Source organism: Chryseobacterium sp. HNCC26DJ240, from assembly GCF_057180485.1.
Genome location: NZ_JBXUGK010000001.1, coordinates 288,358 through 346,028, shown reverse-complemented (window position 1 = coordinate 346,028; position 57,671 = coordinate 288,358). Strand labels below are relative to the sequence as shown.

The window sequence follows — 57,671 nt, the reverse complement described above, 5'->3', positions numbered from 1 at the left end:
AATCGCTGTAGATTTAGGCTCCGAAGATAAAAATCTGTACACCAATATCGCCATCGTCATGGTTGATTTAGGAATGAATCCCGAACATTACCATGAATATCTGGAAACTGCCGAAAATTTCACCGAAAATCTGCTTACGTTTAAAGCATTTTTTGATCCGAATGCTTACTGAAAATTAGCATTCCAAAAATCACATAAAAACATTAAATTTGCCCATCAAAAAAAGCTAAAGCCGAAAGCATTTAGCAAAAAGCAACAAATATGACTTCACAGGAAATAAGACAACAGTTTTTAGACTTTTTTCAATCTAAACAACACCTCATCGTTCCTTCGGCGCCAATCGTGCTGAAAGACGATCCGACTTTGATGTTTTCCAACTCTGGAATGACGCAGTTTAAAGATTATTTTTTAGGTTACAAAGAGCCTAAAGCCTCAAGAATTGCCGATACACAGAAATGTTTAAGAGTTTCCGGAAAGCACAATGATCTGGATGATGTGGGTCGTGATACCTATCACCACACGATGTTTGAGATGTTGGGAAACTGGTCTTTTGGCGATTATTTCAAAAAAGAAGCAATTACCTGGGCTTGGGAATTGTTGACGGAAGTTTACGGAATTCCGAAGGAAAACCTTTACGTGACCATTTTTGAAGGCGACGAAAAAGAAAATCTGGATAGAGATACCGAAGCTTACGATTTGTGGAAACAGTTCGTTTCTGAAGACCGGATTATCAATGGAAATAAAAAAGATAACTTCTGGGAAATGGGTGCCAGCGGACCTTGCGGACCTTGTTCAGAAATTCACGTTGACCTGAGAAGTGCAGAAGAAAAAGCTAAAATTTCAGGATTGGAATTGGTGAACAACGACCATCCACAGGTGGTTGAAATCTGGAATCTCGTATTCATGCAGTTCAACAGAAAAGCAGACGGTTCTCTGGAAAATCTTCCTGCAAAACACATCGATACCGGAATGGGCTTCGAGCGTCTTTGCATGGCTTTACAGCAGAAAGAATCCAATTACGATACTGATGTTTTCACACCTTTGATTGCAAAGGTTGAAGAACTTTCAGGGAAAAAATATACCGGAATTTTAACGGACGAAAAAGACATTGCCATTCGCGTTGTCGTTGACCACATCAGAGCGGTTTCGTTTGCGATCGCTGACGGACAGCTGCCTTCCAATGGAGGTGCAGGTTACGTGATCAGAAGAATTTTAAGAAGAGGAATTTCTTATGCTTACCGATTTTTAGACAGAAAAGAACCTTTTCTTTTTGAACTGGTGGCTGTTCTACAAAACCAAATGGGAAAATTCTTCCCAGAGCTTGAAAAGCAGGGCAAACTGGTTACTGAAGTCATTAAAAGTGAAGAAGAATCTTTCCTGAAAACAATTGAAACCGGATTATTAAGAGTTGATAAATTAATTCAGCAGACGATTTCTGAAGGCAAAAAAGTATTGCCAACTGAAGAAGTTTTCGAACTGTACGATACTTACGGTTTCCCTGACGATTTGACGAGGATTATTGCTGAAGAAAAAGGTTTGACCATTGACGAAGCTGGTTTTGAAGCTGAAATGGCAAAGCAAAAGCAGCGTTCTAAAAAAGACTCAGCTTCCAAAGTCTACGATTGGGTTGTTTTGGAAGAAAAGCCTGAAAACTTTGTAGGTTACGATCAGACTGAATCTGAAACTTACATCACAAGATACAGAAAAGTAGAAAATAAAGACGGTGAATTTTATCAGATAGTGCTGAGCAACTCCCCTTTCTATCCTGAAGGTGGTGGACAAATCGGTGATAAAGGTGTTCTCGAAAATGCAGTTGAAAGCTTTGAAGTTCTGGAAACCAAAAAGGAAAACGGATTAATCATCTCGCTCATCAACGGACTTCCAAAGGATGCCGGAGCAGTTTTCTACGCAAAAGTGAATGCGACCGAAAGAAAAAATTCTCAGGCAAATCACTCTGCAACGCATTTACTGCACGAGGCTTTGAGAGAAGTTCTGGGAACTCACGTTGAGCAGAAAGGTTCATTCGTTGGTCCGGATTATCTGCGTTTCGACTTCTCGCATTTCAGTAAAATGACTGAGGAAGAACTGGCTTTGATTGAAGAAAAAGTCAATGCAAAAATTAAAGAAAATATTGCTTTGCAGGAATTCAGAAACATCCCGATTCAGGAGGCGATTGACAAAGGTGCGATGGCATTGTTTGGCGAAAAATATGGCGACAGCGTAAGAATGATCCAGTTCGGAACTTCAAAAGAATTATGCGGTGGAACTCACGTAAAACATACCAGTGAAATTGGTCATTTTAAAATCAATTCTGAAGCCTCTGCAGCTGCAGGAATCAGAAGGATTGAAGCGATTTCCGGAGATAAATCTGAAGCGTATTTTAAGAGTCTTGAAAAGCAGGTAATTGAATTATCTCAATTGCTGAAATCCAAAGACATCGTAAAATCAATTGAAAAACTGATGGACGAAAACGCTTCACTAAAATCTGAAGTGGAATCTCTGAAAAAAGAAAAAGCAAAAGGCGAAATCGGCGACTGGAAAACTTCTTACGAACAAAAAGGCGACAAGCTTCTTTTGGTAAAGAAAACCTCTCTGGATGCAGGTTCTGTAAAAGACATCGTCTTCCAGCTGAAGAAAGAAATCCCGACTTCCATAACCATTGTTTTATCCGATGCAGATGGCAAACCGATGATTACTGTTGGTGTTTCCGACGATCTGGCAGGTATTTATCAGGCTGGAGCATTAATTAAAGACTTAGCCAAAGAAATACAAGGCGGCGGCGGCGGAAATCCTGGTTTTGCAAGTGCAGGTGGAAAAAATCTGGATGGTTTGGAAAATGCTTATCAGAAAGCTTTAATGCTGTAATTTCATATCAAATATAAAAATAGTAAACTCCCGAAATTTCGGGAGTTTGTTGTTTTTAGGAAAGATTTAATCAACAGTCATTTGAATGTGTTAAGATTTAAATTTTTAATTATATTTGTTTTCACATCGTTTGGATTTCAAATATTAAAAACTTCAGTATGAAAAGATTTCTTTTTATTTTAATTTTATTTCTAAGTCATTTTTTATCCGCTCAAAAAAGTTATAAAATCAATACCGCAACCTGGATATTTAAAGCTCCTAAAAATTATGTGGCTAAAGCTGATAACTTTGAAAAAGCAGTGAAGGCAGGTGAAGAATATTTAAAAAAAGAAGAAAATATAGATACATTTTCCACTGATGATGTCGTTTTGCTGACGTTAGAAAAAGAAGATTCCAGTCCAAATGTTATTATGGTGAGTTATAAAAATAATTCGTCAATACAGGATCATACTTTAAATGGCTACGCAAACATTGTAAAAGAAATGCTGTTGCGAAATGCAAATCACGATTACCCGGATGCTGAAAATGCAGTAATAAATGAGGAAATTACAATTGATAAAATAACTTTTAATGTCGTAAGACAGAATTCCTTTTTTAAAGAAAAGAATTATCTGGCTACCAAATATTTTTATATTGCAGAAATTGACAATAAAGAATTCATGATTGTAGTGGTAAATACCACTGAAGAAGATAGAAAAAATGCAGTAAAATCGGTTTTAGATTCAAAATTCATCATCAGATAGAATACTTTTAAAAAATAAAAAACAGGCTCAAACTGGTTTTATCTTTGAGCCTGTTTTTTTTATTTAATATTGAATAATTTAAAATTTAGTGAAGTTTTATTACTTACTTATTCTTAATCTCAACCACATAATTGTATTTTTCCATTTTGCTGACGATGGTTGCCATCTGAGCTTCAATGCTTTTTATTTTGCTGTTGCTTTTGGCAAGATCACGGTTGAAAGCTTCGGTTTCCTTGAGCAGTTTTGCAGTTTTCTTTGCGTCTGCTGATGTGGATTTTGGGTCTGATGAAGTAAACTTATCTGTTTTCCTGTCAGATTTTTTGTTCAGCGAATTGACCTGAGCTTCCAGTTTTACGTTGTTCTGTCTTTCCTTTGCCAGATCCATACTTTTGTCAAGAAGCTGAGAATAGATTTTAAAAAGTTCCTGTTTCTGCTTAATTTCCTCAATGGTTTGCGCTTTCATGTGCGTTCCGAAAATACCAATACCTGCAAAAAATAAAATGGTGAATACTTTTTTGATCATTTTGTTATGTTTAAATATTTCCGGCAAAGGTAAGGAAGATTTTTTTTGTGGTATTATTTGAGATTTATGAAAGTTTGGAGATGAATATTTGAAAAAAAAAAACCTTGTTGGTGGACAAGGTTTTTATTTAATCACTGCACCACACGAAAGGATTTGTGCGATAGCGAGGTGATGTAAAAATCGTGATGTTTTGAAGGCTTTGAATATTTAATTTTATTTCTGTAAATATACAGTAAAAGCAACTGCAGTGATGGCAGTTGCTTTTTTATGTTCTGTCAATAGGGATGGGTTTTAAACAATCATCAAATAAAATCATTATTGTCTGATGAAAATAAATAAAAATCAACAAGACAATAATAAATTAAAATTTTCATCAAACTATTTATACCGGATTTGTCGGTGGCACTTCCGGCAGACCGCTTGGGGTATCATAGATGATGTAGTCGTTGTATTTGGCTTCGTTGGTTTCGTAGAAAATATCCTGTCCGATGCCTGCGTATTTTACAAGCAGTTGGTACAGAATATTGAGGGCTTCTACTCTACCTTCGGCGGCAACATCACGGTCGGAAATCCCCTGAGCCTGTGCATCGATGGCGACATCCAAAGCATCGCGTTGGGTAATCAGAGTGTTGATTTTGTCCTGAGTAAGACCTTCACCTGAAAGTTCGGTAAGGTATTTTTCTGCGGTGCTGCTCATAATTTTGGCGACACGTACAATCTCGGCATCGCTTTGCTGACTGATGAGGGCATTGCCGAATTCCTTGTATTTGGCACTGAACTGCCCGAAAACATTTTCTGCCATATTAAAAATACTGCGCATTGATTTTTCGAGGGCTTTTCTGGCAGCATCTTTCTGTTCGGTGAGATTGATTTTGATTGCTTCGAGCTGTTCATCGCTTGGGAAACTGTCTACGTTGCTTAGTGCAGTCGTCAGTTCGGTCTTTTTTGCGGGGCTGTAGCCACGGTCCGTGAATTCGGCAATATCTCTGTCGATTAAACCGATGAACTCATCTGCTTTTTGTTTCAATACGGAATCTGCTAATTTGAAATCACGTATTACCTGTTCTTTTTTCATAATGAATTTGTTTTTGTGTTTATACTATTGTTTTGAAAACTAAATTTCTCTTTGGTTTTTATTCATCAACTTTCACAATAAGCCTGTAAAGTATTGATAAATAACAAATTGTACTTGATTGGCTCTTCGGAGTGGTTGATTGCCTCTTCGGAATGGTTGAACGGCTTTTCGGAGTACTTGACTCGCTCTTCGGAACGGTTGACTGCCTTTACGGAGCACTTGAACGACCTTTCTGAGGAGTTGATTTCCTCAACGGAACACTTGTTTGCCTTTTCTGAACGGTTGAAGCGGTCTTCGAACTCCTTGAGCGACCCAACGGAATGCTTTACCGGTTCTTGGGTTTAAAAAGTTGTGGGTTAGAATTTGGGGTATTGTGGGATCCAGTGATGCCGGACACCTGCGCATGAACTGCGGGATTATTGTTATTAGTCATCATTTTGTTTTTTGTTGTTCTTCAAACAAATATAAAAATATTTTTGAATAGTATGGGATTTGTGTTTTATTTTTTTGAAATGAGAAAACCTCGCAGGTGGGCGAGGTTTTTATATTGGAAGTTTTTATATTTGTTCGATAAAGTATCAGTATGCAGACTTTCTACGGTTTATTCTAATATTTAAATAAATTAAAGCTTTCTATTTTTTTCTTCTCAAGATTTTCTAAAATTAGTTTTTTAATTAATTTTTCTGTCTTAAGATTCTTATAGTCTTTATGTAGGAAAATATCTATTGTAACTTGTAGTTCAGATGTTTCAATTTTACGTCTTGAATAATCTTGAAATGATAAGTTTAAAACAACAAATCCAGGGATTAAGTTATACTTCAGCTTATATTTTATATTTATTGATGAGAAGATAAGCTTTGGAAAATATACTTCATTGTAAAGCAGTTTATGCTTTTGTAATCCTTTTCCATTTAATCTTAATTTGTCTATTTCATCAAAAAAATCTTTTACATCTTTGTGACTCTCTACATCCTCATCTAAGTACAACTCGATATCGGTAATAGAATGAAACTCCAAGTAATCACTGAATTTAGCGTTGAATGAGTAAAAAAACTTTATTCTAGATGTATTATTGAAGTCATTAAATTTTATTGTAATAAAATCATCATCCTTTCCTATTATATTTTTCTTATATAAAAATTCCTTAGCTTTTTGGATTACAATTCGATTTATTTCTGCAGTTTCTTTAGATGTAGAATTTTGTTCTACTATAACTTGAATACCATCACTTTCTGTCTTTTTAATAATTATAGAACCAGAATGTGATGTTTTATTGCTTGTCCAGTCATTAAGAAGATTTTCACGTTCTATTTTGTAATCGAAGCGTGCTACATTTTCTTCATCAAAATAAAAATTTGGATTTCCAATGACACTAAAATTTGGCTGATAAGTATGCCGATCTTGAAGTTCTTTGTTTAAATCTATTTGTTCATCAAAAATATCTGATAAGTCAAAGTTCTGTATACAATTTATCGATGCCGTTTTATACTTATCTGAATCTTCCTTACTTTTTTGAGTAGCGTAAAGCTCTTCAAAATCATTAGGACTTATAATTGATTTTGTAAGTAGTGGTACACTGTTATTTTTTTCGTTATGTCCAAGAAAAACTCCTTTATCTTTTAACAAGGAATTTATGTTAGTTGTTGTAATATTAGATTTTGTTAAAAGCTGTCTAATTTGATCACCTTGTGGGAGAAATTCTATATTCATTTTTAATTACTTCTAAAGTCAGATGGGAATTTTTTTACAGAAAGGTTTTCACCTAATATATAATCTTTGAAATTAATCAATGCATCTTTGACTATATTTTGATCTCTTAAACTGTCATAATTTTTATAGTTTAAGATGATTTTTTTTGCTGCGTTTATTTGGTCAAAAGTTTTTGCAAAAGATAATATTTGTGAAAAACTAATACTACTAAAATCATCATTAATAAATATTTGCAATACAATTTCTTCTTTATTACGTACCCTCAGTGTAAGTATATCTGAATAAAGATAATTTATTGGAAAAATTTTCCCAAACGAAGAACTTTGTATTTTATCGAAATTTAAGCCTGAATTATGATATACAAAATCAACATTTTCTTTTCCATAAATTTGTTTAATTTTAAAAATACTTTCGTACAAAAAATTAACTCTTTGATTGTCTAGAATAATTATTCGATCAAATTTTAAATCATTACTTAAGGTTGTATTTTTAATTTTCGATATTAAATCGAAATCTTGCTCGCTATCATTCGACAACCAAACAAGAATGCCAGTAAGATCTGTTTTGTTGACATTATTAAACTTGTAATTTATTTCGCTTTTAGTTTTTGAATTTTTAAAGCATTCCAAGGTAAATGCTAAATCAGTCATATGACTTTTAAAATCAGATTTTGGGTATTTTGCATATTCAAGAGTATATTTTGAAGAGATTAAAACAATGTCAAGCAAATTATCTTCAACTGGACTTTGATAGTAAATTAACCCATCTATTCCGTGTGTAGTTTTAGATGTTTTAGCTGTTTTATGTTTTTCACCTTTAATACATTCTGTCGATATATTTTCTTGTAAGGAATTAAATTCTAAGATATCTTCAAATACAAACTTTGTAATTCTCTCTCCTTCTTCTCCTATAGATTTTGACCATTCTCCCATTATATATAATTATTTTAATTTATTTCTCTATTAAACCATTCCAATAAAAATCTATATGCAACATCTTTTACATTCTCCAACTTACTAATAACATCTTCAACATATTCAATCTCGATTGGAATTAAGCCGTGCGCTATATTGTTTCTTATAACACTCATTTCGTTGATCCATCTCTCATTGCCATTTATTCCTTCCCATCTTGATGGATCATCAGTCCATAGTGTCTCAAAACAATTCCAAATTTGGTTGATTGATCCTCCTGTAGTTCTTGCATTTGGCGTATGATACTTTGTTGCAACTATACTAATTGAATTCCAAAAGGCTAAAAATTTGTCAAAAGGATCATCTGAGTATAATCCTTTCCTATACCAATTCAAACCACGAAGAAATGTTGTATGATTTAAGTTGAGGTTTCTTGAGATTTCAAAAGCTTCTCTAAATTCAGCGTTCTCTATGATAGCTTTTACATTTCCTCTTAAGCTTTTATTTACTATTTCATTATCAGAAATATTTATTGGTTTATTTAATTTAAACGAGAGGACATCAAGCATTTTCCCGATAAATAATAAGGCTATCTTTTTAGCTCTATCTTCAGAATTAGTTCTCACAGTTGTAGAAATTTTCAAACCGTGTTGAGTACTGTTTATTTTGACAGAGCTATTGAATATAGCACCAATTTCTAATTCTTTTTCAGTAGAGAAATTAATTGAGGACTTTATTGAAATAGTCCCTATTACATTAAGTTCGACTTCGTATATTCTCATAAATATTTTAATGGTTATTGTAAATGTTGAAATTTTTTCAATTTTTATATTAAACTAAGTTTTGCTAAAAATAAATAATATCTCTACACAAAACAATTTTATTTCAACCCTAAATGAAAAAAAAACCTCCTATATTCTCTATACAAAATTATTCTTCAAATAATTCCTCCTCGAACTGCCGGTAGCTGTCAACAGTAGAAATAGTATTTATTGATAAAAACCCTTAAAAACATTAACTAAAAAACCTTTTTATCATTCAAAAGGGAATTGAAACCATTTCAAAACATCCATATCCAACTGAAAAACAAACCGTTTCGCTTTTAACAAAATATTATATCCCTCCACTTCAATTTATTTCAGCGTAATCAATAGTTTTGCTGCATCAATACTATTTCAATGAATAAACATTTATCCGCTCTCTTTTTGTTTTTCAGTATCTTTTATTTCAGTCAGAATCAGCTGAAAGTGTTAAACAAAACCAATAAACAACCCATCGCCAATGCCGCCGTTTACTGTGATGACGCTTTGCTGGGAAAAACAGATATCCACGGAGTTTTGTCCTTTAAAACCAAGTGCAAAAAAGTGGAAATTATTGCCAATAATTTTGAAGATGCCACGGCAGATGTGAAGAAAAATAGTGAGGTTTTTCTGAATCCGCTTTCTGAAAAAATGCAGAATATCGATAAGGTCGTGATTTCCAGCAAAAGCGATGACAAGGCTTTGAAAATCCTTGATGAATTCAATAAAAGAGAAAAGGAAAATTCTCCGAAGTCCTTGGATTCCTATGATTTTAAATCTTATACCAAATATTCAATCGATGTAGACAAAGATTCGATCGGCATCTACAAAAACTTTCTTTCTGTGAGAAAAGATTCCCTTTCAAAAGTGGAAAAGAAAGATCTGAAAATGAAACCTAAAGAAATCAAAGATTCATTGATTGGCGAAGAGTTTATCGAGGCTTCACAGGAATCGCAGATGTTTCTCTGGGAAAAAGCAACTGAGTACAAATATTCTCAAAAGTTTGGCGAAAAAACCAATATTCTCGACAACAGAATGTCGGGTTTTAAAAATCCGATTTATGAAGCTCTGGCGATTAATATTTCGAATCTAAACCGAACGCCTAGACAACTGAAACCTGAAAACAGACAGCTTTTCTACTTTTTTCTTTCAGACACGATTCAGATTGACGGGAGAGATACTTATGTGATTAAATTCAAGGAAATTACAGACAAGAAAAAGCAGAATCCGAGGAAATTCAACGGAAATATTTTTATTGACAAGCAGACGTATGCACTCAAAAAATTTGAAAGCGTCAACAAAAAATCAAACGCCGGAAACATCGTCTCTGTCTGGAAACCCATCAACGGAAAATGGTTTCTCGACTATGAAGACATCAGGCTAAAAATGGGCGACCAGTCTTTTGACACCTCCAAAAAAGACAGCATCAAAGCAGGCGAAAAAGCAAAATACAACTCCAAAACTTTTGGAAATTACCTGTATGTGAAAAACCGCTTCTTCGATTTTGAACTGAATAAAGAGCAGAAAGCTAATGAGTTTAAAGGCTACTCTCTCGAATTGCAGAACTCCGACGGCAACCTTCTCGACAAATACCGTACAGACAGCCTTACCACAAGGGAAAGTTCGACCTACGCCACTCTGGATAAGTTCGTGGAAAAGCATGATTTTGAAAAGAAACTCAGCTTCCTGACTCAGCTAATGCGTGGAAATCTGCGTTATAAAATAATTGATTTTGATCTGACCAAATTTTTCAGCTACGACAAATATCAGGGATTACGGTTGGGAGCTGGGGTAAAACTGAACGAGAAATTCAGCAAAACCATTTCTCCGGACGGCTATTTCGGCTACGGATTCAAAGATCACCGTTGGAAATACGGATTAGGTTTAGATGTAAAACTTTCGCAGAAAAGAACTTCTGTCTTCAGAATTGATTATGTGGATGATGTCTTTGCTGCAGGACGTTTCAGCAATAATATGTGGGATATGATGATGAATCTGGCAGACAATAATCTTGACCTTCACAACGCCAATTTTTACAGAAATCAGAAGTGGGGAGCTTACTATTCTTACGATCTTTCGAATTCTTTAAGCATGAAAATCGGTTTAAATAAAGAAAAACAGAATGCACTTTTCGGATATCAGTATCAGAATCTCGGGAACAGTTTTGACAATACCAGCGCCACGCTTTCCCTTAAATATTCGCCCAATGACAAAAACATCATGACCCCAAGCGGGAAATTTACTTTCGAAAAAGGTTTCCCACAGGTTTACTTGAATTTCGAAAAAGGCTTCAACGCTTTAGGCGGAGATTTAGATTACCATAGATTGGATGCGATGTTTGTGCATCAGTTCAGAACAAAACTCGGCTACACCAACATCAAACTTTTTGGTGGAATTTCTTCGGGAACAGCACCAATCTGGAAGAATTTTGAAATTGCCGGTCACAGAGATGCCAATCCGAATGAATGGTATTCCAACATCAACACACCGTCGAATTTAGGTTTTACGACGATGCCCGCCGGAACCTTCTTCGCCGATAAATTTGCAGGGTTTAAAATTACACAGTATTTGCCTTTCAGATTTCAAACCATCGGAACAAGATATTCCAACATTGAACTCGAGTATCAGTCGGCGATCGGCGCCTTCAAAAATCCTCAGGATCATCAGTTTAATTTTCAGGTTCTCGATCACAATTATCAGGAAGTTGGCGTACTGTGGAATCGCTTCTTGGGAAGAAGTTTTGGGCTTGGATTTTCTTACAGACTCGGGCATTACCAGACTTCGGAGTTTAAAGAAAATTTTGGAATTAAGTTTAAATTTAATCTTGTGAATTAAATTTAAATACGTGAATATTGTGAGTTTTAAAACGCAAAGAATTTAATTTATACCATATTAATTTAAAGAGCAAAGGATATCAATAAATTGATTTAAGCTTGTGCTTATGCATTTTTTAAAGCAGAAACTTGTGGGTTTCTGCTTTTTTGTATTTTTTCAAAATTGGCAAAAATTTAAAAAAAGATTTTCTTTTCCCCGACCCTAAAGGGAGGAAAAATATTTTTAAAATTTAATCAAAAGTATCATTTCTAAGACTGAAGAAACAAAGTAATAAAGTTAATATACGCTATGATTGCAGCGAAAATGTTCGGAAAATTTCATCAAAATTACTCCCTTTAGGGTCGGGGAAAATAATTTTGATGAAATTTAGACAACTAATTTGATGAAGCAATCAGGCATTTTGTTAACGCAATCATGCATTTGGTTAAACCGTCCAAGCACTTAGTTGAAGCAATCAAGTACTTAGTTAAGGCATCCAACCATTTATTTAAGGCGTTCAAGCATTTGGTTGAGATAATCAACTGTTTGGTTAAGGCGTCCAACCGTTTGGCTGAGGCAATCAAGTACAATCTACTACATTTCAACACTTTGCAGCCAAATTTGAAAACTTTCAAAATCTCAAAAACCAAAAACACCTCGCTTCTCTCTTCCGATCTCGCCGCCTTCAATCTTCCATCTCCCCTCTCCCCTCTTCCTCCCTATTTAAACTCATTCTAAGTATTGATTTTCCGTTAACAAATCATCATTTTAATCATAACAAAATTAAACGATTGGTTTTGTCCCGTTAAAATTCAGTTCACACTTTCCTCTTAGTTTTGTGAAATCAATAAACTATAGAAAGTATTATGAAACTAAACCACACTTTAGCAGCTTTGTTCTTATCTGCTGCAGTATTTCAAAGTTGTAAAGACGATGACAATACTGAAAACCCAACCAACGAAGATATCAAACTTGAAAATTTTTCAAAAGAACCGGCTTTCGTTTACGGAATGACAGGTTTCGAAAATCTAAACATTACGACTTTAATTTCAAGTTCAGATGTTTTGGCAGACAGCCCCAACTTTGTATTTGCAGGACAGCCGGACGGAATGGGAATTATGAAAGACCCAAACTCCAATGGTTATTTAATGATTACCAATCATGAGATCACGCAGTCGGTTTCAAGAGTTTATTTGGATAAAACTTTCAAACCTGTAAAAGGAGAATATATCCTGAACGGAATCGGTGGAATGACAAGATTGTGTTCTGCTACTTTGGCGACGGTTGCTGAGCACGGTTTCAGTGCTTTTCTTACGGCTGGAGAATCAGGAGAAGAAAGTATGGTTCATGCTTTGAATCCTTTGGCGGCAGCGTCTCAGGCTTCAGACAAGACGAGAGTAAAACCTGCTTTAGGTAAAGCTTCCATGGAAAATGCAGTTCCGCTTCCTAAAGATATTTCAAACGGAAAATCTTATATTTTAATTGGTGAAGATCAGTCTTATTCCACTTCGCATCAGTCCGCCGGTCAGCTTTTGATGTACGTTGCCGACACTCAGGGAGATTTGGATAATGGTAAACTATACTCTTTAAAAAGAACCAACAACAATACTACGGAAACTGATATGACCAAAGGTTCTCAGTACGATGTAGAATTTGTAGAAGTTACCAATGCTAAAAATTTAACCGGAGCACAAATCAACCAGAAAAATCTGGACATCAACGCCATCCGTTTTTCAAGAGTGGAAGATGTTGATTACAGAAAAGGGGCTGGAAAAGGAAGAGAAATCTACTTCACAGCTACAGGAGAATCGAATGACGGTGTAAATCCTAAACCAGGTTTGACGATGTGGGGAAGAGTATATAAACTGGTTTTAAACCAAAACAATATGATGACCGGAAAGCTTGAAGTGGTAGCTGAAGGAGATTCAAGCCCGGGAAGTAATCTAATCAATCCTGATAACCTTTGTGTAACTGAAAACTATGTTTACATTCAGGAAGACGGAGATTCTTATTACACTGCAGCAGCTCATGATTCTTACATCTGGCAGCTTGATATCAGCACAAAATCTTACAAGCCGTGGTTGAATATGAAGCACGCAAGAACAGATTCTGCATGGCAGACGGCTTACAACCAGTCGGGAAATCTACAGAAATTCGGATCTTGGGAATACGGTGCGATGATCGATGTTTCAGACATCATCGGTGTTCCGAATACTTTTGCAGTCAACATTCACTCTCACACATGGCAAAAAAACGGTTTTGCCAATGCTGACGGAGCCGGTGTGAATACCAACAAAGAAGGCGGACAGATCGTACTGATCAGAAACGTTCAGAAATAATATTAACCATGTAACCTTTAAAAGTATCAGTAGAGTTTTCTCTATTGATGCTTTTTTTTAAATAATGAAACTTTTTAAAGATCCTTTTTGCGTTTTTCTGATTCTGCTTTTCAGCATTTTCACGATTCTTCAGTGCAACAAACCCAATCAGCCTTTGCAGGACGATTTGGTGGAAGTGAAAAATGCAGTTTTCAAAAACAATGAACTTTTTCTTGCTCAAATTGATGAATTAATCGACTTGGTTTCTAAAGATGCCGACAACAAAATTGTTCAGAAAAAATTTGACAATCTTCGCCAGACCTACAAAAAAATGGAATGGGCAATAGAATATTTCCTTCCTCATTCTGCAAGATTCATCAACGGACCGGCTTTGCCTGAAATTGAAATGGCCGAACACACAGAAATTGAGCCCGAAGGTCTTCAGGTTTTGGAAGAAATGTTTTATTCGGATGAAAAACAGGACAAAGCTGAAGTCATCAGAATACTTAAAAAGCTTACCAATAAAGGGAATACCATTAAAACCAATTTTCAGGTCATCACAGTAACAAAAGATCAGACATTCGATGCATTGCGACAGCAGGTTTTCAGAATTTCAAGTTTGGGAATTGCAGGTTTTGATACGCCTGTTTCAGGGAAGTTTCTGGAAGAAATGCCTGTTTCGCTTGAGTCTTTAAAGTCTGTTTTAAACTTAATTTCAACCGAAAAATCCCAAAATTCATCTTTAAAGAAAATCGTTTCACAAATTGATCAGTCTAAACAGTTTTTAAATTTAAATAAAGATAAAAATACTTTCAACTATCTTGAATTCATCAGCGTTCATCTCAACCCACTTTCTTCTCTCCTGCTCGATTTCAGAAAGGAAGAAAACATTCCTAATGTGGAAGTGACCACTGCTCTTAGAAAAAATGTAGGCAATTTTTATTCAAAAGACGCTTTCGATGTCAATGCTTTTGCTCCGGGAAAACAGTATGAAATGTCTCCGGAAAAAGTGGCTTTGGGGAAGCAATTATTTAATGATAAAATTCTTTCCAACAATAATTCAAGAAGTTGTGCAAGCTGTCACAATGCAGAAAAAGCTTTTACAGATGGTTTGGAAAAATCCATGTCATTAGAAAATGCCAAATTGCAGCGAAATACGCCTTCTTTGAATTATTCAGCATTTCAGCACGGTCAGTTTTGGGATATGCGAAAAGATGATCTTGAAGGTCAGAGTTCGGACGTGATTACCAATAGAGAGGAGATGCACGGCGATTTGAAAACAATTATTTTAAAAATTAATCAAAATAAAAATTATCGGCTGGCGTTTGCTAAAGTTTTTAAAACAGATAAAATTGAAGAGTGGCAACTGCAGAATTTGTTGGCAAGTTACATCCGTTCATTGGCCACTTTCAATTCAGATTTTGATGAATACATGAGAGGAAATAAAAACGCTATGACCGAAAAGCAAAAGAAAGGTTTCAACCTTTTTATGGGAAAAGCACAGTGTGCGATCTGCCATTTCGTTCCTCTTTTCAACGGAACAGTTCCACCAAATTACAAGAAAACCGAACAAGAAGTTTTGGGAGTGGCAGAAAATGCTGCCAATAAAAAGCTGGATTCAGATTTAGGCAGAGGAAAATTTCATGAAACAGTAGCTTTTCTTCAGAATTCATTTAAAACACCAACCTTGAGAAATATTAGCAAAACCGCTCCATATATGCACAACGGTGGTTATAGAAACTTGCAGGAAGTAATGGAATTTTACAACCAGGGCGGCGGAAAAGGTTTTAATTTAAAAGTTGAAAATCAAACGCTTTCAGATGCAAAACTCAATTTATCGCAAAACGAAATTGATGAGATTATTGAGTTTCTGAATGCTTTGAATGATAAATGATGCAATATTTTAAAGACGTTTTTTTTAATGTGAAATTAATTAACAGGTCGCCGCGATACGACTTTCGAATTCGTTTATATTTTTTATGATTGTCAGTAATTTATAACACCTTAGTTTTTACAGCTTGTTTGTCATTCCGTAGGAATCTCAACACACTGAAAATAATGCAGTTTAGATTCCTACGGAATGACAAAATGACTGCTGATTTTGTATAATTTAAAAAAGAGGTAATCGTTATATTTTTTGTAAAAAAATATTCAAAATCAGCAAATAAAAACCTCGCAATTTTGTTTTAAAAAAGTCCAGCAGTATTTAAAAATTCTCTACTTAAAAAAAAACGCCTCAACAAATTCATTATTTTGTGAAATTAACAAACAGAATTCAGTTTTGAGTTCTGTTTTTTATTATCTTTCAAAAAAATTTAAATCATTCAAGATGAGAAAACTCTTATTTATCTTCGCTGTAGCGGTAATGCTTGTCAGCTGTAAAAAATCCACAGAAACCAAAACCGCCGAATTCGTAAAAATGTACAACAACACCAGCGACATGATGGTGAGAAGTGCAGGATTTAAGTCGACAAAAGCAACCTCAACTCCTACGGGCGATGTTGATATCGAAATAAAAACAACTTATTTTGACACTGATATAGAAGCTGAACTGATGAAAAGTGCTATTCCGGACATCATTGGGCAGGCAATTCAGGCAGAACCGACTGGAAAAGAACTTTTGGAAGAGGGCGTGAAATTTAATCTGAAAGTGTACAGCTCAAACGGAGTGATTATTTCTTCAGAAACCATTGACAAAAACACAAAAAAAGGAAATATAGATCTTGAAGGAATTGCCAAAGGCGAAACACCGGACAGCGTACAACTCAATGAAATTTTAAAAGTTTTCAGCAAAAGTTTACCGATTGTAGACAAAACTTCCGGGATCAAGATTGTTGCTATTAAAGCTGATGCTGAGAATAATATTGTGTACTCCGCTGAAGTTCCGGATCAGTATGCAGAGGTGCTTGCCACCGACGAAGCTAAGCAACTGATGAAAGACGAAATGATGAGATCTACGGATGTGAAACAAATTTTCAGTCAGACCAAAGCTATCGGTGTGAATAACATCAAATACATTTACAGCGACACAAAAGGCAAAAAACTGAATGAAATTACAATCCAGAGAACAGACGTAAAATAATGAGTGATAATTCATCCGTATGGAAAACCATTTTGACGTTGGTTATTGCCCTCGTCAGTATCGTTCGTCTTGCGATGACCTGCAACAAAAGCTCTTCAAGTTCGTATTCGAACGATTCTTACAGCGAAATAAATTCGCTCATAAGTAGAAATTATGACCGACAAAAAGCGTCAGAATCAGTAGAAAATACTGCTTCCAACGATCTTTTCTATGAAAGCTATGACAGCATCAGTCACCTCAGCGATTCTGAAAAAGAAAATTACAGCGTGATACAACTGAAAAAAGATTCTTTGATTCTGCTGGATGTCTTTTCTAAAATCAATGTAGAATCAGGTGCTTATTTTCAGAAAAATTATGATGACACATTGAGTTTGGCCATCAAAAAACCTGATAACACAAGCATTTTTCTTCATTCTTATGATACAGCTGATGATCTGATGACGAATTTTAAAGCTGTGAAAAAGAAACTTAATTTACAGAATCTGGATATAAAATTGGATGAGAAAGATTCGAAATTTATTTCTTACAACTATAAAAAGAACGGAAAGAAAACCAATGGTTATGCACTTTTAGCAGCCGACCAAGGTCATTTTACTGCTTTGGAAATTGAAAGCAATAAGCTTTCTAAAGATGAACTTCAAGGAAAAGCATTTTCCTTAATAGCTCAGATTGCCAAATAACAAAACTCCCGAAAATTAAAATTTCGGGAGTTTTGTTTTATCTAAAATTAACCTTTCAAAATTTTATCCGGTGTAATCGGCAAATTTCTAAAGCGTTTTCCGGTCGCATTGAAAATCGCATTGGCAATGGCCGCTGCAGAACCAATAATTCCGACTTCGCCTAAACCTTTTGCACCGCTGGCGTTGAGATTAAAATCCGGTTTGTTGATAAAATCAACTTCGATTATTGGAACGTCTGCATTAACAGAGAAATGATACCCTGCCAGATCTTCAGCTACCAAAGCACCAAGGCGTTTATCAATGGTCATTTCTTCCATTAAAGCCATTCCCGTTCCGCCCACAACGGCACCGATAATCTGGTTTTTTGCCGGTTTTTCACTGACGATTTTGCCACCATCAACGACGCTCACAAAACGGTCGATTTTTACTTTTCCGGTCAGTTCATTTACCATTACACGACAGAAATGAGCTGCTCCCGAGGCAAAAGCATACTTCTTCTGATCTGCACCAGGCTCGGTAGTTTCCTCAACTTCAATGACCGTTAAATTATTGTCACTGAAAATTTTCTGAAAACTTACTGAAGCTGTTTTGTTTTTAATTTTAATATCAGATTCAGACAAAATAACATCTGAAGGTTTTATATTTTTAAAATCAAGGTTTATTTTTTCAGCGTATTTTATCAACTCACTTTTCAAAGTTTCGGCAATCGCATTAGACGATGCGCTGATGGAAGAAAGTCCGCGGCTTCCCCCCTGACTTGGAGCCTGTGGAAGTGTAGATTTCCCGAGATCAATTTTAATTTTATTTAAAGGAATTCCGGTGTTTTCATGAACGATATTCCGCATCGAAGTTCCCGTTCCAGTTCCGATGTCGGTCATGGCAGTTTTTACGGTCACGTTTCCATTGACATCCATTTCGAGTCCGGCGCTTGCTTTTCCTCGTCCGGCAGTCCACATCCCTACTCCCATTCCGTAACCTATGAGCCAGTGGCCTTCTTTCTTTTGCCGTGGCTGCTGATTCCTTTGGTTCCAGCCGATTTTCGTTGCCCCTTTTTCCATACATTCTCTGATGTAATTGGTAGACCAGTCCTTTCCTGTTTCAGGATCTTTTACATCAGACAAATTCTGAAGTCTGATGGCCAAAGGATCTTTATTCATTTTAAAACAAAGCTCATCAATGGCAGATTCCAAAGCAAAAGCTCCGGTGCATTCTCCAGGACCACGCATCCAGGTCGGCGTAGACATATTCAGCGGCACTGTTGCCATCTGCGTTTTTAAATTCTCAAAACCATACGCCAATCGGCTGATTCTCGTGATATTTTCAAGGAAATTTTCGTAGAGTGAGGTTGTATTTTTGCTGTCGTGAAGCAAACCTGTAAATTTCCCTGAAGCATCTGCACCTAACTTTATTTTCTGCCACGATTCCGGACGGTAACCGACCAGACAAGACATTTGAGTTCTTGTAAGCATCAGTTTTACAGGCTTGTTGATTTTTTTTGCAGCCATAACTGCTAAAACAGTATTTGGCCAGACTCTTAACCCAGAACCAAAACCTCCGCCCATAAACTCAGTGATGACCTCAATATTTTTTGGCTGAAGACCAAACAGTTTGCCCACCGTATTCTGAACTCCGTTGACACCCTGATTTTTATCGTATAATTTCAGTTTTTCATCTCCATTCCAAATGGCGATGGTGGCGTGCATTTCCATCGGATGATGCACTTCGCCTTCGATGTGATATTCCTGCTCGACATTGTAGGCAGAAGATTTCCAGTTGTCAACATTTCCTCTCTCTTTTCCGTCATTTTTTAGAGAGATTGAAAGATGAGAATTTTTGAAATCAACATTTGCTTTCGTCTGCTGGTAGGAAGTTTTAACCAAAGAGGCAGCGTACTGAGCTTCCTCAAGAGTCTTTGCAATCACGACAGCCACTGGCTGACCTTTAAAATAAACCGTATCGGTATGCAAAACCGGAAGCCCGATTTTGCTTTCTTTAATTTTTTCTTCTGACGCTAAACCAGCAACAACCGGCTTATTGGTGTGCGTTAAAATATCCAGAACACCATCTGCAAGCATTGCATCTGCAGTATCAATTCCAGTAATTTTTCCTGATGCAACAGTACTTCCGACAATTACAGCGTAGGTTACATTTTCGGTTTTGTATTCTGCGGAGTATTTTCCACGGCCAGTCACTTTTGCCAAAGCTTCGGCGCGTCCTTCTTTTTCTATATTGAAATCTAAATCATTATCAAAAAATGCCATATCTGTTCTTTTTTTAAGGATTTAAACTGTTTTGAAGTGCTGTAATCATCGCTCCTCGGAGCATTTCTTTTTTAAAACCATTATTCGAAAGAGGTTTCAAATCTTTTATTGCTAAATCTGCTGCCGCTGAAAAATTTTCAGTTGTAGGCATTTTTCCTTTCAGAAAATTTTCAGATTCGTACCATCGCCACGGTTTATGAGCCACGCCACCGGAAGCCAACCGTGAATCTTTGATTTTTCCGTTTTCCAGATCTAATGCGGCTGCAACTGAAACCAGTGCAAATGCGTAGGAAGACCGGTCTCTTATTTTTACGTAAGCATTATTTTTACCGAAATTATTTTTAGGAATTTCAATGGCTTCAATAATCGAATTCTGAGGAAGATTGGTATCCAGATTGGGTGTATTTCCGGGAAGACGATGAAAGTTTTTAAACTCAATCTCTTCCTTTTTATTTTTAGAATTTCGGGTAATGACCGTCGCATCCAAAGCTGCGAGGGAGATGCAGAAATCTGAAGGATGTACAGCAACACAGTCTTCACTGTAACCAATTACGGCATTCATTCTGTTTTCGCCATCTTTTGCGCTGCAGCCAGATCCCGGTTTTCTTTTATTGCAAGGCGTTGTGACATCATAAAAGTAGGGACATCTTGTTCGCTGCAACATATTTCCGGCACACGAAGCCATATTTCTGATTTGTGGTGAAGCTCCAGCTAAAATAGCCTTCGAAATCAGGGAATATTCTTTCAAAACATCAGCGTTTTTGGCAACTGACGAGTTTTTAGACATCGCTCCGATTCTAAGTTTCTTTTTATCCACCTCAACGGCTGCAGATAAAACTGAATTTACGTCAATAATATAATCCGGCTGTTCAATGTTTTTCTTCATCAAATCGACCAAATTGGTTCCTCCTGCGATGAATTTTGCCTTGTCATTCTTCTGCGAAATCGTTTTGGCAATATCATCTTTTCTGAAAAATTCAAATGGTCTCATCCTGCTACTTTTTGTATAGATTCTACAATTCCGTTATACGCACCGCAACGGCAAAGATTTCCGCTCATAAACTCTTTTATTTCTTCTACCGAACCGGTATGACCTTCTTTCACACAGGCCACAGCCGACATAATCTGACCCGGCGTGCAATATCCACACTGGAAACCGTCACACTCGATAAAAGCCTTTTGCATCGGATGAAGATTTTCTCCGTTGGCAAGTCCTTCGATGGTTGCGATTTCTTTCTCCTGAACTGTGCAGGCCAAAGTAAGACAACTCAAAACCCTTTCGCCATCGATATGAACGGTGCACGCACCACATTGTCCGTGGTCGCAACCTTTTTTAGAACCTGTGAGATCAAGATTTTCACGGAGCATGTCTAAAACTGTTGTTCTTGTATCTAAATTAAGATCATAATTCTGACCGTTAACTTTCATTTTTAACGGAAGAACTTTTTTAGGTTTTACAAAAAGATTCCGCACTTTATCGCCCGCTGCTTTTACATGAATTGGTATTGCCGACCAGAAAACGAGCAGTCCTGAACTCATCAGGAAATTCCGCCGACTCATTGAAGGTATTTTCATATGTAGATTTTTATTTTTTTATAGGTCATCCCGAAATCGGAACAAGTTATTCTACCGCCCAATCTTCACTGGTATTTGCTTGAAAAGTTTCTTAATGGCGATTTCATAATTTTTTTAATTTAAATATGAATCAATATGTTGTAAGATACGCCTTTTAACAAAGGTTTTTAGTACCACAAAATAATTTAGAATGAAGAAAAATTAGAATTAAATAAGATACATTCTTGAACTCTAAACATTTGTTTTTATGAAATTTTCAGATGTGTTTTAATCTAAATTTTAAATGACAAAATCCATTAAATTTAAATATTAATCAAAATTCTTCATCTAAAGATAAAATCGATATTTCTTTATTGAAATTTTTCAAACAAATCTACCATTTATTGAATGTTGCATATTATTTTTGCAGTGAGATTTAATGAAACTAAATTATGGCTTCAAAAAATAAAACCGCAGAAACTGAAATTGATGTTAACGATTTTATCAACTCCTATGTAGAAACCGAGCAGAAAAAACAGGACAGTTTTCAGCTGATTGATTTAATGAGAGAATGGTCTGGTTTTGAGCCTAAAATGTGGGGACCAACGATGATTGGTTTTGGCAGTTATCATTATAAATACGACAGCGGACACGAAGGAGATGCGATGATCATTGGTTTTTCGCCAAGAAAAGCTCAGTTTTCACTTTACGTTGCTGCACCGGAAGAAGAAGATAAAAAGCTGCTTGAGAGTTTAGGAAAATTTAAAATGGCAAAAGCCTGTATTTATTTTAAAAAACTTTCTGATTTAAATCTTGACATTCTGGAAAAGCTCTGCAAATCTACCATCAAATACATCAGCGAAAATAACGAATGTGCCTGCAGATAATTGAGTTTAAATTAAACCTGAATCCAAATTTTATTACATCAAAATGATCAATCTATACCGCAAAACCGCCATTATTGAAGGGATTTCTTACCTTATATTGCTTTTTATCGCCATGCCCATCAAATATATTTTCGATATTCGTGAACCTGTAAAATACTTCGGTTGGATTCATGGGGTTTTGTTTCTGTTTTACTTCGCCGTACTCATCATTGCTGCTTTTATGTACAAATGGAGCATTAAGAGAATCGTCATTTACCTTGTAGGCTCTGTCTTGCCTTTTGTGCCGTTTTATCTTGACAAAAATTTAAAGAAAGAATATGCTCAAACCGAAAATTAAAGAGCTTTTCCGCTATCCCTCATTTTATCAGTGAAACTAAAACTGTAAAACAAAAAGAGATAAAAATCTCACTACTTTTCAACGAAAATTGACATCAATTATTTACTTTAATTTCTCAAAAATACTGGACATATTTTCCTTGTCAAGGCTTTCCATATCAATTAGTTTGAGAGATTTCACCATCTTCAAAGTCGAGGTTTTGTAATGCTGAAAATGTGGCGTCTGCGAATGAAATTGATACGCTTCTTTATCCGCATAGATTTCTACAATTCTGATTTGAGTTGGATTTTTCTGCTGAAACATTGGGAAAATAGCAATCACGCCTTTCTCTAATTTCACTGAAGCCGAAGCTTCATCTTTCAGAATAGATTTGTATTCTTCCAAAAATTCGGGAATAATTTCTATTTCCGAGATGCGAATCATCATATCATTTTCGATAATCGGAACAAGTGGTTTTCCGATAATTTTCCGAACTGTATTCGCTTGCGTTTTATTTACAGATTCTTGTATCAAATCCGCCAATTGTTCAAATTGATTTTCAGTAATTCCTGTATTTTTTCCAATACCGATGTGCGATTGCAACTGTCCTTCTACTCCCCTTAAAGAAGCCAAAGCTGAAATCGTCACCAATTCTCTTTGCTGATAAGTCAGAACATCACTTACAAAAATATCGGCAAATAAATGTTCTTTCAGAAAAGCATCAATTCGTGGAGCAAATTCTCCGAAACCTTTTGCAGGCTTCGATTGTGGTGTTTTTGAAAGTACTTCTAAAGTTTTTCTGCCTTGCTCGTATTTGTCTTCAACATTATTTTCGACGATGATTTTTTTCCCTTCGATATCATTAATTCCTTTCACTCTTCTTTCATCCAAAACAGTTTTAAAAGTATTAATGGCATTCAAACTCCTCGGAAAACCGCAGTAAGCGTATAATTGTACCAAAGCTTCTTTGATTTCATTAATTGTCAAACCGGAATCTAAACCTGCATTCAACTGAAATTTCAGATTTTCAAGATTTCCGACTGCCGTTAATGAAGAAATCTTTACCAGACTTTGTTCTTTAACATTCAAATTTTGAGTTGCTGTATTTTGCTGCGCATTCATTTTTGTAAAACTTAATGTAAGAACAAAAAGAATTATCCATTGAAGAAACTTGTTTTTTTTCATCATAGAAAATTATTTTTTGTTAGCTTCAGCATATTCTTCATCTGAAACTGCTTCCAGCCAAGTATTTTGATTAGTTTGAGGATTACCTGTCGTCGCCAAATGCGAAAACCAACTCGTTGCAGTTGCGCCGTGCCAATGTTCAACCTTCGGAGCAATTTCTACGATATCTCCAGCTTTTAAACGACGGGCTGGCTTTCCTCTTTCCTGATATAAACCTTCGCCACCAACGACAATCAATAATTGTCCACCCGTGTGACTGTGCCAATTGTTGCGACAACTTGGTTCAAATGTAACGTTGGAAAGTGGAATATTTAAATCTTTGTTGCCCGTCAATGGCGCCAAATAAGATTTACCTGTAAAATATTGAGCAAATCCAGTGTTTTCTTCGCCCGTCGGAAAATCACTTATTTTTGGAATGTCTGTTTTCATTTTGTTTTGATTTTTTGTCTTTTGTGCGAAAGCGAATTGCCCGAACACAAATAGAATTAATGTTAAAAAATATTTCATTTTGATGACTTCTTATTGTTAAACAAAGTTCCGTCCATTCCATCAAATCATTGTTATACCGATTACGGTATTGCTTACCATTTTTACTGATTTATTTCAAATTCATTTTAAAGAAATCCTCAATCTTATCAAAAGGAATCACATCCAATTTATCATACAAATCCACGTGAACAGCATTTGGAATTATCATCAATTCTTTCGGTTCGGAAGCCGATTTGTAAATGTCTTCGCTGAAATATCTTGAATGCGCTTTCTCTTCTGCAATCAACAACATTGGTCTTGGTGAAATTTCTTTGATATTACCCAAAATCGGAAAATTCATTAATGAAAATCCACTTGTTTTTGACCACGCTGCATTTGAATTTATAGAACGTTCGTGAAAACCTCTCGGCGTTTTATAATAATCATAATATTCTTTGATAAACTGTGGCGAAGCTTCGGTTGTTTGTCCCAATCCGTTTTCAGGATATGATGTTTTTCCTGATTCTGCATCTTTCCAACGTTGAAGACTCATTTCGGTCAGAATTTTTGTGCGTTCTTCTGGAGTTCTCTTGTCATAATAATCGTTTGAAGCATTTCTTGGAATATCGTACATACTGGTCGTAACAACTGCTTTCACACGTTTGTCAATTGCAGCTGCATTCAACGCAAATCCTCCAAAACCACAGATTCCAATAATTCCGATTTTGTTTCTGTCGATGTTTTTTTGAAGTCCAAGAAAATCAACTGCTGCACTAAAATCTTCTGTATTGATGTCTGATGAAGAAATATTTCTTGGTTCTCCTCCACTTTCCCCTGTGTAAGAAGGGTCGAAAGCCAAAGCAACAAATCCACGTTCCGCCATTTGATTGGCATACAAACCGGAAGATTGTTCTTTTACCGCTCCAAAAGGTCCGCTGATAGCAATCGCAGATAAATGAGTTCCTGCATTTTTCGGAAGATACAAATCGCCCGAAATTGTAATTCCATAACGATTTTTGAAGCTTACTTTTTGTCTGGTAACTTTATCACTGAGTTGAAAAGTATAATGTTCTGTTGTATTCATTTTCTTTGAATTTTGTTTGGATTGTGCTGAAATCTGTGCTGAAATCTGTGCTGAAATCATCAGAAATACAGCAATTATTAATGTGAACTTTTTCATTATTATCTAATTAAATTTGTTTAATGATTTTCGCAGGAACTCCGCCAACAACGGTATTATCAGGAACGTCTTTTGAAACAACTGCTCCGGCTGCGACAACGGAATTTTCGCCAATCGTTACACCTGCTAAAATGGTTGCATTGGCTCCAATCCAAACGTTTCTTTTGATTAGAATAGGTTTGCAGATTAAGCCTTTTCTATGTTCGGGATTTAAAGGATGATTTTCTGTGACCAGACTGACTTTCGGACCGATGAGAACATCATCTTCAATCGTGATTCCGCCTAAGTCGAGAAAAGTACAGTCGAAATTAATAAAAACGTTTTTCCCAATTTTCAGATTCTTTCCATAATTGATATAAATCGGAGTGAAAATCCCCACTGAATTGTTTTCTACGCCTATAATTTGATGTAAATAATTTTGAATTTCCTCTGCATTTTTTGATTGATTTAGTTGCAGAAGCAATTCTCTGGTTTGGAAAGAAGTTTCCCGCAAAAGATGAATCTGAGAATCATTGGGTAAAACTATTTCGCCATTCCTTAATCTTGTAAAAATATCATCTTGCATAATCTCGATTTCTGATTACAAAATTAATAGGAAAGCCTCACAAAGAAGTTTCTGCGAGGCTCAAATTCGTTTGCTGAGAAGCTCAGTTTTTAGAATGAGGAGCTAAGATTCTGTTTTCAATCATTAAAAAATGTCCAACTCTGTTTTTAATCAGCCATTTTCCGTTTTCGAAAACATAAGTATCATCGTATCTTACGCTGTAATCGCTCAAGGTTTCTTTTCCGTCAGATTCTCTAATCATTTTGATTTGTGAAAAAGAAATTCCGGTTGCATTATCTCCCTCAATTTCAACTGAATATTGTCCGTTCAAGGTAAAATACGTTTTTACCAACAAGGCGTGTTCGTTAAATTCTGCTCCAATTTTATCGGTTCCTGTCGTATTTGCAACCACAACTCCATTCATATAAACTGTGTAATTGGCATCTGAAGTAAATAATTTCATCTGCTCTGCAATTTTTTTCTCATCGCCCAATGTTGCATAAGCGTCAATCAGATTTCTCAGTTCTTCCTTAATTTTCAAAGTTTCTAATGTCATAATTTTAAATTTTAAATGAATATTTTAAATGAATATTTAAATCATTATTACTCCACAAAACTATAGTATATTTGCTTACAAAATATTAGTTATTACCTAAAGGTTATTGACTAACTAAAATGACATTTATGAAGGAAGACAATGAAAATCAAATCGATAGTAAAGAATTCACTGATGAATGCCATACAATTTTGACAGCGGTTTCAGACTTTATTTATGTAATTGGAGGTAAATGGAAATTGATGATTATCATAGCAATCGCAAGAGGAAACAATCGTTTTACCGAAATACAAAGGCAAGTAAAAGGTATATCCGCAAGAGTTTTATCCAGCGAATTGAAAGATTTGGAACTGAACGGATTTCTCATCAAAAAAGTTGCAGTAGGTTATCCCGTAACGATACAATATGAACTTTTACCCTACAGTGAAAGTTTGCAGGAAGTTGTGGAAGCGATGACCAAATGGGGAATTCAGCATCGGGAAAAAATTAAAACTGAAATGTCTTCTGATAAATCAAAACAATAAGCTAAACTTCCGTCGGCGAAAAACCATATTGCTTTTTGAAAGCCGTAGAAAAATGTGACGGATTTTTGAAACCGACTTCAAAATAAACATCGTGCACTTTTCTGTTCTCTTCTTTCAGCTTAATATAAGCCATTTCGAGACGTTTTTTAATCAGCCATTTTTGTGGTGTGAGATTGCTGATTTTCTTGAAATCTCTCTTAAATGTCGCCAGACTTCTTCCTGTAAAAGACGCAATCTGCTCCATCGACAAATCATCCATATAATTATCATTGAGGAATTCCAGAATATCGACTTTCCAAGGTTCTGCAAAATCGAAAAGGATTGGATAAAAATCTTCTTTGGTGTTGAGCAAGGCATGAATTCCTTCCAATAATTTCAATTCCGTAATGCTTTCCGTAGGTTTTACATTGCTGTCGAAATAAGGCGTTAGCGAAAGAAAAAGACTTGTAATTGCCGTATCTGGTTCAATTTTAAAAACATTAGAATCTGAGATTTTTACACTCTGTGGAATCTCGGTTTTGTTCATTTTGCTGTAAAAGTCTCGCAGGATATTTCGTCTGAAAGTCAAAGAAATTCCTTTGTAGAGATTTTTGCCTTCGCCGTTTTTATACATTTTCAAGCGGTGGTCTCTGCGGACAAATGCACATTCTCCAGCTTTCAAAACGATTGTTTTATCTCGGTCTTCAATAACCTGTTCGCCCGAATAAAGATAGACCAAAACGTGCTCTGGCGTAGAATGGATGCACTTTGTACTTTCTTCAGCAAAGCAGGACAAAAATATCCCTGAATAACTTAGCGTTGTATAATTTTCGTTTTCCTGAATTTGCATCTGCTGATTTTTTATGATTTTAAATTACAAAATTATGTCTTAGAAAATCAATTTTGTTTACCGAGAAGCTCATTTCATCTTTCTGAGAGGCTCATACAAACGACGAGACAGATACAATTATTTCAACTTCATCACAACTTTTCCTTTAGCTCTTCCACTTTCAACATATTCCAAAGCTTTATTGGTTTCTTCAAATGGAAAAACTTTGTCTACAATTGGTTTTATGATTCCTGATTCTATTAATTTAGTAATCTCTGTCAGTTGTTTGCCATCTGCCATCATAAAAAGAAATGTGTAATCAATGCCTAACTTTTTTGCCTTTTTCTTAATTCCAGAACTCAGAAATCGTGTTACTATTTTTACCAGCCAATTTGCATTGATATCTTTAGCAAATTCCGGTGTTGGCGGACCGGAAATGGAAATAACTTTACCTCCTTTTTTGAGAATATTCAAAGATTTTTCAAGCGTTTTGTTATCCTGACTATTCAAAACGAGATTATAATCTTTCAGTATTGCTTCAAAATCCTGCGTTTTATAATCTATTAAAACATCAGCGCCCAGTTCTTTAAGAAAATCAAAACTTTTGGGACTTGCAGTCGTTGCAACGGTTGCGCCAAGATGTTTTGCCAACTGAATCGCAATAGTTCCCACACCTCCGGAACCGGCCTGAATAAATACTTTTTGTCCTTTTTTAAGTTGTCCGACTTCCACTAATGCCTGCCAAGCCGTCAATGCAACTAAAGGTACAGAAGCCGCTTCCTCCATCGAAAGATTCTTCGGTTTTAGCGCTAAATCTTCTTCTCTTACCGCAATAAATTCTGCAAAAGTTCCGATATGAAAGTCGACAGGTCGGGAATAAACCTCATCTCCAACTTTATACTTTTTTACATTTCTTCCAACTTCTTTTACAATTCCTGCAAGGTCGTGACCCAAAATAAGTGGCATTTTGTAAGGAAGAATCAGTTTGAATTCTCCTGTTTTAATTTTCGAATCCAAAAGATTCAAGCCAGAAGCGTGAATTTCCACCAAAACCTCGTTGTCTTTGATTTTTGGTACAGAAACATCTGCCAACTGCAAACCTCCTTTTGTGTATTTATTTATAAGAAATGCTTTCATAATTATTTCAGTTTTGTGTATTCTTTTTTTGCATTGACTAAATCGTATGCTTTCTTAGGAGCAATCCTATTAAGAATGTAGACTGCTGTGGTATCGCCTACTCTGATGGTTTCTGTATTATTTTTCAGACCTTTAATCAAACCGTTTACCAGTTGCGTGGTACTGATTTTTTTATCCTGTCTGTCAGCAACCATATCGGTATCAACCAAAGGTGGCAACAGTTCAAAAACTTTTACAGAACTGTTGATGGACTGCAAATGCGACCGTAATGATTTCGTATAAAATGCCAAGGCAGATTTTGAAGCAGAATAGGTTGCTTCCGATACCGATGGAACAATGCTGAGAATGGAAGTTGTATTAATAATTGCGGATTCTTTTCGGGATTTCAACATTTCCATAAAAAGATTGTTCAAACGAATTACACCAAAATAATTGACCTCCATCTCATAAACTGCACCTTCCAAATGTTTTTCATTAGCAACTCCCAAATTCAACGGAGGAACACCGACTCCGGCATTATTGTACAAAATATCGATTCCGCCTAAAGCATTTATTTTTTCGAAAAGAGCAATCGCATCTTCAGGTTTTGCAGCATCCGACTGAATGATTGTAATTGCTGGAAACTGTTTTTTTACAGCATCTAATTTTGCCTGATTCCTTCCAGTAATGATGACTTTATTTCCTAAAGCCAAAAACTGTTTTGCAGCTTCCAAACCAATTCCTGAAGCTCCCCCTGTAATCAGAATTGTTTTATTTTTTAAATTCATAATCGTAAAATTTAAAAATGAAATAAACCAATCATTGTCTATTCTAAATTACAGAAAATGATTGATTTATATTAATTATTCTTTTTAAGCTTGAGTTAATTTTGACATTGCTTCACCAATTGCATTGGCATATATTTTTGAATCTCCCACCGGAATATCAAATTGATTATTTTTCAACCCGATGAATAATTCATCTGCCACTTCACTTGGCGGAATTCCCGCTGCTCCGCCAATCTCGGCAGAAAACTCTGTGTTTACTAAAGGAGGATACACTTCATAGATTTGAAGGTTTTTCTGTTCTTCATACGTTTGTCTTAATGCTGTTGTATAGCTATGTAGCGCAGCCTTGGTTGCGCCATAAGTTGGTAAAAATTTATGACTTCCATACACGGCAATAGATGAGATATTGACTACAGCTGATTCTTCTTTTTCTAACAAATGAGGTAATAATAATTCTGTGAAGTGGATGATTGCAAAATAATTGGTATTCATTTCAATTTGCGCTTTTTCGTGAGCGTTGGTCGTTTCGCTTAACAAATATCCGAAAGCTGCTCCAGCATTATTCACGATGATGTTAACATCGGAATGATTGGTTTTCAGTTCTTCAGCGATGCGGATTCTGTCTGCCTCTACGGATAAATCGCCCTGAATTCCTACAGCATCTGATAGTTCTGACAATGCTTTTTGAAGACGTTCTTCGTTTCTTCCGTTGATGATGATTTTGTTGCCTGTTTGGTTTAATTTTTTAGCAATTGCTAAGCCTATTCCGGCACTTCCGCCACTGATAAATATGGTATTTCCTGTTGTTTTCATTTTGTTGAACTGTTATTTTTTGTTGAAATTTTTTTAATGATTGACTGCTTTGCGACAGGGATTGCAACGGCATCCTTTTGTGGAGCTTTAGCGGAACAAAAGATATAGTGGAAAGCCCGCCCGGTCGCCCAAATTATTTTAGTTATTTAGGAAAGGATAATCCGTGTAACCTTTTTCTCCTGGTGTGTAAAAAGTAGTTTGGTCGGGCGTATTGAGAGGCTCATCTGTCTTGAAACGTTCCACCAAATCGGGATTGGCGATAAACGGAACTCCAAATGAAACCAAATCTGCATCGCCATCTTCCAACACTTTGGTCGCTGTTTCTTTGTTGAAAGCACGGTTGATGATGATGGTTCCTTTGTAGATTTTACGGAAATGTCTGGCGACTTCCTGAATGGCATTTTCGTTGCCTGTGACATCTGTGAATGGTTCAATTAAATGAATATAAGCTAAATCATAGTCATTCAATCTATTGACTATATAATTATAAGTTGCGATAGTTTCATCATCTACAGCGATTCCCATAATTCCGTTGAGAGAAGGATTGAGACGAACGCCTACTTTTTTGCCGTCGGCAACTTCTTTAATGGCATCTAAAATTTCAAATAGAATTCTTGCTCGGTTCTCTGGCGAACCTCCGTATTCATCGGTTCTGTCATTGGAATTCTTAGTGAAAAACTGCTGTAACAAATATCCGTTTGCACCGTGAAGTTCTATCCCATCAAAACCTGCATCGAAAGCATTGATTGCTCCTTTTCTGAAATCCTGAACTGTTTTTTGATATCTTCAATCGTCATCGGCTGTGGCGCAACTGTTGCTTTGAAACCTTCCGGCGTGAAAGCTTGTTGCTCCGGATTGAAATTTGAAGGTGCTAAAGGCAATTTCCCGTTGTGTAAATCTGGGTGAGAGTATGCTCCGGTATGCCATAATTGAGCAAATATTTTCCCGTTTTTGTCGTGAACAGCTTTGGTTACGATTTTCCAGCCTTCGACTTGAGTAGGTGTATAAATCCCTGGAACATTAATGAAACCAATTCCTTCTTCACTGATAAAAGTTCCTTCACTGATAATTAAACCGGCTGTAGCACGCTGTGCATAATAGTTTGCAGTAAGCTCTGTAGCTACATTTCCTTGATTAGCAGACCGAGCTCTGGTCATTGGTGCCATTACGATTCTGTTGTTTAAATTCTGTCCGTTAAGTGTGTAACTTTCGAATAATTTGTTGCTCATATTTTCTTTTTTTATGAAATTGATTTTTAAGTATTACTCATCTTAAAATATACTAAAAAGTATATTTTGTATTAAAAAAAATTAGAGTGAATACTGCTCTAATTCGTTTTTTAAACTTTTTACTAATTCTATCATTGGTTTTGAAGTTTCCATTGTTCTGCACAGAATGATACCGCCTTCTACAGCAGCTAATATTTTGAATGCAAAAGCTTCAGGATTCAATTTATCCGAAAACTCTTTATTATCAATACCTTCCTGTAAAACATTGGCAATTCCCTGTTGTCCGGCTCTTAAAGTTGCAGCAACTTTCTTTTTGATAACAGGAAAATTATCATCAGCTTCCACCGCCGTATTGAATATCGGGCAACCGCCTGCGATATAAGTATCAATGGGATTTTTATAAAAGTCAAGATAAAGGAAAATCTTTTCTTTTGCAGTTTTTCCCTGAGAAACAACGATTGACATTTTTGTTGACATTTTATTTAATGAATAATCAATCACTTGTTCCGATAAATCGTCTTTACCATTAAAATGTCCATAAATACAACCTTTCGTTAACTTTGTAGCTTCCAGAACATCGTCTATACTCACACCAGAAATTCCCTTCTCGTTGTAAAGAGGTGCTGCTGTTTCTAAGATAAATTGCTTGGTTTTTTCTGCTTTGGTTAACATACTTGTTTGATTTACTTTGCAAATGTACTAAAAAGTATTTTTTAAAAGCAAATAAATTATACTAAAAAGTATATAAACTCATTTTCTTAAAGAAATATTAAGATACAAAATCTTCATATCAATAACATCATATAATTTTGCTGTCCTAAATCTCTACTTTAAAAGTTTATAGACTTTAATATTACAAAATTATGATTTCAAAAAAATTTCTTTTCTGAGGAGCTCAACTATTCAATGAATCAAATCTGCTTTCACAAACTCAATTTTATCATCTTTAAAAACAAAATCAAAGCTTCCACCGATTTTACCTTCCGGAAAATCACCAGTAAATTCTACTTCCAGATAAGCTGAATTGTCTTTCACTTCTAATTTCCTCAATTCAGTCTGAGTTTTATATCCGATAAAATAACTCACAAAATAATCTTTTATTCCACTGTGACCGATAAATTTTCTCCCAACTGAAGGGTCATCTAAAACAGCATCTTTCAGATAAAATTCCAGATATTTTCTGGTGTCGTAATTATTACTGACTGCAATCCAATTTTTGATAAAGGTTTCTATATTCATTTTTAAGTTTAATTATGATAAAAACTCTGTTTGAATTGCACAGGCGTTTGGCTAGTCTTATTTTTAAATAATTTGTTGAAAGACTGCGGATGTTCAAAACCTAATTGATAAGCGATTTCTGCCACAGAAAGCTGAGTTGTTGTGAGGTAATCTTTTGCTTTTTCGATGAGTTTTTCGTGGATGAGTTGCTGTGCATTTTGTCCTGTCAAAGACCGAAGCATATCACTCAAATATCTTGGTGAAAGATTCAGTTTAGTTGCGAAATATTCTACCGTGGGAAGCCCTTTTTCCAAGGTTTTTTCTTCCTCAAAATATTCGCTCAGCAATTGTTCCATTTTTGACAGCAAATCGTGATTCACTGCTTTTCTTGTGATGAATTGACGTTCATAAAAACGGTTGCTGTATTGTAAAAGCAAATCGATTTGTGCCAGAATAATTTCCTGCGTATGACGGTCGATAAACTGGTATTCGGATTCTATTTTTTTAAAAATTTCGATGATATTCTGCTCTTCACGTTCCGAAATATGCAACGCTTCATTCACTGCATAAGAAAAGAAACCGTAGTTTCTGATGCTCGTCGCAATGGAATGTTTGTACAAAAAATCAGGATGAAACATCAGCATAACACCTTGTCCGCATTCGATATTCATTTGACGAATGTCTTCGATGCTTAGAGATTGTATTTGTTTTGGCGCAATAAAATTCATTGTACCTTTATCAAAATCGTAGTATTGTTGTCCGTATTTTACTTTTGCGGTCACGTCTTTTTTTAACGAAATGCAGTAGAAATTAACGAAAAAACGTTCCCAGATTTCGCTTTCCGAGTGTTTAATTTTCGAAACATCTATCACGCTCACCAACGGATGCAACGGTTCTGGCAAAGACAAGTGCCGATGAAATTCTGATATGGAATTGACGATGTACATTTTATTTTCTTTTACAAATTTAAACAAACAACTGCCTCAAAAAGACAGCTGTTTGATTGATTATTATGAAAATTGCTGACCAATTTCCTTTCTGAATTCTTCCTTACCAATCTCCAGTCGTCTGGAATATATTGCATTGGCATCTGCTCCGACGATGTATCGTACCTGGTCTTTTCCGTCGGTTACAGCTTCGTAAACCACTTCGGCAATTTGCTCTGCAGTAGAAGCATTTTGCATCATTACATCTATATTTTCCAGTAATTTATTTTCTAAATTCTGATATTCTTCGCTTTTATTCATATCCAATGAACGTCCAATAAAATCTGTTGAAATTCCGCCCGGAGCAACTGTTTTAATACCAATTCCGAACTGACCTAATTCAAACGACATACTTTCACTCCAACCTTCTAAAGCAAATTTTGTAGCGTGATAAATGGAATGCAAAGGAAATCCCATAAATCCGCCAATGGAAGTCGTCGAAATAAACAGCCCGTTTTTCTTTGCTCTAAAATAAGGAATAAAAGCCCGCGTAACACGAATGACGCCTAAAAGATTGGTGTCCAACTGACGAAGAATTTTGTCATCGCTTAACGTTTCCAAAGCTCCCATCAGACCGTAACCTGCGTTGTTGAAAACCACGTCAACGCCCATTTCAATTGCTTTTTGTGCCACTTCTTTGATTTGTTCAAAATTAGTAACATCCAAAGGAAGCAAGGTTACATTTTCTAATTGAGAAAGCTCGGTTTCGTTTTGTGGATTTCGCATTGTTGCGATGACGTTCCAGCTTTTTGACTGGAATAATTTGGCTGTAGCTTTTCCTAAACCTGAAGAGGCACCTGTAATAAAAATTGTTTTCTGCATTGTAAATTTTGTTTAAATTTTATAATACAAATGTCCGCAGACGGGATAAGGGAAATGTTGCCAAAATGAGTTTGGTTGTATCCAAAATGACGGAGTAATCAGACCAAAAATTTCTTAAATTTAAAAATCATCCAGCTCCAGTTTTTTGATTCTGGAAGCAATAGCACCTTTTGTACGTCCGAAATGTTTCGCCAAATCATTCCCGCTGATTCCTTCAGAAAACAATTCCATAAGTTCACGGTCAAGCTCGGGAGTCCATGGCTGGTAGGCTCCTTTGTGCTTTTCACGCACCTGCTCAACAGTATAAGATTTCTCGGTTTTCTTCTGTTCGTTGGGGATATCTTTGATGGTTAGAATTTGAGGAGAATCGGGAAAGTCAGCAGGCATCAACTCTTCGGGAATATGAAGCTTGTTCTTGGTACGGGTAACCGAAACATAGAGCAGATTGATTTCTTCGTTGAGTTTTGTGAAATTGATTTCTTCAGGCTTCTTTTCTCTTTTAATTTTTTCTAAATTTTCCTCAGAAATAAAATCGTTGACCAAACGTACGCTGTCATACTCCATTCCTTTACTGCGATGAACCGTGGAAAAAATCATTTCTGCCTTTTCTTTCTGGTCGCCATCGACGTGTTTATCTTTGATTGTTTTTATGATATTCGGGATTTTGTTGCCGTATTCTTTTACGATTTCCACCATCATTCCGAGTTGCAAATCTTCTGTTTTATCGATGTAATCTTCCAATTCTTTAAGATTTTTCATCGCTTTGATAAGTTTATCTTTGATCAAAGACTGCTTATTGTTTTTCAGATTCAAAACATCATACAACGATGCACCTTCGTCTGCATAGGTGTAAGAATTGATATTTCCTTCAAAATAAATGTGTTTTACATTCTTTTTTTCCGTGACATATTCGATGGCTTTCAGCAAAAGTCCGAGATTGGTTCTTGCCAAAATTGCTTTAGATTTAATTTCACCAACATCACCATTCCCTTTGATAGAAACATTTTGATTATTGTTAATATGTTTTTTAAGCTGTAATACTCCCATTGCCAACTCAGCAATATCCTGACTGAAACGAAAACTTGTAGAAAGATGATGCGTTTCAAACTGAGCTTTTTCTAAAGAATTAACGGCAAAACGCCACCCATAAATTTGCTGATGCGTATCGCCAACAATCACTTTCGTCGCATTTTGCTTAAAAAATACATCCAACATCGCCGGAGAAGCATCCTGACCTTCATCAAAAAGTATGTAATCGTAAGGTAATTTCGGGTTTAAAATCTGGAATTTTTTGAGGTAGAAGTCGTGGGTGATTTCTATTTCGCCTTTATCCATTTTACTCAACAACAATCTGGTTTGTGCGAGAATATATTTGTAATAAGTATTGACAAAAATTTTAGCATTTGGATCAGAAACCGTGTCGAGATAATTCAAATCCTGGACTTTGAGCTTATCGCTGTTGCAAAAATAGGAAATGAATTTATTGATGTGATTGGCGATGATATACTCGGTATGTTTTTCTCCGTTTCCTTTCAAATTGAGCAGTTCCACAATTTCATTGGTTTTATAACCCTGTGCACGGATTTTATAATGATTCTGAAAAACAACATGTTTGTAAGCCAAAGAATGAGCCGTTTCTACAGTCACATTGTGCAGACCTTTTTCCTGAAACTTCTTTATAGCCTCCAGCTTTACAGACTTGTTGAATGCCAAATACAGAATTCTGCTGTTGGCAGGTCTCGCTCTTGCATATTCAATAATTGTCGTGGTTTTTCCGGAACCTGCAACTGCATTTATTTTAATATTTCCTGTGGAATTGATGATGTTTTCCTGTTCGGTAGTCCACTTCATAATTTGTGTTTTTCTCAAATTAAAATCAGCAATTTAGTTCACAAAACTCTTACAATCAAGAGTAATTTTGCTTTTTTTATAATGTTTTTACAGTCAAATCTTTTGTAGCCTGAACTGGAATGGAGCGCTACAATAATTCCAACAGATCCTTCTTCGACAATTTTTTGAAAACTGAATTATCTGTAGAAATCAAATCATTAGCCAGTTCTTTTTTGGATTGCTGTAATTTCATTATTTTTTCTTCAACTGTATTAGGACAAATCAGTCTTACGGCGATGACGTTTTTCTTTTGTCCGATACGGTAACAGCGGTCAATCGCCTGATTTTCAACTGCGGGATTCCACCACGGGTCGACGAGATAAACATAGTCGGCTTCGGTTAAATTTAAACCTGTTCCTCCGGCTTTCAAACTTATTAAAAATACGCGGACATTTTCATTTTCCTGAAATTCATTTACTTTCGCAGCTCTGTTTTTCGTCTGTCCGGTAAGGTATTCAAACTGAATATCTCTTTTTTGAAGCTCAACTTTAATCAAATCCAACATCGAAACAAACTGTGAAAAAATCAGAATTTTGTGCTGTGAAGATTTGTTTTCAATCTGCTCCAGCAGCGCGTCAATTTTTGCAGAATCTCCGCTAAACTGCTTCTCATCTTTCAATAAAACCGGCGAGTTGCAAATCTGCCTCAGCTTAGTCAAACCTGTCAAAACGTGCATGCTGCTTTTAGGAAGTTCCCGCTCATCTATTGCAGAAACATATTCTCTGATTTCCTTTTCTTGTGCATCGTAAATTCGCCTTTGCTCCTCACCCATTTCGCAGTAAATTATCATTTCTGTTTTATCGGGAAGCTCTTTTGCGACCTGCTTTTTTGTTCTTCTGAGGATAAAAGGTTGTATTTTCTGCTGTAATTCCTGAGAGCGCTTGGTATATTCAAATTTGTCTATCGGAATTGAATAAATATCTCTGAAATACTGTTTACTTCCCAGCAAACCTGGAACAGCAAACGAAAGTTGCCCATAAATATCAAATGTGTTATTTTCAATCGGAGTTCCGGTTAAAACAACTTTATTTCTTGAATTTAATAGTCTTGCAGCTCTGTAGCGTTCAGAATTTGGATTTTTTATGGCTTGAGATTCGTCTAAAAATATGTAATTAAATTTAAATTCTTTCAAAAACCGAATATCAGAAAGCATCATTCCGTAAGTCGTTAAAATAATTTCATGACCTTCAAAATGAGCTGTATTTTTGATTCTGTTGGAACCGTAGTGGGTCAGAATTTTAATAGACGGTGCAAATTTTTCTACTTCAGCCTGCCAGTTGAAAAGCAATGAAGTAGGCACCACCACCAAATTGGTATTTTTAGGGTGTTTTTTATTTTGCGAGAGAATGAATGCAATAATTTGAAGCGTTTTTCCCAATCCCATATCGTCGGCAAGACAGCTTCCGAAACTGAAATCGTCGAGATAATTCAGCCAGTCGAGACCCTGTTTCTGATAATCCCGAAGTGTGGCGTTTAATTCTGCAGGAACTTCAGTTTCTGGAATATCTTTGTTATCCAAAAGAGTTTTGTTATAAATATCGATTTCTGCATCAACTTCTTTACTCAAAACATCTTGATCAAACAGATTTTTGATTTCAGAAAAATTACTTTTGGGCAATCTTAAAAGTTCTTCATAAATATCTCCCGCATCGAAATAACGGCTGAGTTTTTTCATCCATTCTTCGGGCAAAATACCGTTGGTTCCGTCGTCCAGCTGTACAAATTTACTTTTGTTTTTGATGGATTTGTGCAATTGCTTCAACGTAGCTTTCTGATTTCCAAATTTTACATTAATTTCTGCATTAAACCAATTGATTCCGCTCACAACAGCAATCGAAATTACGGCTTTATTAGAGTTCAAACGATTCTTTTTCAATTCATTAAAACCCAAAATAACAATTTCTTCATTTCGCCATTTTTCAAAAGCTTCCAGAAACCAATTTTCGTCAAGAAATTTATCTTTATGAAGGTAAAAATATTCGTATTGCTCAATTTGTTCGGCAAATTCAGGGTGTTGTTGCATGATGACCGCCGTGAATTTTATTTCTTCTTTATCATCTCTTTCAACTTTAAAAATATTGCCATTTTGGTCGGTATCAAAAATCTGTTTTCTTGAAAAAACCGGAATTTCAACCTCACCGTATCTAATCACCGGAGTTATCGAAACATAGTCATTCTCATCTGACAAATAAATGATTTTTCCTACTTTTTCATCAAAGGATTTTTCCTGCAGTTGTCTTTTGGTAGCCGGTTTTATGTATGAATAATTGATTTTAATATGCTTCTCTAAATTGGCAAGAATACCTTGTTTAAACTCTTCAAATTTCGATGAATGAATCAACAAAATCTCTCTGTTGGATTTGAAAAACTCCAAAACCCGAAGCATATCTAAACTGGTAATCAGATGCAGCGTTTTGTCTTTCAGAATGAAATAATTAAACTCAATTTTGACATTTTTGAAGGGTTCTAAAACATCATTAAGCCAAATTCCGCCTGAGATTTCAAAGAAAGGTTCTTTTTTGAAAACAGAAAGTTCTATTTCGGCATTCAATAATTTCAAATCGACCGAAACGATAGATTTTGCTGAAACGTTTTCCGAAATGTCTTTGTCGTGATAAAAAACAGGCAGATTAAGCGGGTTTTTAACCACCATTTTTAAAGCTTCAACATCGGCTTCATTTTTCTCTTCGCTGAGATTATTTTCAAATTTCGAAACGGCGGTGAAAAATTTTGTCTCGTCAATGGTTTCCGCTTTCCAGATTAAATTTGAGTCTTCCACAACCGTAAACGGATTTTTGATTTTTCCGGCCTTAGCGGTTTCCGCTTCGAAAAGTTCTATGGCAAAACTATCGTAATACTTATGTTTTTTAATGACCAAAAAAAGTTGTTTACCATTACTTTGAGCTATTATTTCGGGAAAATTATCTTTATTTTTGGGGAGTAATTTCTGTTGAAGTTCGTCAGAATTCAGTTTGATTATTTCTTTAATTTTTGGTTCTATTTTTAAAGACTGATGAACGTGTTCTAACTGAAAATAATCATCGAGATTGCTTTCATTTTCAAGTCCATACTCTTTTGCGTGGATTTCCAACTTTTTCCTACGAAGTTCTTCATCAAAGAAAACCCGCAAATCCTGTCGCTCAAGAATTGTATAAAGGACCTGAGCCTGATGAGTGCACAATTTGGTTTTAGAGTTTTGACATGGGCAATCTAAAATTAAAGAATTTCCAATAAAATTCACTGCCACGCTAGGAAAATCAATATTTGATGAAGGTTTAAAAAACACTCCGGAATTGATTTCTATAAAATACGGTTGAATATCTTTTAAATTTTTCTTTTCAATATCCATCTTTTCTGAGCAATATTTTTGAAGATCAAAAACCGAAAAATTTGAGAAGCTGATGTTTTCGAAAATATATTGATTTTTGAGATGTTGCATTATGTTACACAAGAAATTTGAATGTTACTTTTGATTGATATTTACACGAAATTTTGTGTCGAATCAGGGATTTTAGTAACGCTAAATTAATGAAAAAAGCTTAAAACAATAGTTCCTGCGTAAGGGATAGAAGCGGCATCCTTTTGTAAGGAGGAACGACAAGCAAAAGATACAGCACAACTGAGTATTAAAGCAACTAAATGTTGCTTTAATGTGAAAGTTGCGAACGAAGTTCTGCCCGACCCGCTTGCATTTTTGCCTTGTTGAAAGTTTCTTTCGAAGACCAAAAACTTCTGGCAAAATGCAAAGGGATACGTCCAAAATAGTATTTATTTTTTCGGTTGGGTTAAATGAATTGTTCCTTCCGCACCGCAAAGAATCGCCTGAGTTGCCAGATTATGGAATAAAGAATGGTCGATGATTCCTGCGCATAATTTGATGTTATTAAGGACTTCCAATTCTGGAAAATCATTGAATTTTACGTCCAAAAGCGCTCCGAATCTTTTCGTTAATATCTTTTCCTGATTTGAATCTTTTCTAATTGTAACACTTTCAATATCAAATTGATTCTGAAGTTTTTCAATAATAAAACCAATAGAATCCGTAACAACTTCCACCGTGAACGAACAGTTTTCATCAAATTTTTGAATGTATTTTTGAGTGTCTCCCAACAAGATAAATTCTTTCGCTATCGAAGCCAAAATTTTCTCATCTGTATGGATTCCGCCTCCGCTTTTCAAGGCATTCAAATCTTTATCGAGGAAATCACAACCGTCGAAATAGACATCAATGGAATTGAGATTTTCAGCATTTAAAACTTTCATATCAAATTGAAGCAACAATTCTGTCGTTTCCTGACTTGAAGATACAAAACTGTGCATTTCGGTTTTGCTGTCTTTTGCTAATTCTTGCACGAGATAAGCAATCGTACTTCCTGCTCCGAGACCGATGATTTGGTTTCGTTTTATGAATTTTACGGCTTCTAAAGCTGATTGTTGTTTTAAATTCATCTACATTTTCATTTCTTACAATTTATAAATTTTTTCCGAAAAACTCAACCAATTTTGTGACTGTTTGCTTAACATATTCCGGTTTCCAATAGGTTTGAATATGCGTTGCGCCATCGATGATGAATAACTCTTTCGATTTGGCATTAATGGCTTTCGGGAAGGCTTCGTCGGTCATATATTTTGTATCGGCTTTGCTTCCGGCAATCATCAAAAGCGGTTGATTGATAAGCTCGATTTGGTCGGTCGCATCCCAAGTCATCAAATCCATCAAATTACTCGTCGGATAAAGAAATGTGGAGTTCGGATGCGCGTTGGTTCGGTAATAATAGACGTAACCTTCGCGGTACAAATCGGTAGAAGTTTTGGCAATTTCGTCATCCGTAATCGTTGCGACACCGCTGTAAATGATTTCTCCATTAGATTGTTTTGAACGAGCTTCAGAAGCCTGTTTTAATCTTTCCTGAATGGTTTTGAGCTGGGAATTTTGGAATCCATTTCGTCTGACTTCGCCGGAATTAAACATACTCAAAGTCGCCACCGCTTTGAATCTTTTGTCCGATTGCGACGCTTTCAAAGTATAACCGCCACCGCCACAAATCCCGAAAACACCAATTCTATCGGCATCTACACCTTTGAAATTCGCAATAAAATCTCCGGCACCACGGATGTCTTCTACTCTATTTGCAGGTTTATCGGTGTGACGAGGTTCGCCTCCACTTGCGCCTTGATACGACGCATCAAAAGCGATTGTGATGAAGCCGTTTTCCGCCAAATTTTGCGCATATAATCCTGCAGTTTGTTCCTTAATTCCGCCGTTTGGATGTGCCACGACAATGGCTGGATATTTTTTGGATTCGTCGTAATTTGCCGGTGTGTAAACATTTGCCGAAATATCGATTCCGTTGAGTTTGTAAGTTACCGGATGAATGTTGACTTTCCCTTTTTCATTTTTGACAATCGCGCCATCGTAAACCAATGTGAACGGATTATCTTTATAATTTTATGTCACTTTTTGTGATTTTAAAGTTTGATTAAATGTGATTATTGATAGTATTGTTATTAAATATTTCATTGTGATGTTTTATTTTAATTGATTAGACCAAGACTTTTCAGCCATTTTTTCACTTCATCTTTTACCTGAACTTCTTTTCTGCCCTTCATTACGAAGAGAATTCCGTCTTTTTCTTTTCCGCCTTTGGTGGAGAATTCTTTTAAAACTTTACTGTTTAGAGACATTTCGTTAATGATTTCTAAAGAATTTCCGAGTCCGTAACCAGCATTTGTATTGAATGGAATGATTGTTTTTCCGCTTAAATCGTACTGATTTAAAAAGCTCTTCATTGGCGGTGGCAATTGCATTCCCCAAGTTGGATATCCAATAAAAATCGTGTCATAATCCTGAATATTTTCGATTTTAGTTTTCAGTTTTGGAAGAAAATTGGTTTCATTTTCTTTGGCAACCTGTTCTACGATTTGTTTGTAATTTTCGGGATAAGGGTTTTCAAGTTCCAACTCAACTAAGTTTCCGCCGATGTTTTGATGAATTATTTCTGCGACAGCTTTGGTGTTTTTTGTTCTTGAGAGATAGACAATCAGCACTTTTTTATTTTTAAAATTTTCATTTTTGGATGAAGTTTCCTGAGCTTTTGAACAGGATGAAAACATTGATAAGATGATGCAGAATAGAAAGCTGTATTGTTTTAAATTTTTCATATTTGATAATGAGATTTGTTTTAACGCAAAGTCCGCAAAGTTTTTTTTAAAACTCGATGTATATTTTTAAGTTCGCAAAGGCGTTTCACTCAGCAGAGATTAAAATATTTTTATTTATCCAATTTCTTTTCTTTCAGCCATTTTGAAAGTTCTTCGGCAACATCTTTACTGTTCAAATCTGACATTGGAAAATGTGTATTTCCTTTGATTCCGATTTCGGGAAGATGAACGATTGTGACGTCTCCGCCGTGAGCGTTTACAACTTTTGCCCATTGTTTTGCGGTTATTAAAACGTTTCGCCAAAAATTGAGTGATGAAGCATTGGTTTCTTCTTTCGGAATGAAATCTCCAAAATAAACGACAATCGGAATCTTCGTCAGTTTCATAAAATCATCCATCGGAATTCCTGCTCCACCGCGATTTCCTTCGGGAACTTCGCCTTCAGGGAAGACAAATCCGCCAGGTTCGTAAGATACAATCGCTTTAATATGATTGTTTTTGATGGCCGTTTTCCAGCCGATTGTTCCGCTTGCTGAATGTGTAAATAAAATTCCGTCTCCGGTTTTATCGAAAACTGCGGACATTGCATTGACAATTGTGGTTTCATCGACGTTTCCAGTATTCGGTGTCATCATTCTGAAAAAATTGTTAAGTGAAACCGAATCTTTTGGAAACTGAACGCCTTCATTAAAATCAGGATACAAACCGATTCTGAATTGCGTAAACCAAGTCTGGTCATCGGGAGTTGCCGAAATCTGAGCTGGTTTTGTGGTTTGTCCGGCATCGCCACGACCGGGCTGGTCAACCAGATAAACGGGAAAACCTTTTCTCAAAAACATATCTGAAAAACCTTCTCTTCCGTCTGCTGTGGTTTGCCAACTTCGTTTCGATTGTCCGTAACCGTGAAGAAAAACCATCGGATATTTTTTCGGTTTTGCCGGAATCTGATAAAAAACATCTGCGTGGTCGCCGTGTCTGGTTTGTCCGCCCTGAGGAAAATTCCAAGGTTTTAAAGGGTCGAAAGTTCCTTCGCTTTTAATGACTGTTCCGCCTGCTGAAAATGTTCCCTGTTCTTTTATAACGAGATTTTTCTGAGCTGAAACTGTGCTGAAAAGCAAGAGAAGTAATAAACTTAATATGTTTGATATTTTTTTCATAATTTTTCTTTTATCTATTGCAAATATCTCTATAATAAGAAGTTATTCAGGTAGATGAATTACTGAATTGCTTACCATTTTTACTGATTTCAATTTTTTATCAGATTTAATTTTTAGAATTAAATAAAATTTGGTTTAAAATAAAATTAATTTTTACATTTGTATAATCAGTTATGTAATTAATTATGAATATATTTGAAAGAACAGGAAAAATGGCTTTGGGAAGCAGATTGCGTTTGTTGACAAGCCGATTTACAGATGATGCAACCAGGATTTATGAAATTTATAATGTTGAGAAATTCTCTCCAAAATGGTTTCCGGTTTTCTTTGTGCTTTCGGAAACGGATGAAAAAACAATTACTGAAATCGCCAAGGAAATCGGACATTCTCAACCTTCTGTGACCAAAATCATTAAAGAAATGACGAAAGCTGGTTTGGTAAATGACAAGTTAAAATCCAGTGACAAACGCAGAAATGTTGTCGGATTAACCAAAGAAGGAAAAGTTTTAGCCGAAAAAATGTTGCAGGAACAGTGCGTGGATATTGATTTGGCTGTAGAAAATCTCCTTGCTGAAGCTACTAACAATCTTTGGGAAGCTGTTGCAGAATGGGAATTTTTACTGGAACAAAAATCATTATTGAAACGTGTTCAGGAACAGAAAAAACTGCGTGAAAGCAAAGATGTGGAAATAGTGGAATATGAACCGAAATATCAATCGGCTTTCAGAAACTTGAATGCAGAATGGATTTCGAATTATTTTGAAATGGAAGAAACAGATTACAAATCTCTGGAAAATCCGCAGGACTATATTCTCGACAAAGGCGGGAAAATTCTTGTTGCACTCTATAAAAACGAACCTTTGGGCGTTTGTGCTTTGATAAAAATGAACGACAAAGATTACGATTTTGAAATGGCAAAAATGGCGGTTTCTCCGAAAGCTCAAGGGAAAAATATCGGCTGGCTTTTGGGACAGGCTATTATCAATTCGGCAAAAGAATTGGGTGCTTCAAAGTTGTATTTAGAAAGCAATACGATTCTGAAACCTGCGATTAATCTGTATTATAAATTGGGATTTGTTAAAATTTCGGGTCGACCGACTCCGTATCAAAGAGCGAATATTCAGATGGAATTGGATTTGAAGAAATAGAAATTTTCGTTAGAAAAAAGCTGAAGTTTTCGCTTCAGCTTTTTTAATTTAAATCACTTTTAAACTCCAAAAACCTCTTCCAAATGTTTCGGATAATTTTCTAAATCTCCTGCAATATCTCCATCTTTAAAAATATCAAAACAATTGTAATCAGCAGCGATTTCTACACCGCAAAAACGATAATTGCTGGTAATTTGGATGAGAACATCAGCGGTACTTCTACCTTCAAATAAAACCTGATTTGGGTCATTGAAACTAGCTTTTGGAGCGTTCCAAGTAGCACAGACCATAAATTTTTTGCCTTGCATTTTTCCGCCCGTTCCGTATTGTCTGGTTACATCTTCTCTTGTTCTGCCATCTCCGGAAAGAAATTTTGCACTGTGTAATCCACTATTGAAAACCTCGTCTACATATTTTTTATAAATCCAAGGTGCGCCAAACCAATTGATGGGCGTTTGCAATATGATAATATCTGCTTCGATATGTTTTTCAACTTCTTCATCGGCATTGTAACCGTCTTCTACTTTTGTTTCTAAAACTTCAAAACCTTTTTCCAGAAAAAATGCTTTGGCTTTTTGGTTGAAAGCATCATTCAGAAAGCCTTCTGACCAATTGGGATAGTTTAAATGGGTATTAATTAAGAGTACTTTTTTAGTTGAATTCATTATAATTTCTATTGAATATTTTTACTTGATTTTAAATACTTTCTGTAAATATTTTGGATAATTTTCCAAATCTTCTTTGATATGTTTGTTGTGATAAACATCGTAGCAGTAATATCCGGCAACGACTTCAAAACCCGTAAACAAATAATTGGCGCCTACATTAAACAAAGCATCATCGGCACTTTTTCCTTTAAACAAATATTGATTTTTATCGTTAAAACTTTCTTCCGGTGCGTTCCAAGTTGCACAAATCATAAACTTTTTGCCTTGCATTTTTCCGCCCATTCCGTATTGTTTTGAACCTTCTTCGGCCGAACGTCCGTCTCCTGAAAGAAACTTTTTGCTTTGTAAAGCGCTGTTAAAAACTTCATCCACATATTTTTTATAAATCCAAGGTGTATTTTCCCAATTCACAGGCGTTTGCAAAATCACAATATCGGCTTGCAAATGTTTCTCGACTTCTTCATCGGGATTGTAACCATCTTCCACTTTTGTTTCCAGAACTTTGTAGTTTTTAGAAATAAAAAATTCTTTGGCTTTATTATAAAATGAGGCATTCAATTTGCCTTCAGACCAACCGACATAAGTCAAATGGGTGTTAATCAATAAAACTGTTTTCTGTTTAGGAGTTTCTTTTGAAGATGTTTTTTGAGCGTTTAATTTTACTCCGAATGAAATTAAAATTAGAAATAGAGAAATGATACTTTTTGCTTTCATTGATTGAATATTTAATGACAATACAAAAGTAAAAGCGATTGAAAAAACCGACGGAGACAGATTACCAATAAGAAAGAAACAAATTACGGATAACAAAAAACGCCTCCTTTCGAAGACGCTGTATTACATATTTTGAATTTCCTTTTTCATTTGAAGCCGATATTCTTTTGGACTCATTCCGACTTGCTTTTTGAAGAACTTTGAAAAGTAATTCGGATATTCAAAGCCTAATTCGTAAGCAATTTCAGTCGTGTTCATTTCTATGTTTTGCTTTAATAATTCTTTGGCTTTTTTAATGACAAATTCGTGAATGTTTTCTAATGCAGATTTTTGGGTAAAATGTTTGATAATATCGCCTAAATAATTGGCTGTCAAACCCAATTTATCTGCAAAATACTGAACATTCGGAAGTTGTTTTACAGGCTGATTATAATATTCAATCAAGCTTTGCTGAAAACCTGTGACCACTCTATTGTACTGTTTCGGGTCGGTAGAAAATTGTCTTTTGTAAAACGCTTCTACCAAAGAAATCACAACATTCACATAAGATAATAAAACTCCAAAATGTCGCTTTTCACTTTCGTAATATTTCAGCATTAATTGAAAAACCGCAGAAATCTCCGCTACTTCTTCATTCGTCAAATACAAAGCTTCGTGCTGTCCGTAATCCAGATAAGTCTTGAAGAGAAATCTGTTTTCCTCAATCACTTTTTTAGAAAGCTGAAGATACATTCCGGTGTAAGTCGGCTCTACGTCCCAACCTTCATTGACAACCATTTCCGGACTGTTGAAAAACACAGCCGTAATTGGTTTTCTCTCTGGCGTATTTTTATTTTTAAGATTAATTTTAAAAGAAATCCTGTAAAAATCTACCGCAACAGGTTCCGACTTCAACAACATATTTGGCGGGTCGTAATAACCAACATCGATATCATTATCCAGCGGTTTTGTTGTACCGATGTATTCGTTATATGAAGTGAAGTCTTTGAAAATTTTCATTGAAACAAAGATATAAAAACGTTTTTCTTTGACTAATTTCTCAATTTTTTATTGAAATACAAATTCGGGTAAACCATTCCATTATTTTAAAAATCAAACTATTGATTTTCAGAATTCAAACGCTTTAAAATAACCGACCGCAAACGTTCCTCATTTTTATCGCCCCAATTTCCCAACGTAGAAATTACAGGAATTAAGGTTTCTCCAAATTCAGTTAAACTGTACTCCACTTTTGGTGGCACGACAGGGTAAATTTTCTTTGTAATCAGTTCGTGGTCTTCCAGTTCCTTCAACTGGATATTTAAAACTCGCCTTGTCGCATCGGGAATTTTCCGTTGTAGTTCACTCGGGCGTTGATGTCCCTGATTAATAAACCACAGCAAACGGATTTTCCATTTTCCATAAAGCACTTCGCCAATCAAATCTAACCCGCAATTCAGGTTTGGTAAAATTTTTCTTTCATACATAAGACAAATGTAAACCTATGTTCCAAATTGTACAATAGGGGAAAAATTTATCCCTATCTGAATCGTAATTCCGTACTTGTCTAAACTGTTTTTATGCTTCAATTTTGCCCTATAAATAATTATTAAAAATGGAACAATTTAATTTCAACAACGAATTATCCGGCAAAATTGCCTTAGTAACTGGCGGAACAAAAGGAGCCGGAAAAGCAATAACAGAAAGGCTTTTACAAGCTGGTGCAACCGTAATTATCACTGCGAGAAATGCGCCCGAAGCAACCAACGAAAAACTACATTTCATTTCGGCAGATTTAAGTAAAGCAGAAGGAACGCAAAAAGTAATCGACGAAGTGTTATCGACTTACGGGAGGTTGGATATTCTTGTGAACAACCTTGGTTCTTCGTCAACATCTGCAGGTGGTTTTAGCGTATTGTCTGATGAAGATTGGGAATCGACTCTACAGGCTAATTTGCTTGCGCCTGTACGATTAGACCGAGGTTTTTTACCACAAATGATTGAACGAAAAAATGGCGTCATTATTCACATTGCTTCCATCCAAGGTAAATTGCCTTTGTACGATTCTACTTTGCCGTATGCATCTGCAAAAGCAGGTTTGAGAAACTATAGCAAAAGTTTATCTAATGAAGTTTCGCCTAAAGGAGTTCGCGTTCTGACTGTTTCGCCAGGATGGATTAATACAACAGCTTCGAAATCCTTTTTGGATGAGATTGCGAGAAATGCAAACAGTACTGTAGAAGAAGCACAGCAAAGTGTTATGAATGCATTGGGCGGAATACCAAATGGCAGACCCGCTGAGCCAGAAGATGTGGCCGAACTCGTAGGATTTTTGGTTTCGCCAAGAGCCAATTATTTGACAGGGACAGAATATATAATTGATGGAGGAACAGTTCCGACCATTTAATAATCTTAAAAATATAAAAAATGAATTTACCAAAAGTAGTTACCGAATTAATTGAAACACAAAACAATTTTGACAGCGTTTCTTACGCAAAATGTTTTACCGAAACAGCCGTAGTTTTTGACGAAGGAAAAACGCATAACGGAAGAAAAGAAATCGAAAATTGGATAGAAAAAGCCAATAAAGAATACCAAGCAACGATGAAACCTCTTGAATATTCAGAAACAGAACATACATTGAAAACTGAAGTTTCCGGAACATTTCCTGGAAGTCCGATTACATTGACTTATCATTACGAATTTGAAGATGGGTTAATTCAATCTTTGAAAATCGTTTAAAATCAACATCTTAGATTTCTAAAACAAGGCTAAAGTTTGAACTTCAGCCTTTTATTATGGTTTACTGATTCCTAAATTCTCATTGATGTAAAGATTCGGGTAAATCATCAGTTTCGAAACAAAATCTGCAATACTTTTTCTGGAAATTGCAGAACCCGTTTCCGGCGTTCCTTTTATTGTGACCGAATAATCGATTTCATCAGCATTAGTGAACCAATCTGGTCTTAAAATCGTGTAATCCAAACCTGAATTTTCAATCACATCTGCCAATTTTCTGTAAGGAACTAAAACGGGTTTTAAAGGTGTGTCGTAAATCCCGATTGAACTTATTGCAATGATTCTTTTCACACCTTCTTCCTGCATTGATTTTACGATATTTTTGGACATCAATTCGAGGTTTCCTTCAAGATTCACGTAAATAATATCCTGATTGGCTACTGCATTTTTTATATCATTAAAATTCAAAGCATCGCCTTCGATAATTTTACAACCTTGTGAAAGTTCGCTTGAAATTCTGTTTTTGTTTCTTAAAAATAAGGTGAGTTCTATATTTTCTAAGTTTTTGGAAGCTTCGATTACATATTGCGCCAAACTTCCCGAAGCGCCGATTATCAATACTTTTTTCATAATTTATTAGGTTTGTTTTACTTTTAAATAAAAATCTGCGGAAAACATTTTCTCCGCAGATTCACACTACTATTTTTTTGAATTGATTGAACAACTATTTCCCAACTCTCGCCTGTAAAGCTGCCGGATAACGTTCGCCAACAATCTGAATTTGTTTTAAAGCTAAATTGATTCTGTTTAATTCTTCTTCATTAAGATTGACATTCACTGCGCCGACATTTTCATCTAAACGATGAATTTTTGTCGTTCCCGGAATCGGTGCGATGTAAGATTTCTGAGCCAATAACCAACTCAAAGCAACCTGCGCAGAAGTCGCATTATTTTCAATAGCAACCGCTTTTACCAAATCAACCAACTCCTGATTGGCTTTTCTGTTTTCTTCGGAAAAACGGGGAACAATATTTCTGAAATCATTCGCATCAAATTTTGTATCTGCATTGATAGCTCCCGTCAAAAAGCCTTTTCCAAGCGGACTGAACGGAACAAAACCGATATTTAATTCTTCCAAAAATGGTAAAATTTCATTTTCCGGTTCACGCCAAAACATAGAATATTCACTTTGAAGTGCCGTCACAGGCAAAACTGCGTGCGCTTTTCTGATGCTTTCCACACCAGCTTCACTCATTCCAAAATGTTTTACTTTTCCTTCGGCAATCAAATCTTTCACAGTTCCGGCAACATCTTCCATCGGAATATTTGGGTCAACTCTGTGTTGATACAACAAATCGATAACATCAGTTTGAAGATATTTTAAAGAATTTTCTACAACTTGACGAATTCTTTCCGGACGACTGTCAACACCTTTTGTAGGGTCGCCATCAGGAAACCCGAATTTCGTAGCCAAAACCACTTTATCTCTGAAAGATTTCACAGCTTTTCCAAGAAATTGTTCATTCAAACCTTGACTGTAAGCTTCTGCCGTATCAAAAAATGTGATTCCTAAATCGTAAGCTTTTTGAATTAATGCAATTGCATCGGCTTCGCTGGTTGCAGGACCGTAGCCGAAAGTCAGTCCCATACAACCTAATCCTAATTCGGACACTTCTAAATTTTGTCCTAAAGTTCTTGTTTTCATATTTTTACTTTATTTAAATTGAATTTTTAAAATCTCGCTGATTTTGCAGATGAAACAGATTTTAAGCAATCTAATCTGCGAGAGAAAATGTTCTTTTTTCACTTTACAAATGTCTGACGACTCATCAAAGTTTTTGTTATACAGATTACTGCTTTGCTTACCATTTTTACTGATGTGACTTTACGAAACCTGACTGTTAAATTGTTGCGTAAGGGATAGAAGCGGCATCCTTTTTTGTGATTGCGATTGCTGAATAGTCCAATTGATAATAATATTTCTATCGCAATCGTAAAAAAGATATAGCGGATAGCCCGACCCGCTGCATGATGGAAAGGGTGAACGCTGGCAGGGTTTAAAACCCTGCCAGCGTTGAGCAAAGGCCATGCAAAGGGATACGCCCAAATTATTCATCAAAAAAAAATTAAAAACTATACCGATTACAGATTCTCTTACCATTATTACTGATTTGGAATACAGGATGCTTTTGAGCAACATTTTTTAGATAAATTTGTACTTTAAAACTCATTGAAAATGAAAATCAACATCCTTAAAAGCGTTGGTGAATACAGTTTGCTTCGTGGTGCGACTACGCTTCATCCATTGATTAATGTGATGGATTATGATGACCTGAAACCATTGGCTTCTGCGACGTATCACTTCGGATTTTTCTGTGTTTTTCTGAAAGAAACGAAATGTGGTGATTTGCGTTACGGAAAAGAATCTTATGATTATCAGGAAGAAAGTTTGGTTTTTGTTGCTCCTGGGCAGATTTTGACGGTTGAAAAATATTTACCCAATATAAAACCCAAAGGAAAAGTGATTATTTTTCATTCAGATTTCCTGAAAGGAACGGCTTTGAGCACGATTTTGAATGATTATAGTTTCTTCTCTTATGATTCCAACGAAGCCTTACATCTTTCAGAAAAAGAAAGAGAAATGGTGGTAAATATGTTTTACACGATTGAAAACGAACTGAAACAAAACCTTGACAAACACAGCAAAACATTAGTGATTTCGCAACTTCAGTTATTTTTGAATTATGCTACTCGTTTTTACGACAGACAGTTTATCACGAGAGAGCACATCAATAAAGGAATTTTACAGCGTTTTGAAGAGCTTCTCAATACTTATTTTTTGTCTGATAAACCTCAAAATATCGGTTTGCCTTCGGTCACTTTTTTTGCTGAGGAACTTCATCTTTCTTCTAATTATTTTGGAGATTTAATTAAAAAAGAAACAGGTATTTCTGCCCAGGAATACATTCAGCTCAAGTTGATTGATATTGCTAAAGAAAGGATTTTTGATAATGAAAAATCGATTAGTGAGATTGCTTATGGTTTAGGTTTTAAATATCCTCAGCATTTTACGAGGCTGTTTAAGCAGAAAGTTGGGGTGAGCCCGAATGAGTACAGGAATTTGAACTGATTTTTGAATTATCAATCTAAAAAATACAGAAAGCTATTTTGCACTTGCGAAATGGCTTTTTTTGTGTGCATTGATGAGTTTTAACAAAAAATAAAATCATTAACATTATTTAACACAGGAGCAATGTAACAAATTTTCCCTAATTGGTGTCTTATGGGTAAGAATTTAAACTATTCATGAAAAAAATTTTTGCACCCGTTGCTCTATTAATAGGAACTTTAGCTTTTACTCAGGAGAAAAAAGATTCTGCTGAAGCAAAAGTAAACGAAATAAAAGAAGTGACTTTCGTCGCCAAAAAACCAACTGTAGAGTCTAAGGTTGACCGTACCGTCTTTAATGTTGCCAACAGCTCAATTTTAGCTGGAAATACAACCTGGGACGTTTTGAGAATGACACCTTTGGTGAGCGTAGACAACAATGATGCACTGAAAGCTGAAGGAGAGTCTGTAACTGTTTACATCAACGACAGAAAATCTGTTTTTACAGGAAAAGAGCTGAAAGAATATTTGCAGACAATTCCTGCGGATAATCTGATGAAAATTGAAGTCATTACGAGCCCATCTTCAAGATATGAAGCGAGAGGAACGGTAATCAATATTGTTTTGAAAAAGCGTGATGATGAAGGTTTTAAAGGCAGCATAACGCTCAATAACAAACAGAATACCCAAAATTCTCAATACACAAATCTAAATTTAAATTATCACAAAAAAAGCTTCACACAAACATTGGTCGGAAGTTACAGCGATAACGTTTGGGTTCAGGGAAATACCTTTGTAAACACGATTTATGAAAACAATGTGGTTACCCAAGGTTCAACAAAAAATATTTACAGAGGAAAAAATCCGTCACTATCCTCAACTTCAGAATACGAACTCAATGATAAAAATAATATAGGTGTTATTTTTGAACTTTATCAGGGAAAAGGAAACAACAGTTCAGAGCTTGAATCTTCTCAGTTTACCAACAATAATTTTACTTTTCTTCGTAATCAGAGTCAGATTTCCGATAATATGTACCGTAATTTTGGAACCAATGTCTTTTACAAATACTATGATAAAGAAAAAAATAAAATTCTGGATATCAATCTGGGGACCAATTACAACGGACAATCTCAAAACAGTTATTTTTTAAGAAATACGGCGTTTACCAACACATCAGAACTTCAGGAACTGGGAATCATTACCGACACCGAAAACAGAAATTATTACATAAAAGTAGATTACACGCAGCCCATCGGAAAAAACGGAGGAAATTTTGAAGTCGGCGGTAAAATGGATTTTAACAACAACGTCATTCCAAACGATTTGTCTGGGAATCTGCTGAATGGTTTGAGCACGCACGATGTCTTTCATTACGAAGATAATCTCAACTCGCTGTATGCCAATTATTCTAAAACGTTCTTTAAAAAACTGGAAACGAGAGTAGGTGTACGATACGAGTACATCGATTTTAAAATGAGACAGGATGTTGCAGAAACTTCGAGAAGAGATTCTTACGGCGCTTTCCTGCCTGATTTTTTGGTTAAATATTCATTTTCAGACAAATATGATGTAAGTTTAACCTACAACAGAAATCTTTGGCGACCTTGGTATTCAGAGTTCAACCCTTTTATGACACCCACTTCTGACGGATTTTATTCGAGAGGAAGCATGGATCTCCTTCCCAATCCGAGTGACAGATATTATATGAAATTCGGGTTTCTGAAGAAATATTTTGTTTCTGCGAGATATACTTTTACAAAACAGGATTATTGGCAAGGTAATGTAACAGAGGGTAATAAATTTATTTTTGAGCCTACCAACTTTTTAGGTAAAGTACACCGGGTAAATCTTTACGCAAACACCAATCAGACATTTTTTAAAAATAAACTGAATGTGAATCTTGGTTTCGGATGGAATTATCTCGACAACAGCGATTTCAATACCAGAAACGAGCTTAACGGAGCAACAAATTATCTGAGTTTCTGGTCAGGATCCGGAAATCTTACGTACACGAATTTATTCAACAAAAACATCAATGTGAGCGGTTGGGTTGAAGTATCTAACCAAAACAGTGGGAACTCATTCGCGAATGCAACCAACGTTTTCCATAATATTTCGATTACGAAAATTTTCCCTAAAACACAGATGGAAGCCAGCATACAGTTGATGAATATTTTTGCAAGACCTAATTTCGATTCAACATCATTTAGCCAGATTGCAAGCTTTAGAAATTCTACAAGATCAGATTGGCATGGTTTCTCACTTACTTTTGTGAAGCGTTTCGGAAATCAAAAAGTAAAAGAAAATACCAAAACCGATGCAGAAAAAAACAGCGGAGGCGGGAAATAGATTTTCTATTATTTTGCCCTAAATATTCGTTTTAATGGCTAGGTTCAAAATAAAGCAACATATATATTATCAGTTTATTTTAATTTAAATAGATGACCGGTATTATGTAGTAAAATGTAAAACGCCACTTTCAGCTGTTGAAAGTGGCGTTTTTTATGATTAAAAATGATCTTAATTTGTTGGAATTGCAAGGAAATAATTCTCAATTAAATTAACCCCTAAAAACGAAGCCGTTGCAGGATAAGTATAATTACTTCTTTGAACGGCATTAGAATCTGACTGTATATTAAAATAAATTGTCTGATTTGCGGTCGTAGTATTAGTATAAACAAAAGATTGCGTAAGCTCAAAATCTTTCGCCTCAAAAGGCTGAAAGTTGGTACTTCCTAAAATGGGTGTATCCTGAGCGTTGCCATTGGATGTTCCCAGATTTTTTGTTCCTACATAAGTTCTCAAAAAGCCATTAGTAGGCGTGTTGAGCATGTGTACTTTAATGTAAATCATGTATGTACCTGGCGCAATAGATAAACTTGCGATAGTATTCCATCTTGCATTTCCAAGGTTTGTATTGGGAGCCCAGCTGAAAGGTCCGTTTACTGGAGCCGATGAAAACAGTTTTAAATTTTGCCAGTTGGCAACACCGTTGGCATCACTTATCAATATTTTCCCTGCACCCTGCGTACCGTCTTCCAACTTAAATCCTGCTACCGGAGCAGAGGCAGTTCCTGCTGTTTTCACATCCAATTTTACTGTTGGATTTACCAATCCTATTCCTACATTTCCTGTAGTTGCAGATATAACAACATCTTCACCCGTTGATGAGTTGCCTAGATCATTACTTGTTCCATTGACATGCAAGACGCCTTGAGGATTGGTAAGATTTATTCCTACCTGCGCGCTCGCAAAAAACATATTTGCAAATACAAAACCTACTACTAATTTGCTGAAATAATTTATCATTGCATATTTTTTTGCAAAGTTGCTTCTTTAAGAAACATTGAGCAAATCAATAAACATGATTTTTAACATGTAATTAATTTTTCATTAATTTTTTACGTTAAATGCAGCTTTTTAAGATGAAAATTTAGCAATTGATTAAAAAAGGAAATGTTTTACTTTTTCCTCAATATCGTCTAAATTAAAGGGTTTAGCCACAAAATCGTCTGCCCCGGCTTCTTTCGCAAGCTTTGCAATATCATTATTTGCAGTAACATAAATTACAGGAACAGATTTGAAATCGGGATGATTTTTGAGTTTTTTAGTAGCTTCTACTCCACCGATATTAGGAATCCAGTTATCCATTAAAATCAAATCAGGCTTGAAAGCTTCTACCCTTTCCAGAATATCGTGGGACGTTTCAGAAATTTCAACTTCGTAGCCGTTTTCTTCAAAAATAATAGTCACCACTTCAAGAATTGTGGTGTCATCATCAAAAATTAAGATTTTCTTTTTGTTCATTATAAAATATAGTTGTTTCAAATTATTTAATAATCATTTATCTGAGCAAACGGGCAAGCTCATCGGGTTTAAAGATAAGGTCTGGCTGTATTTGTTCCAAAGCCATCCTGGGCATATAATCTACTTCGGCGGTTTCCGGATCCTGTATCCATACTTTTCCCTGGTTATTTTTTACGTACTGTAACCCTTCCACACCATCTGCATTGGCTCCCGAGAGCAAAGCTCCCACGAGACCTTGACCAAAAACTTCAGATGCTGATTTGAAAGTGACATCTATAGACGGTCTGGAATAATTCATCTTTTCTGAGCTGTCTAGCGCCACAGTCTTTCTATTTTCAAAAAGCAAATGATAATCTGCAGGTGCGATGTAAATCTTGTTGGCTTCAATGTCTGCTTTATCTTCCAGTTCCTGTACTTCTATTGAAGTAAGCTGCTGCAATAAAACAGGCAAAACACTTGTAGAATATGGCTTTCTGTGCACCACAATCACAATTGGAAACCTGAGCTGAAAATCAATATTTTTAAGCAGCTCCATGATGACGTGAAGACTTCCCGCAGAGCCTCCAATCAAAAACAGATCAGGTTGATATGTAAATGATTGAACATTCATAACAGATGTTCGGCTTTTTTCCAAATTTTGTGCTCACTGACAGCTTCGTAAGATTTTTTTAAATCTGAAAATCTCAGCGTCTCTTTCGAACCTAAAGCAAGATACCCTAAATTCTCTAAACTGTCATCAAAAAGTTTAAATACCCTTTCCTGCAGATCTTTTTCAAAATAAATCAGTACATTTCTACAGATAATTAACTGAAAACTATTGAAAGAGCTGTCTGAAACCAAATTATGTGTAGATAAAATCAGTTTTTTCTGAAGTGATTTATCAAACTGTACGCTGTCATAATTGGCGGTGTAATATTCAGAAAAATCTTTTTTGCCTCCCGAGAGCATGTAATTTTCAGAATACTGCTGCATTTGCTGCATCGGAAAAACTCCTGAACGCGCTTTTTCCAGAACCGATGGATTGATGTCTGTGCCGTAAATGAGACATTTATCATAAAGTCCGGCTTCCTTCAGTAAAATAGCCATAGAATAGGCTTCTTCACCTGTTGAACATCCCGCTACCCAGATTCTGATTAGAGGATAAGTTCCGAGATGTGGCAAAATATTTTCTCTGATTTCTTTAAAAAATAAAGGATCCCGAAACATTTCTGTGACATTTACCGTTATTTCTTCTACAAAATGTTTCAGATAATCTGGCTCTGTGATGATGGTGTAGCGTAATTCTGCAAAACTGGTGAATTTATCGATGAGGCACAGCCTGTTCACCCTTCTTTTGAAGGAAGCGCGGCTGTAACGCGAAAAATCATAACCATAAAGATCGTAAACATCTTTTATAAGATATTCTACCTCTTCGTCTTTTACAATACTTGGCTCAAGCATCAGCTAATATTTTGAATGGCTTTTAATAAAAAATCAACATCTATAGGTTTAGTCACATAATCCCTTGCTCCTGCATC

General features: G+C 35.6%; 54 protein-coding genes and 1 pseudogene (2 of these 55 only partly in view). 16 read left to right on the top strand and 39 right to left on the bottom strand.

Annotated elements, in window-relative coordinates:
• From AC2A1G_RS01635 to AC2A1G_RS01625, 3 genes are all read left to right on the top strand, one after another.
• On the top strand, positions 1 to 172 hold the final stretch of the coding sequence (locus AC2A1G_RS01635) for a tetratricopeptide repeat protein (RefSeq protein WP_484045214.1). The gene continues 212 nt to the left of window position 1, outside the view; the window shows 172 of its 384 coding nt (coding positions 213-384); its start codon lies beyond the left edge, outside the window; its stop codon occupies positions 170 to 172.
• An 89-nt stretch (positions 173 to 261) separates the two neighbouring features.
• Positions 262 to 2,865, top strand: coding sequence for an alanine--tRNA ligase (gene alaS / locus AC2A1G_RS01630; RefSeq protein ID WP_484045213.1), 2,604 nt, complete (start codon positions 262 to 264; stop codon positions 2,863 to 2,865).
• A 158-nt stretch (positions 2,866 to 3,023) separates the two neighbouring features.
• Positions 3,024 to 3,608, top strand: a complete 585-nt coding sequence (locus tag AC2A1G_RS01625; protein WP_484045212.1) for a hypothetical protein — start codon at positions 3,024 to 3,026, stop codon at positions 3,606 to 3,608.
• Between the two features lie 103 nt (positions 3,609 to 3,711).
• On the opposite strand, the gene AC2A1G_RS01620 is transcribed toward AC2A1G_RS01625, so the two are convergent.
• The 5 genes from AC2A1G_RS01620 to AC2A1G_RS01600 all read right to left on the bottom strand — a co-directional run bounded on the left by AC2A1G_RS01620 (position 3,712) and on the right by AC2A1G_RS01600 (position 8,612).
• A complete protein-coding gene (locus AC2A1G_RS01620) occupies positions 3,712 to 4,131 on the bottom strand; it encodes a hypothetical protein (protein ID WP_484045211.1) in 420 nt (139 codons plus the stop codon).
• Between the two features lie 382 nt (positions 4,132 to 4,513).
• Positions 4,514 to 5,206, bottom strand: coding sequence for a hypothetical protein (locus AC2A1G_RS01615; RefSeq protein WP_484045210.1), 693 nt, complete (start codon positions 5,204 to 5,206; stop codon positions 4,514 to 4,516).
• A 606-nt stretch (positions 5,207 to 5,812) separates the two neighbouring features.
• Positions 5,813 to 6,916, bottom strand: coding sequence for a GapS4b family protein (gapS4b, locus tag AC2A1G_RS01610; protein WP_484045209.1), 1,104 nt, complete (start codon positions 6,914 to 6,916; stop codon positions 5,813 to 5,815).
• Between the two features lie 2 nt (positions 6,917 to 6,918).
• Positions 6,919 to 7,848 (bottom strand): GapS4a family protein, encoded by a 930-nt coding sequence (gene gapS4a, locus AC2A1G_RS01605; protein ID WP_484045208.1) that lies wholly within the window; start codon positions 7,846 to 7,848, stop codon positions 6,919 to 6,921.
• 14 nt (positions 7,849 to 7,862) lie between these two features.
• Entirely contained in the window at positions 7,863 to 8,612 is a 750-nt protein-coding gene (locus AC2A1G_RS01600; RefSeq protein WP_484045207.1) for a hypothetical protein, read from the bottom strand.
• Between the two features lie 396 nt (positions 8,613 to 9,008).
• Here AC2A1G_RS01600 and AC2A1G_RS01595 point away from each other — a divergent pair, with 396 nt between their 5' ends.
• From AC2A1G_RS01595 to AC2A1G_RS01575, 5 genes are all read left to right on the top strand, one after another.
• On the top strand, positions 9,009 to 11,465 hold the full coding sequence (locus AC2A1G_RS01595) for a DUF5686 family protein (RefSeq protein ID WP_484045206.1): 2,457 nt from the start codon (positions 9,009 to 9,011) through the stop codon (positions 11,463 to 11,465).
• Positions 11,466 to 12,310: 845 nt separating this feature from the next.
• On the top strand, positions 12,311 to 13,783 hold the full coding sequence (locus AC2A1G_RS01590; RefSeq protein ID WP_484045205.1) for a PhoX family protein: 1,473 nt from the start codon (positions 12,311 to 12,313) through the stop codon (positions 13,781 to 13,783).
• Between the two features lie 64 nt (positions 13,784 to 13,847).
• Positions 13,848 to 15,656, top strand: a complete 1,809-nt coding sequence (locus AC2A1G_RS01585) for a cytochrome-c peroxidase (RefSeq protein WP_484045204.1) — start codon at positions 13,848 to 13,850, stop codon at positions 15,654 to 15,656.
• Positions 15,657 to 16,091: 435 nt separating this feature from the next.
• On the top strand, positions 16,092 to 16,844 hold the full coding sequence (locus tag AC2A1G_RS01580; RefSeq protein ID WP_484045203.1) for a hypothetical protein: 753 nt from the start codon (positions 16,092 to 16,094) through the stop codon (positions 16,842 to 16,844).
• Positions 16,844 to 17,524: a hypothetical protein gene (locus AC2A1G_RS01575; RefSeq protein WP_484045202.1), complete on the top strand. Its 681-nt coding sequence runs from the start codon at positions 16,844 to 16,846 to the stop codon at positions 17,522 to 17,524. Before AC2A1G_RS01580 ends, AC2A1G_RS01575 begins: the two co-directional genes overlap by 1 nt.
• 47 nt (positions 17,525 to 17,571) lie before the next feature.
• On the opposite strand, the gene AC2A1G_RS01570 is transcribed toward AC2A1G_RS01575, so the two are convergent.
• The 3 genes from AC2A1G_RS01570 to AC2A1G_RS01560 are packed head-to-tail and all read right to left on the bottom strand — an operon-like array spanning position 17,572 to position 21,360.
• Positions 17,572 to 19,785, bottom strand: a complete 2,214-nt coding sequence (locus AC2A1G_RS01570; protein ID WP_484045201.1) for a xanthine dehydrogenase family protein molybdopterin-binding subunit — start codon at positions 19,783 to 19,785, stop codon at positions 17,572 to 17,574.
• A gap of 13 nt (positions 19,786 to 19,798) precedes the next feature.
• Complete coding sequence (locus AC2A1G_RS01565) at positions 19,799 to 20,776, bottom strand: FAD binding domain-containing protein (RefSeq protein WP_484045200.1); 978 nt, start codon at positions 20,774 to 20,776, stop codon at positions 19,799 to 19,801.
• The gene (locus AC2A1G_RS01560) at positions 20,773 to 21,360 is read right to left on the bottom strand and encodes a (2Fe-2S)-binding protein (RefSeq protein ID WP_484045199.1); all 588 of its coding nucleotides are present in this window, start codon (positions 21,358 to 21,360) and stop codon (positions 20,773 to 20,775) included. Before AC2A1G_RS01560 ends, AC2A1G_RS01565 begins: the two co-directional genes overlap by 4 nt.
• Before the next feature lie 431 nt (positions 21,361 to 21,791).
• On the opposite strand from AC2A1G_RS01560, the gene AC2A1G_RS01555 reads away from it, so the two are divergent.
• Both AC2A1G_RS01555 and AC2A1G_RS01550 read left to right on the top strand, forming a co-directional pair.
• On the top strand, positions 21,792 to 22,226 hold the full coding sequence (locus tag AC2A1G_RS01555) for a DUF1801 domain-containing protein (RefSeq protein WP_484045198.1): 435 nt from the start codon (positions 21,792 to 21,794) through the stop codon (positions 22,224 to 22,226).
• Between the two features lie 43 nt (positions 22,227 to 22,269).
• Complete coding sequence (locus AC2A1G_RS01550; RefSeq protein WP_484045197.1) at positions 22,270 to 22,563, top strand: DUF3817 domain-containing protein; 294 nt, start codon at positions 22,270 to 22,272, stop codon at positions 22,561 to 22,563.
• A 102-nt stretch (positions 22,564 to 22,665) separates the two neighbouring features.
• On the opposite strand, the gene AC2A1G_RS01545 is transcribed toward AC2A1G_RS01550, so the two are convergent.
• The 5 genes from AC2A1G_RS01545 to AC2A1G_RS01525 form a co-directional block, all read right to left on the bottom strand.
• Positions 22,666 to 23,730, bottom strand: a complete 1,065-nt coding sequence (locus tag AC2A1G_RS01545) for a carboxymuconolactone decarboxylase family protein (RefSeq protein WP_484045196.1) — start codon at positions 23,728 to 23,730, stop codon at positions 22,666 to 22,668.
• 6 nt (positions 23,731 to 23,736) lie between these two features.
• Complete coding sequence (locus AC2A1G_RS01540) at positions 23,737 to 24,156, bottom strand: cupin domain-containing protein (RefSeq protein WP_484045195.1); 420 nt, start codon at positions 24,154 to 24,156, stop codon at positions 23,737 to 23,739.
• A gap of 169 nt (positions 24,157 to 24,325) precedes the next feature.
• On the bottom strand, positions 24,326 to 25,375 hold the full coding sequence (locus AC2A1G_RS01535; protein WP_484045194.1) for an alpha/beta hydrolase: 1,050 nt from the start codon (positions 25,373 to 25,375) through the stop codon (positions 24,326 to 24,328).
• Between the two features lie 10 nt (positions 25,376 to 25,385).
• The gene (locus AC2A1G_RS01530) at positions 25,386 to 25,940 is read right to left on the bottom strand and encodes a sugar O-acetyltransferase (protein WP_484045193.1); all 555 of its coding nucleotides are present in this window, start codon (positions 25,938 to 25,940) and stop codon (positions 25,386 to 25,388) included.
• An 82-nt stretch (positions 25,941 to 26,022) separates the two neighbouring features.
• The gene (locus AC2A1G_RS01525) at positions 26,023 to 26,475 is read right to left on the bottom strand and encodes a nuclear transport factor 2 family protein (protein ID WP_484045192.1); all 453 of its coding nucleotides are present in this window, start codon (positions 26,473 to 26,475) and stop codon (positions 26,023 to 26,025) included.
• Between the two features lie 128 nt (positions 26,476 to 26,603).
• On the opposite strand from AC2A1G_RS01525, the gene AC2A1G_RS01520 reads away from it, so the two are divergent.
• Complete coding sequence (locus tag AC2A1G_RS01520; RefSeq protein ID WP_484045191.1) at positions 26,604 to 26,999, top strand: winged helix-turn-helix transcriptional regulator; 396 nt, start codon at positions 26,604 to 26,606, stop codon at positions 26,997 to 26,999.
• 1 nt (position 27,000) lies between these two features.
• Here the strand turns inward: AC2A1G_RS01520 and AC2A1G_RS01515 are convergent, their stop codons facing one another.
• From AC2A1G_RS01515 to AC2A1G_RS01445, 15 genes and pseudogenes are all read right to left on the bottom strand, one after another.
• Entirely contained in the window at positions 27,001 to 27,828 is an 828-nt protein-coding gene (locus tag AC2A1G_RS01515) for an AraC family transcriptional regulator (protein WP_484045190.1), read from the bottom strand.
• Between the two features lie 117 nt (positions 27,829 to 27,945).
• Positions 27,946 to 28,944, bottom strand: a complete 999-nt coding sequence (locus tag AC2A1G_RS01510; protein ID WP_484045189.1) for an NADP-dependent oxidoreductase — start codon at positions 28,942 to 28,944, stop codon at positions 27,946 to 27,948.
• 2 nt (positions 28,945 to 28,946) lie between these two features.
• Positions 28,947 to 29,711 carry an SDR family oxidoreductase gene (locus tag AC2A1G_RS01505; protein ID WP_484045188.1) on the bottom strand — a complete coding sequence of 255 codons (765 nt, stop codon included), beginning with the start codon at positions 29,709 to 29,711 and terminating at the stop codon, positions 28,947 to 28,949.
• A gap of 84 nt (positions 29,712 to 29,795) precedes the next feature.
• Entirely contained in the window at positions 29,796 to 30,524 is a 729-nt protein-coding gene (locus tag AC2A1G_RS01500; RefSeq protein WP_484045187.1) for an SDR family oxidoreductase, read from the bottom strand.
• A gap of 138 nt (positions 30,525 to 30,662) precedes the next feature.
• Positions 30,663 to 31,690 (bottom strand): annotated as a pseudogene (locus AC2A1G_RS01495) (alkene reductase).
• 144 nt (positions 31,691 to 31,834) lie between these two features.
• Positions 31,835 to 32,425: a TetR/AcrR family transcriptional regulator gene (locus AC2A1G_RS01490; RefSeq protein WP_484045186.1), complete on the bottom strand. Its 591-nt coding sequence runs from the start codon at positions 32,423 to 32,425 to the stop codon at positions 31,835 to 31,837.
• Positions 32,426 to 32,656: 231 nt separating this feature from the next.
• The gene (locus tag AC2A1G_RS01485; RefSeq protein ID WP_484045185.1) at positions 32,657 to 32,992 is read right to left on the bottom strand and encodes a nuclear transport factor 2 family protein; all 336 of its coding nucleotides are present in this window, start codon (positions 32,990 to 32,992) and stop codon (positions 32,657 to 32,659) included.
• Positions 32,993 to 33,000: 8 nt separating this feature from the next.
• Positions 33,001 to 33,918: a helix-turn-helix domain-containing protein gene (locus AC2A1G_RS01480; RefSeq protein WP_484045184.1), complete on the bottom strand. Its 918-nt coding sequence runs from the start codon at positions 33,916 to 33,918 to the stop codon at positions 33,001 to 33,003.
• 63 nt (positions 33,919 to 33,981) lie between these two features.
• The gene (locus tag AC2A1G_RS01475) at positions 33,982 to 34,779 is read right to left on the bottom strand and encodes an SDR family oxidoreductase (protein ID WP_484045183.1); all 798 of its coding nucleotides are present in this window, start codon (positions 34,777 to 34,779) and stop codon (positions 33,982 to 33,984) included.
• A 120-nt stretch (positions 34,780 to 34,899) separates the two neighbouring features.
• The gene (locus tag AC2A1G_RS01470; RefSeq protein WP_484045182.1) at positions 34,900 to 36,630 is read right to left on the bottom strand and encodes a UvrD-helicase domain-containing protein; all 1,731 of its coding nucleotides are present in this window, start codon (positions 36,628 to 36,630) and stop codon (positions 34,900 to 34,902) included.
• 127 nt (positions 36,631 to 36,757) lie between these two features.
• Entirely contained in the window at positions 36,758 to 40,108 is a 3,351-nt protein-coding gene (locus AC2A1G_RS01465; RefSeq protein ID WP_484045181.1) for a DEAD/DEAH box helicase, read from the bottom strand.
• A gap of 329 nt (positions 40,109 to 40,437) precedes the next feature.
• Complete coding sequence (gene rpiA / locus AC2A1G_RS01460) at positions 40,438 to 41,118, bottom strand: ribose 5-phosphate isomerase A (RefSeq protein ID WP_484045180.1); 681 nt, start codon at positions 41,116 to 41,118, stop codon at positions 40,438 to 40,440.
• Positions 41,119 to 41,140: 22 nt separating this feature from the next.
• Positions 41,141 to 42,094 (bottom strand): alpha/beta hydrolase, encoded by a 954-nt coding sequence (locus tag AC2A1G_RS01455; protein WP_484045179.1) that lies wholly within the window; start codon positions 42,092 to 42,094, stop codon positions 41,141 to 41,143.
• A 110-nt stretch (positions 42,095 to 42,204) separates the two neighbouring features.
• The gene (locus tag AC2A1G_RS01450) at positions 42,205 to 42,831 is read right to left on the bottom strand and encodes a flavodoxin (protein ID WP_484045178.1); all 627 of its coding nucleotides are present in this window, start codon (positions 42,829 to 42,831) and stop codon (positions 42,205 to 42,207) included.
• Positions 42,832 to 42,941: 110 nt separating this feature from the next.
• On the bottom strand, positions 42,942 to 43,988 hold the full coding sequence (locus tag AC2A1G_RS01445; RefSeq protein WP_484045177.1) for an alpha/beta hydrolase: 1,047 nt from the start codon (positions 43,986 to 43,988) through the stop codon (positions 42,942 to 42,944).
• Positions 43,989 to 44,173: 185 nt separating this feature from the next.
• Between AC2A1G_RS01445 and AC2A1G_RS01440 the strand changes: the two genes are divergently transcribed.
• Positions 44,174 to 45,136, top strand: coding sequence for a bifunctional helix-turn-helix transcriptional regulator/GNAT family N-acetyltransferase (locus AC2A1G_RS01440; RefSeq protein WP_484045176.1), 963 nt, complete (start codon positions 44,174 to 44,176; stop codon positions 45,134 to 45,136).
• A 59-nt stretch (positions 45,137 to 45,195) separates the two neighbouring features.
• Here AC2A1G_RS01440 and AC2A1G_RS01435 read toward each other — a convergent pair whose 3' ends face one another.
• From AC2A1G_RS01435 to AC2A1G_RS01420, 4 genes are all read right to left on the bottom strand, one after another.
• Positions 45,196 to 45,801 carry an NAD(P)H-dependent oxidoreductase gene (locus AC2A1G_RS01435; protein WP_484045175.1) on the bottom strand — a complete coding sequence of 202 codons (606 nt, stop codon included), beginning with the start codon at positions 45,799 to 45,801 and terminating at the stop codon, positions 45,196 to 45,198.
• Between the two features lie 21 nt (positions 45,802 to 45,822).
• Positions 45,823 to 46,518, bottom strand: a complete 696-nt coding sequence (locus tag AC2A1G_RS01430) for an NAD(P)H-dependent oxidoreductase (RefSeq protein ID WP_484045174.1) — start codon at positions 46,516 to 46,518, stop codon at positions 45,823 to 45,825.
• A 123-nt stretch (positions 46,519 to 46,641) separates the two neighbouring features.
• A complete protein-coding gene (locus AC2A1G_RS01425; RefSeq protein WP_484045173.1) occupies positions 46,642 to 47,517 on the bottom strand; it encodes a helix-turn-helix domain-containing protein in 876 nt (291 codons plus the stop codon).
• Between the two features lie 98 nt (positions 47,518 to 47,615).
• Positions 47,616 to 47,984, bottom strand: a complete 369-nt coding sequence (locus AC2A1G_RS01420) for a winged helix-turn-helix transcriptional regulator (RefSeq protein ID WP_267266905.1) — start codon at positions 47,982 to 47,984, stop codon at positions 47,616 to 47,618.
• Between the two features lie 128 nt (positions 47,985 to 48,112).
• Between AC2A1G_RS01420 and AC2A1G_RS01415 the strand changes: the two genes are divergently transcribed.
• Both AC2A1G_RS01415 and AC2A1G_RS01410 read left to right on the top strand, forming a co-directional pair.
• Entirely contained in the window at positions 48,113 to 48,904 is a 792-nt protein-coding gene (locus tag AC2A1G_RS01415) for an SDR family oxidoreductase (RefSeq protein WP_484045172.1), read from the top strand.
• A gap of 20 nt (positions 48,905 to 48,924) precedes the next feature.
• Complete coding sequence (locus AC2A1G_RS01410; protein ID WP_267266903.1) at positions 48,925 to 49,239, top strand: nuclear transport factor 2 family protein; 315 nt, start codon at positions 48,925 to 48,927, stop codon at positions 49,237 to 49,239.
• 54 nt (positions 49,240 to 49,293) lie between these two features.
• Here the strand turns inward: AC2A1G_RS01410 and AC2A1G_RS01405 are convergent, their stop codons facing one another.
• Both AC2A1G_RS01405 and AC2A1G_RS01400 read right to left on the bottom strand, forming a co-directional pair.
• Entirely contained in the window at positions 49,294 to 49,866 is a 573-nt protein-coding gene (locus AC2A1G_RS01405; protein WP_484045171.1) for an NAD(P)H-binding protein, read from the bottom strand.
• A 94-nt stretch (positions 49,867 to 49,960) separates the two neighbouring features.
• Positions 49,961 to 50,941 carry an aldo/keto reductase gene (locus AC2A1G_RS01400; protein ID WP_484045170.1) on the bottom strand — a complete coding sequence of 327 codons (981 nt, stop codon included), beginning with the start codon at positions 50,939 to 50,941 and terminating at the stop codon, positions 49,961 to 49,963.
• A gap of 531 nt (positions 50,942 to 51,472) precedes the next feature.
• On the opposite strand from AC2A1G_RS01400, the gene AC2A1G_RS01395 reads away from it, so the two are divergent.
• Positions 51,473 to 52,366 (top strand): helix-turn-helix domain-containing protein, encoded by an 894-nt coding sequence (locus AC2A1G_RS01395; protein WP_484045169.1) that lies wholly within the window; start codon positions 51,473 to 51,475, stop codon positions 52,364 to 52,366.
• Positions 52,367 to 52,542: 176 nt separating this feature from the next.
• Positions 52,543 to 54,696, top strand: coding sequence for an outer membrane beta-barrel protein (locus AC2A1G_RS01390; RefSeq protein ID WP_484045168.1), 2,154 nt, complete (start codon positions 52,543 to 52,545; stop codon positions 54,694 to 54,696).
• A gap of 171 nt (positions 54,697 to 54,867) precedes the next feature.
• Here the strand turns inward: AC2A1G_RS01390 and AC2A1G_RS01385 are convergent, their stop codons facing one another.
• The 5 genes from AC2A1G_RS01385 to AC2A1G_RS01365 all read right to left on the bottom strand — a co-directional run.
• Complete coding sequence (locus AC2A1G_RS01385; protein WP_484045167.1) at positions 54,868 to 55,656, bottom strand: hypothetical protein; 789 nt, start codon at positions 55,654 to 55,656, stop codon at positions 54,868 to 54,870.
• 135 nt (positions 55,657 to 55,791) lie between these two features.
• The gene (locus AC2A1G_RS01380; RefSeq protein ID WP_484045166.1) at positions 55,792 to 56,154 is read right to left on the bottom strand and encodes a response regulator; all 363 of its coding nucleotides are present in this window, start codon (positions 56,152 to 56,154) and stop codon (positions 55,792 to 55,794) included.
• 37 nt (positions 56,155 to 56,191) lie between these two features.
• The gene (locus AC2A1G_RS01375) at positions 56,192 to 56,764 is read right to left on the bottom strand and encodes a chemotaxis protein CheB (protein ID WP_484045165.1); all 573 of its coding nucleotides are present in this window, start codon (positions 56,762 to 56,764) and stop codon (positions 56,192 to 56,194) included.
• Positions 56,761 to 57,594 carry a CheR family methyltransferase gene (locus AC2A1G_RS01370; RefSeq protein WP_484045164.1) on the bottom strand — a complete coding sequence of 278 codons (834 nt, stop codon included), beginning with the start codon at positions 57,592 to 57,594 and terminating at the stop codon, positions 56,761 to 56,763. Before AC2A1G_RS01370 ends, AC2A1G_RS01375 begins: the two co-directional genes overlap by 4 nt.
• Positions 57,594 to 57,671, bottom strand: the 3' end of a protein-coding gene (locus AC2A1G_RS01365) for a response regulator (RefSeq protein WP_484045163.1). The gene runs 288 nt beyond the window's last position; only the last 78 of its 366 coding nucleotides appear in the window; the start codon falls outside the window, past its right edge; it ends in the stop codon at positions 57,594 to 57,596. Before AC2A1G_RS01365 ends, AC2A1G_RS01370 begins: the two co-directional genes overlap by 1 nt.

Bases quoted from the DNA above. Each gene is read 5' to 3' on its own strand.
- AC2A1G_RS01540 (WP_484045195.1), bottom strand. From the start codon at position 24,156: ATGAAAACAGACATTCCAAAAATAAGTGATTTTCCGACGGGCGAAGAA.
- AC2A1G_RS01580 (WP_484045203.1), top strand. From the start codon at position 16,092: ATGAGAAAACTCTTATTTATCTTCGCTGTAGCGGTAATGCTTGTCAGC.
- AC2A1G_RS01505 (WP_484045188.1), bottom strand. From the start codon at position 29,711: ATGAATTTAAAAAATAAAACAATTCTGATTACAGGGGGAGCTTCAGGA.
- AC2A1G_RS01500 (WP_484045187.1), bottom strand. From the start codon at position 30,524: ATGAAAACAACAGGAAATACCATATTTATCAGTGGCGGAAGTGCCGGA.
- AC2A1G_RS01620 (WP_484045211.1), bottom strand. From the start codon at position 4,131: ATGATCAAAAAAGTATTCACCATTTTATTTTTTGCAGGTATTGGTATT.
- AC2A1G_RS01440 (WP_484045176.1), top strand. From the start codon at position 44,174: ATGAATATATTTGAAAGAACAGGAAAAATGGCTTTGGGAAGCAGATTG.
- AC2A1G_RS01475 (WP_484045183.1), bottom strand. From the start codon at position 34,779: ATGCAGAAAACAATTTTTATTACAGGTGCCTCTTCAGGTTTAGGAAAA.
- AC2A1G_RS01600 (WP_484045207.1), bottom strand. From the start codon at position 8,612: ATGAGAATATACGAAGTCGAACTTAATGTAATAGGGACTATTTCAATA.
- AC2A1G_RS01535 (WP_484045194.1), bottom strand. From the start codon at position 25,375: ATGAAAAAGTTCACATTAATAATTGCTGTATTTCTGATGATTTCAGCA.
- AC2A1G_RS01430 (WP_484045174.1), bottom strand. From the start codon at position 46,518: ATGAAAGCAAAAAGTATCATTTCTCTATTTCTAATTTTAATTTCATTC.
- AC2A1G_RS01390 (WP_484045168.1), top strand. From the start codon at position 52,543: ATGAAAAAAATTTTTGCACCCGTTGCTCTATTAATAGGAACTTTAGCT.
- AC2A1G_RS01615 (WP_484045210.1), bottom strand. From the start codon at position 5,206: ATGAAAAAAGAACAGGTAATACGTGATTTCAAATTAGCAGATTCCGTA.
- AC2A1G_RS01375 (WP_484045165.1), bottom strand. From the start codon at position 56,764: ATGAATGTTCAATCATTTACATATCAACCTGATCTGTTTTTGATTGGA.
- AC2A1G_RS01570 (WP_484045201.1), bottom strand. From the start codon at position 19,785: ATGGCATTTTTTGATAATGATTTAGATTTCAATATAGAAAAAGAAGGA.
- AC2A1G_RS01480 (WP_484045184.1), bottom strand. From the start codon at position 33,918: ATGTACATCGTCAATTCCATATCAGAATTTCATCGGCACTTGTCTTTG.
- AC2A1G_RS01490 (WP_484045186.1), bottom strand. From the start codon at position 32,425: ATGTTAACCAAAGCAGAAAAAACCAAGCAATTTATCTTAGAAACAGCA.
- AC2A1G_RS01395 (WP_484045169.1), top strand. From the start codon at position 51,473: ATGAAAATCAACATCCTTAAAAGCGTTGGTGAATACAGTTTGCTTCGT.
- gapS4a (WP_484045208.1), bottom strand. From the start codon at position 7,848: ATGGGAGAATGGTCAAAATCTATAGGAGAAGAAGGAGAGAGAATTACA.
- AC2A1G_RS01545 (WP_484045196.1), bottom strand. From the start codon at position 23,730: ATGATGAAAAAAAACAAGTTTCTTCAATGGATAATTCTTTTTGTTCTT.
- AC2A1G_RS01530 (WP_484045193.1), bottom strand. From the start codon at position 25,940: ATGCAAGATGATATTTTTACAAGATTAAGGAATGGCGAAATAGTTTTA.
- alaS (WP_484045213.1), top strand. From the start codon at position 262: ATGACTTCACAGGAAATAAGACAACAGTTTTTAGACTTTTTTCAATCT.
- gapS4b (WP_484045209.1), bottom strand. From the start codon at position 6,916: ATGAATATAGAATTTCTCCCACAAGGTGATCAAATTAGACAGCTTTTA.
- AC2A1G_RS01370 (WP_484045164.1), bottom strand. From the start codon at position 57,594: ATGCTTGAGCCAAGTATTGTAAAAGACGAAGAGGTAGAATATCTTATA.
- AC2A1G_RS01385 (WP_484045167.1), bottom strand. From the start codon at position 55,656: ATGATAAATTATTTCAGCAAATTAGTAGTAGGTTTTGTATTTGCAAAT.
- AC2A1G_RS01415 (WP_484045172.1), top strand. From the start codon at position 48,113: ATGGAACAATTTAATTTCAACAACGAATTATCCGGCAAAATTGCCTTA.
- AC2A1G_RS01380 (WP_484045166.1), bottom strand. From the start codon at position 56,154: ATGAACAAAAAGAAAATCTTAATTTTTGATGATGACACCACAATTCTT.
- AC2A1G_RS01435 (WP_484045175.1), bottom strand. From the start codon at position 45,801: ATGAATTCAACTAAAAAAGTACTCTTAATTAATACCCATTTAAACTAT.
- AC2A1G_RS01485 (WP_484045185.1), bottom strand. From the start codon at position 32,992: ATGAATATAGAAACCTTTATCAAAAATTGGATTGCAGTCAGTAATAAT.
- AC2A1G_RS01550 (WP_484045197.1), top strand. From the start codon at position 22,270: ATGATCAATCTATACCGCAAAACCGCCATTATTGAAGGGATTTCTTAC.
- AC2A1G_RS01400 (WP_484045170.1), bottom strand. From the start codon at position 50,941: ATGAAAACAAGAACTTTAGGACAAAATTTAGAAGTGTCCGAATTAGGA.
- AC2A1G_RS01515 (WP_484045190.1), bottom strand. From the start codon at position 27,828: ATGCAAATTCAGGAAAACGAAAATTATACAACGCTAAGTTATTCAGGG.
- AC2A1G_RS01450 (WP_484045178.1), bottom strand. From the start codon at position 42,831: ATGAAAAATTTAAAACAATACAGCTTTCTATTCTGCATCATCTTATCA.
- AC2A1G_RS01445 (WP_484045177.1), bottom strand. From the start codon at position 43,988: ATGAAAAAAATATCAAACATATTAAGTTTATTACTTCTCTTGCTTTTC.
- AC2A1G_RS01590 (WP_484045205.1), top strand. From the start codon at position 12,311: ATGAAACTAAACCACACTTTAGCAGCTTTGTTCTTATCTGCTGCAGTA.
- AC2A1G_RS01405 (WP_484045171.1), bottom strand. From the start codon at position 49,866: ATGAAAAAAGTATTGATAATCGGCGCTTCGGGAAGTTTGGCGCAATAT.
- AC2A1G_RS01560 (WP_484045199.1), bottom strand. From the start codon at position 21,360: ATGAAAATACCTTCAATGAGTCGGCGGAATTTCCTGATGAGTTCAGGA.
- AC2A1G_RS01510 (WP_484045189.1), bottom strand. From the start codon at position 28,944: ATGAAAGCATTTCTTATAAATAAATACACAAAAGGAGGTTTGCAGTTG.
- AC2A1G_RS01520 (WP_484045191.1), top strand. From the start codon at position 26,604: ATGAAGGAAGACAATGAAAATCAAATCGATAGTAAAGAATTCACTGAT.
- rpiA (WP_484045180.1), bottom strand. From the start codon at position 41,118: ATGAATTTAAAACAACAATCAGCTTTAGAAGCCGTAAAATTCATAAAA.
- AC2A1G_RS01465 (WP_484045181.1), bottom strand. From the start codon at position 40,108: ATGCAACATCTCAAAAATCAATATATTTTCGAAAACATCAGCTTCTCA.
- AC2A1G_RS01585 (WP_484045204.1), top strand. From the start codon at position 13,848: ATGAAACTTTTTAAAGATCCTTTTTGCGTTTTTCTGATTCTGCTTTTC.
- AC2A1G_RS01595 (WP_484045206.1), top strand. From the start codon at position 9,009: ATGAATAAACATTTATCCGCTCTCTTTTTGTTTTTCAGTATCTTTTAT.
- AC2A1G_RS01410 (WP_267266903.1), top strand. From the start codon at position 48,925: ATGAATTTACCAAAAGTAGTTACCGAATTAATTGAAACACAAAACAAT.
- AC2A1G_RS01625 (WP_484045212.1), top strand. From the start codon at position 3,024: ATGAAAAGATTTCTTTTTATTTTAATTTTATTTCTAAGTCATTTTTTA.
- AC2A1G_RS01565 (WP_484045200.1), bottom strand. From the start codon at position 20,776: ATGAGACCATTTGAATTTTTCAGAAAAGATGATATTGCCAAAACGATT.
- AC2A1G_RS01575 (WP_484045202.1), top strand. From the start codon at position 16,844: ATGAGTGATAATTCATCCGTATGGAAAACCATTTTGACGTTGGTTATT.
- AC2A1G_RS01555 (WP_484045198.1), top strand. From the start codon at position 21,792: ATGGCTTCAAAAAATAAAACCGCAGAAACTGAAATTGATGTTAACGAT.
- AC2A1G_RS01420 (WP_267266905.1), bottom strand. From the start codon at position 47,984: ATGTATGAAAGAAAAATTTTACCAAACCTGAATTGCGGGTTAGATTTG.
- AC2A1G_RS01470 (WP_484045182.1), bottom strand. From the start codon at position 36,630: ATGAAGTGGACTACCGAACAGGAAAACATCATCAATTCCACAGGAAAT.
- AC2A1G_RS01425 (WP_484045173.1), bottom strand. From the start codon at position 47,517: ATGAAAATTTTCAAAGACTTCACTTCATATAACGAATACATCGGTACA.
- AC2A1G_RS01525 (WP_484045192.1), bottom strand. From the start codon at position 26,475: ATGACATTAGAAACTTTGAAAATTAAGGAAGAACTGAGAAATCTGATT.